Source organism: Streptomyces sp. NPDC020996 (genome assembly GCF_040641355.1).
Taxonomy (GTDB): domain Bacteria; phylum Actinomycetota; class Actinomycetes; order Streptomycetales; family Streptomycetaceae; genus Streptomyces.
Map to the genome: position 1 here is coordinate 1 of NZ_JBFADM010000050.1, position 57,671 is coordinate 57,671.

Annotated in this window: 48 protein-coding genes, 1 tRNA gene and 4 pseudogenes; 41 read left to right on the forward strand and 12 right to left on the reverse strand. The window is 71.3% G+C overall.

Annotated elements, in window-relative coordinates:
- Positions 1-256 (reverse strand): annotated as a pseudogene (locus tag AB0G63_RS28270) (hypothetical protein); the annotation flags it as partial.
- A gap of 342 nt (positions 257-598) precedes the next feature.
- Between AB0G63_RS28270 and AB0G63_RS28275 the strand changes: the two are divergent.
- The 5 genes from AB0G63_RS28275 to AB0G63_RS28295 all read left to right on the forward strand — a co-directional run bounded on the left by AB0G63_RS28275 (position 599) and on the right by AB0G63_RS28295 (position 7,208).
- Entirely contained in the window at positions 599-1,888 is a 1,290-nt protein-coding gene (locus AB0G63_RS28275) for an extracellular solute-binding protein (RefSeq protein WP_360755700.1), read from the forward strand.
- Between the two features lie 31 nt (positions 1,889-1,919).
- Complete coding sequence (locus AB0G63_RS28280) at positions 1,920-2,876, forward strand: sugar ABC transporter permease (RefSeq protein ID WP_360755703.1); 957 nt, start codon at positions 1,920-1,922, stop codon at positions 2,874-2,876.
- The gene (locus AB0G63_RS28285; protein WP_360755705.1) at positions 2,873-3,745 is read left to right on the forward strand and encodes a carbohydrate ABC transporter permease; all 873 of its coding nucleotides are present in this window, start codon (positions 2,873-2,875) and stop codon (positions 3,743-3,745) included. Before AB0G63_RS28280 ends, AB0G63_RS28285 begins: the two co-directional genes overlap by 4 nt.
- A 10-nt stretch (positions 3,746-3,755) precedes the next feature.
- Positions 3,756-4,346, forward strand: a complete 591-nt coding sequence (locus tag AB0G63_RS28290) for a hypothetical protein (RefSeq protein ID WP_360755708.1) — start codon at positions 3,756-3,758, stop codon at positions 4,344-4,346.
- A 123-nt stretch (positions 4,347-4,469) separates the two neighbouring features.
- Complete coding sequence (locus tag AB0G63_RS28295; protein ID WP_360755710.1) at positions 4,470-7,208, forward strand: Tat pathway signal sequence domain protein; 2,739 nt, start codon at positions 4,470-4,472, stop codon at positions 7,206-7,208.
- Positions 7,209-7,264: 56 nt separating this feature from the next.
- Here AB0G63_RS28295 and AB0G63_RS28300 read toward each other — a convergent pair.
- Positions 7,265-7,501, reverse strand: a pseudogene (locus AB0G63_RS28300) (zinc ribbon domain-containing protein); the annotation flags it as partial.
- Here AB0G63_RS28300 and AB0G63_RS28305 point away from each other — a divergent pair.
- Positions 7,496-7,621, forward strand: a pseudogene (locus tag AB0G63_RS28305) (type II toxin-antitoxin system YoeB family toxin); the annotation flags it as partial. The pseudogenes AB0G63_RS28300 and AB0G63_RS28305 overlap by 6 nt on opposite strands.
- A gap of 360 nt (positions 7,622-7,981) precedes the next feature.
- Positions 7,982-10,132, forward strand: coding sequence for an ATP-binding protein (locus tag AB0G63_RS28310; RefSeq protein WP_360755712.1), 2,151 nt, complete (start codon positions 7,982-7,984; stop codon positions 10,130-10,132).
- Position 10,133: 1 nt separating this feature from the next.
- Here the strand turns inward: AB0G63_RS28310 and AB0G63_RS28315 are convergent, their stop codons facing one another.
- Genes AB0G63_RS28315 through AB0G63_RS28325 form a run of 3 tightly spaced genes read right to left on the reverse strand, consistent with a single transcriptional unit; the run spans position 10,134 to position 11,388 of the window.
- Complete coding sequence (locus tag AB0G63_RS28315) at positions 10,134-10,613, reverse strand: ricin-type beta-trefoil lectin domain protein (RefSeq protein ID WP_360755715.1); 480 nt, start codon at positions 10,611-10,613, stop codon at positions 10,134-10,136.
- On the reverse strand, positions 10,610-11,008 hold the full coding sequence (locus AB0G63_RS28320; RefSeq protein ID WP_360755717.1) for a peptidase inhibitor family I36 protein: 399 nt from the start codon (positions 11,006-11,008) through the stop codon (positions 10,610-10,612). Before AB0G63_RS28320 ends, AB0G63_RS28315 begins: the two co-directional genes overlap by 4 nt.
- A gap of 17 nt (positions 11,009-11,025) precedes the next feature.
- Positions 11,026-11,388 carry a peptidase inhibitor family I36 protein gene (locus AB0G63_RS28325; protein ID WP_360755720.1) on the reverse strand — a complete coding sequence of 121 codons (363 nt, stop codon included), beginning with the start codon at positions 11,386-11,388 and terminating at the stop codon, positions 11,026-11,028.
- A gap of 478 nt (positions 11,389-11,866) precedes the next feature.
- On the opposite strand from AB0G63_RS28325, the pseudogene AB0G63_RS28330 reads away from it, so the two are divergent.
- Positions 11,867-11,992, forward strand: a pseudogene (locus AB0G63_RS28330) (hypothetical protein); the annotation flags it as partial.
- 377 nt (positions 11,993-12,369) lie between these two features.
- On the opposite strand, the gene AB0G63_RS28335 reads toward AB0G63_RS28330, so the two are convergent.
- Positions 12,370-14,718, reverse strand: a complete 2,349-nt coding sequence (locus AB0G63_RS28335; protein ID WP_360755721.1) for a hypothetical protein — start codon at positions 14,716-14,718, stop codon at positions 12,370-12,372.
- 102 nt (positions 14,719-14,820) lie between these two features.
- Here AB0G63_RS28335 and AB0G63_RS28340 point away from each other — a divergent pair, with 102 nt between their 5' ends.
- Both AB0G63_RS28340 and AB0G63_RS28345 read left to right on the forward strand, forming a co-directional pair.
- Positions 14,821-15,267, forward strand: coding sequence for an SRPBCC family protein (locus tag AB0G63_RS28340; RefSeq protein WP_360755724.1), 447 nt, complete (start codon positions 14,821-14,823; stop codon positions 15,265-15,267).
- Between the two features lie 39 nt (positions 15,268-15,306).
- A tRNA-Val gene (locus AB0G63_RS28345) sits at positions 15,307-15,378 on the forward strand.
- Between the two features lie 64 nt (positions 15,379-15,442).
- Here AB0G63_RS28345 and AB0G63_RS28350 read toward each other — a convergent pair.
- Positions 15,443-16,171 (reverse strand): 3'-5' exonuclease, encoded by a 729-nt coding sequence (locus tag AB0G63_RS28350; protein WP_360755727.1) that lies wholly within the window; start codon positions 16,169-16,171, stop codon positions 15,443-15,445.
- Positions 16,172-16,338: 167 nt separating this feature from the next.
- On the opposite strand from AB0G63_RS28350, the gene AB0G63_RS28355 reads away from it, so the two are divergent.
- The 3 genes from AB0G63_RS28355 (at position 16,339) to thrS (ending at position 20,183) form a co-directional block, all read left to right on the forward strand.
- Positions 16,339-16,905, forward strand: a complete 567-nt coding sequence (locus AB0G63_RS28355) for a DUF4365 domain-containing protein (RefSeq protein WP_360755729.1) — start codon at positions 16,339-16,341, stop codon at positions 16,903-16,905.
- Positions 16,902-18,125 carry a hypothetical protein gene (locus tag AB0G63_RS28360; protein WP_360755731.1) on the forward strand — a complete coding sequence of 408 codons (1,224 nt, stop codon included), beginning with the start codon at positions 16,902-16,904 and terminating at the stop codon, positions 18,123-18,125. The genes AB0G63_RS28355 and AB0G63_RS28360 overlap by 4 nt, the downstream gene beginning before the upstream one ends.
- Positions 18,126-18,206: 81 nt before the next feature.
- Entirely contained in the window at positions 18,207-20,183 is a 1,977-nt protein-coding gene (gene thrS / locus AB0G63_RS28365) for a threonine--tRNA ligase (RefSeq protein ID WP_360755733.1), read from the forward strand.
- 49 nt (positions 20,184-20,232) lie between these two features.
- Here the strand turns inward: thrS and AB0G63_RS28370 are convergent, their stop codons facing one another.
- The gene (locus AB0G63_RS28370; RefSeq protein ID WP_360755818.1) at positions 20,233-20,889 is read right to left on the reverse strand and encodes an ion channel; all 657 of its coding nucleotides are present in this window, start codon (positions 20,887-20,889) and stop codon (positions 20,233-20,235) included.
- A 70-nt stretch (positions 20,890-20,959) separates the two neighbouring features.
- Here AB0G63_RS28370 and AB0G63_RS28375 point away from each other — a divergent pair, with 70 nt between their 5' ends.
- A complete protein-coding gene (locus AB0G63_RS28375; protein ID WP_360755735.1) occupies positions 20,960-21,526 on the forward strand; it encodes an HIT domain-containing protein in 567 nt (188 codons plus the stop codon).
- 32 nt (positions 21,527-21,558) lie between these two features.
- On the opposite strand, the gene AB0G63_RS28380 is transcribed toward AB0G63_RS28375, so the two are convergent.
- Together AB0G63_RS28380 and AB0G63_RS28385 are read right to left on the reverse strand one after the other, a co-directional pair.
- The gene (locus AB0G63_RS28380; protein ID WP_360755738.1) at positions 21,559-23,217 is read right to left on the reverse strand and encodes a hypothetical protein; all 1,659 of its coding nucleotides are present in this window, start codon (positions 23,215-23,217) and stop codon (positions 21,559-21,561) included.
- Positions 23,218-23,449: 232 nt separating this feature from the next.
- The gene (locus tag AB0G63_RS28385) at positions 23,450-25,648 is read right to left on the reverse strand and encodes an elongation factor G-like protein EF-G2 (protein ID WP_360755741.1); all 2,199 of its coding nucleotides are present in this window, start codon (positions 25,646-25,648) and stop codon (positions 23,450-23,452) included.
- Positions 25,649-25,890: 242 nt separating this feature from the next.
- On the opposite strand from AB0G63_RS28385, the gene pgsA reads away from it, so the two are divergent.
- The 15 genes from pgsA to AB0G63_RS28460 all read left to right on the forward strand — a co-directional run bounded on the left by pgsA (position 25,891) and on the right by AB0G63_RS28460 (position 42,340).
- Entirely contained in the window at positions 25,891-26,628 is a 738-nt protein-coding gene (pgsA, locus tag AB0G63_RS28390; protein WP_360755821.1) for a phosphatidylinositol phosphate synthase, read from the forward strand.
- Positions 26,625-27,542 (forward strand): phosphatidylinositol mannoside acyltransferase, encoded by a 918-nt coding sequence (locus AB0G63_RS28395; protein ID WP_360755743.1) that lies wholly within the window; start codon positions 26,625-26,627, stop codon positions 27,540-27,542. The genes pgsA and AB0G63_RS28395 overlap by 4 nt, the downstream gene beginning before the upstream one ends.
- Positions 27,539-28,756 (forward strand): glycosyltransferase family 4 protein, encoded by a 1,218-nt coding sequence (locus AB0G63_RS28400; RefSeq protein ID WP_360755746.1) that lies wholly within the window; start codon positions 27,539-27,541, stop codon positions 28,754-28,756. The genes AB0G63_RS28395 and AB0G63_RS28400 overlap by 4 nt, the downstream gene beginning before the upstream one ends.
- A gap of 1,229 nt (positions 28,757-29,985) precedes the next feature.
- Positions 29,986-30,534, forward strand: a complete 549-nt coding sequence (locus AB0G63_RS28405) for a hypothetical protein (protein ID WP_324788644.1) — start codon at positions 29,986-29,988, stop codon at positions 30,532-30,534.
- 154 nt (positions 30,535-30,688) lie between these two features.
- Positions 30,689-31,600 (forward strand): pyridoxal 5'-phosphate synthase lyase subunit PdxS, encoded by a 912-nt coding sequence (gene pdxS / locus AB0G63_RS28410; protein ID WP_360755749.1) that lies wholly within the window; start codon positions 30,689-30,691, stop codon positions 31,598-31,600.
- 4 nt (positions 31,601-31,604) lie between these two features.
- Positions 31,605-32,222, forward strand: a complete 618-nt coding sequence (gene pdxT / locus AB0G63_RS28415; RefSeq protein ID WP_360755751.1) for a pyridoxal 5'-phosphate synthase glutaminase subunit PdxT — start codon at positions 31,605-31,607, stop codon at positions 32,220-32,222.
- A 78-nt stretch (positions 32,223-32,300) separates the two neighbouring features.
- Positions 32,301-33,053 carry a YebC/PmpR family DNA-binding transcriptional regulator gene (locus AB0G63_RS28420; RefSeq protein ID WP_360755754.1) on the forward strand — a complete coding sequence of 251 codons (753 nt, stop codon included), beginning with the start codon at positions 32,301-32,303 and terminating at the stop codon, positions 33,051-33,053.
- A gap of 120 nt (positions 33,054-33,173) precedes the next feature.
- Complete coding sequence (gene ruvC / locus AB0G63_RS28425) at positions 33,174-33,713, forward strand: crossover junction endodeoxyribonuclease RuvC (RefSeq protein WP_360755756.1); 540 nt, start codon at positions 33,174-33,176, stop codon at positions 33,711-33,713.
- The gene (ruvA, locus tag AB0G63_RS28430; protein ID WP_360755759.1) at positions 33,710-34,315 is read left to right on the forward strand and encodes a Holliday junction branch migration protein RuvA; all 606 of its coding nucleotides are present in this window, start codon (positions 33,710-33,712) and stop codon (positions 34,313-34,315) included. The genes ruvC and ruvA overlap by 4 nt, the downstream gene beginning before the upstream one ends.
- Positions 34,316-34,340: 25 nt before the next feature.
- Positions 34,341-35,411: a Holliday junction branch migration DNA helicase RuvB gene (ruvB, locus tag AB0G63_RS28435; protein ID WP_360755761.1), complete on the forward strand. Its 1,071-nt coding sequence runs from the start codon at positions 34,341-34,343 to the stop codon at positions 35,409-35,411.
- A gap of 190 nt (positions 35,412-35,601) precedes the next feature.
- A complete protein-coding gene (gene yajC, locus AB0G63_RS28440) occupies positions 35,602-36,093 on the forward strand; it encodes a preprotein translocase subunit YajC (RefSeq protein WP_360755824.1) in 492 nt (163 codons plus the stop codon).
- A 132-nt stretch (positions 36,094-36,225) separates the two neighbouring features.
- Complete coding sequence (gene secD / locus AB0G63_RS28445; RefSeq protein WP_360755764.1) at positions 36,226-37,977, forward strand: protein translocase subunit SecD; 1,752 nt, start codon at positions 36,226-36,228, stop codon at positions 37,975-37,977.
- Between the two features lies 1 nt (position 37,978).
- Positions 37,979-39,097 carry a protein translocase subunit SecF gene (gene secF, locus AB0G63_RS28450; RefSeq protein ID WP_360755767.1) on the forward strand — a complete coding sequence of 373 codons (1,119 nt, stop codon included), beginning with the start codon at positions 37,979-37,981 and terminating at the stop codon, positions 39,095-39,097.
- A complete protein-coding gene (locus AB0G63_RS28455) occupies positions 39,094-39,633 on the forward strand; it encodes an adenine phosphoribosyltransferase (RefSeq protein WP_324788635.1) in 540 nt (179 codons plus the stop codon). The genes secF and AB0G63_RS28455 overlap by 4 nt, the downstream gene beginning before the upstream one ends.
- Positions 39,634-39,805: 172 nt before the next feature.
- A complete protein-coding gene (locus AB0G63_RS28460) occupies positions 39,806-42,340 on the forward strand; it encodes a bifunctional (p)ppGpp synthetase/guanosine-3',5'-bis(diphosphate) 3'-pyrophosphohydrolase (RefSeq protein ID WP_360755770.1) in 2,535 nt (844 codons plus the stop codon).
- 96 nt (positions 42,341-42,436) lie between these two features.
- Here the strand turns inward: AB0G63_RS28460 and AB0G63_RS28465 are convergent, their stop codons facing one another.
- Complete coding sequence (locus tag AB0G63_RS28465; protein WP_360755773.1) at positions 42,437-43,666, reverse strand: DUF349 domain-containing protein; 1,230 nt, start codon at positions 43,664-43,666, stop codon at positions 42,437-42,439.
- 145 nt (positions 43,667-43,811) lie between these two features.
- Positions 43,812-44,630, reverse strand: a complete 819-nt coding sequence (locus tag AB0G63_RS28470) for a peptidylprolyl isomerase (protein ID WP_360755776.1) — start codon at positions 44,628-44,630, stop codon at positions 43,812-43,814.
- A gap of 180 nt (positions 44,631-44,810) precedes the next feature.
- Between AB0G63_RS28470 and AB0G63_RS28475 the strand changes: the two genes are divergently transcribed.
- From AB0G63_RS28475 to AB0G63_RS28530, 12 genes are all read left to right on the forward strand, one after another.
- Entirely contained in the window at positions 44,811-45,527 is a 717-nt protein-coding gene (locus tag AB0G63_RS28475) for an MBL fold metallo-hydrolase (RefSeq protein ID WP_360755779.1), read from the forward strand.
- A gap of 10 nt (positions 45,528-45,537) precedes the next feature.
- Entirely contained in the window at positions 45,538-46,800 is a 1,263-nt protein-coding gene (gene hisS, locus AB0G63_RS28480) for a histidine--tRNA ligase (RefSeq protein WP_360755782.1), read from the forward strand.
- A 245-nt stretch (positions 46,801-47,045) separates the two neighbouring features.
- Positions 47,046-47,714 (forward strand): vitamin K epoxide reductase family protein, encoded by a 669-nt coding sequence (locus AB0G63_RS28485; protein ID WP_351884455.1) that lies wholly within the window; start codon positions 47,046-47,048, stop codon positions 47,712-47,714.
- A 44-nt stretch (positions 47,715-47,758) separates the two neighbouring features.
- Positions 47,759-49,168 (forward strand): replication-associated recombination protein A, encoded by a 1,410-nt coding sequence (locus AB0G63_RS28490; protein ID WP_360755784.1) that lies wholly within the window; start codon positions 47,759-47,761, stop codon positions 49,166-49,168.
- 300 nt (positions 49,169-49,468) lie between these two features.
- Positions 49,469-50,083 carry a 30S ribosomal protein S4 gene (rpsD, locus tag AB0G63_RS28495; RefSeq protein ID WP_324788627.1) on the forward strand — a complete coding sequence of 205 codons (615 nt, stop codon included), beginning with the start codon at positions 49,469-49,471 and terminating at the stop codon, positions 50,081-50,083.
- Positions 50,084-50,367: 284 nt separating this feature from the next.
- Positions 50,368-50,871, forward strand: a complete 504-nt coding sequence (locus AB0G63_RS28500; protein ID WP_360755786.1) for a DUF948 domain-containing protein — start codon at positions 50,368-50,370, stop codon at positions 50,869-50,871.
- 7 nt (positions 50,872-50,878) lie between these two features.
- Positions 50,879-51,232 carry a hypothetical protein gene (locus tag AB0G63_RS28505; protein WP_360755789.1) on the forward strand — a complete coding sequence of 118 codons (354 nt, stop codon included), beginning with the start codon at positions 50,879-50,881 and terminating at the stop codon, positions 51,230-51,232.
- A complete protein-coding gene (alaS, locus tag AB0G63_RS28510; protein WP_360755791.1) occupies positions 51,232-53,904 on the forward strand; it encodes an alanine--tRNA ligase in 2,673 nt (890 codons plus the stop codon). The genes AB0G63_RS28505 and alaS overlap by 1 nt, the downstream gene beginning before the upstream one ends.
- 8 nt (positions 53,905-53,912) lie before the next feature.
- Entirely contained in the window at positions 53,913-54,377 is a 465-nt protein-coding gene (ruvX, locus tag AB0G63_RS28515; protein ID WP_360755794.1) for a Holliday junction resolvase RuvX, read from the forward strand.
- Between the two features lie 125 nt (positions 54,378-54,502).
- On the forward strand, positions 54,503-56,332 hold the full coding sequence (gene mltG / locus AB0G63_RS28520) for an endolytic transglycosylase MltG (protein ID WP_360755797.1): 1,830 nt from the start codon (positions 54,503-54,505) through the stop codon (positions 56,330-56,332).
- Complete coding sequence (locus AB0G63_RS28525; RefSeq protein ID WP_360755800.1) at positions 56,313-57,152, forward strand: shikimate dehydrogenase; 840 nt, start codon at positions 56,313-56,315, stop codon at positions 57,150-57,152. The genes mltG and AB0G63_RS28525 overlap by 20 nt, the downstream gene beginning before the upstream one ends.
- Positions 57,153-57,198: 46 nt before the next feature.
- Entirely contained in the window at positions 57,199-57,528 is a 330-nt protein-coding gene (locus AB0G63_RS28530) for a hypothetical protein (RefSeq protein WP_360755803.1), read from the forward strand.
- Positions 57,529-57,671 lie beyond the last annotated feature (143 nt).

The following is a 57,671-nucleotide window of genomic DNA, read 5'->3' on the forward strand; positions in this document are numbered from 1 at the left end:
TGGTGCCTGCCGGGAGGGTGCGGTCGCCGGCGGCGGGCGGGGCGAGCCCCGGCCCGCCGCCGGCCAGCCGCCCGATAGTGTGCCGCGTGCCGCGTGCCGCGTGCCGCGTGCCGCGTGCCGCGTGCCGCGCGGCGAGAGGCGCCGGCCGGGCGCGCGCCGCGGCGTCGGGGACGGTGCCGGGCGCCGCCGGTCCGGCGTTCGCCGCAGACCGCCCTTGCTCGGACGTGCCCGCCACCGCGCCCGGCGTGAAGCGCACGGCCGTCCGTCCCGCTCCGCGCCCGGCGACCTCCGCGCACCCCCGCCCCCCGGCAAGGTCCGGCCCCGCCACGCCTCGCCCCCGCGGCGGATTCCGGCCGGGGCTCACTCGTGCCGGCGCGGCCTCGTTCCGTTCGGTCCGTCGATCATGTGGCCCTCACCTGCGACGTCTCCCTGTCCGCCGTCCAGTCCGCCGCCTTCGCACCGCGCAGCGGGCGCGCAGACGGTGAAGAAAATCCTGTCCGAATCATTGACGCACCCCGAGCCCCTCCGTAACTTGTGCCAGCAAGCGCTTACTTGAAACGATTCACGCACGTCGCAAAAGAAGCCGGGAGGCCCAACTGTGGGAACCAGCGGGAATGTTGAGAGGCGTACGATCCTGAAGGCGGCCGGCGCCGGGGCGGCCGCTCTGGGCCTCGCCGCGACGACGGGCTGCGGCGGCGACAGCGGGACGTCGGCCGACGGGACGGTGACGATCCGTTACTCGTGGTGGGGCGCCGACGAGCGGGCCAAGAAGATCAACCAGAGCATCGACCTCTTCGAGAAGAAGTACCCGAAGATCAAGGTCAAGACGGACTTCCAGGACTACGTCTCTTTCTGGGAGAAGTTCCAGACGCAGGCCTCCGGCGGAAATCCCCCGGACGTTTTCCAAAACGCCGTCACTTTTCTCCGCAAGTACGACAAGAGAGGTGTTCTGCTCGACCTCAAGTCGCAGATCGACGCGGGAAATCTGAGCCTCGACAACTTCCGCGCGGGGGTCACGAAGGTCGGCGAGGTCGACGGCAAGCAACTCGGCATCCCCGTCGGCTCCAACACCATGGCCCTGGTCATCGACAAGAAGGTCTTCCAGAAGGCGGGCGTCGAGCCGGAGACGGGCTGGACCTGGGACGACTATTTCAAGGCCCTCAAGACGATCTACGACAAGACCAAGGTGCCGGGCGACACGGGCTACTTCAGCATCATGTACCTGTACGACCTGTACCTGCGCCAGAACGGGAAGGCGTTCTACACCAAGGACGGACTGGGCTTCGACAAGGCCGACCTGACGGAGTGGTGGCAGGACGGCTACAACCGCGTGAAGGCCGGCCTCGTCACCGACCCCAAGATCGTCGCGCAGGACCGTCCCAAGTCCTCGCTCTCCGCCGGACACGGGGCGTCGGAGTTCACCTGGGACAACTTCACCGTCCGCTACTCGGCGGAGGGCGACAGCGAGTACGGCCTCGCGCCCATCCCCACCATGGACGGCAAGCACACCGGACAGTACCTGGCGTCCCTCATGCTCAGCGCCTCCGCGCGGACCGCGCACCCCAAGGAGGTCGCGCAGTTCATCGACTTCATGGTCCACGACCCGGAGGTCGGCAAGATCATGGGCTACGACCGCGGCATCCTCGCCAGCACCGAGCAGTACGACGCCTTCAAGCCGGCCGACGCGGTCAGCAAGGAGATCGCGCAGTACGAGACCGACACCGCCAAGGCCGGCGTCCTCGGCACGATCACCCCGCACCCGTCCGGCGCCGACACGATCGAGGCCGCCTTCCTGCGCATCGGCGGTGACCTGGGCCTGGGCAAGGTCAAGGTCGCGGACGCGGTGAAGCAGTTCTTCGACGAGTCGCAGGCCGCCTTCCAGGCCTGACCGGACCGACCGGAACCGATTGGGAACTCCCGTGACGCTCGTCAAGGACTCACCGCCCGCCACCCGGAAGGCCCGCTCCGCCGCCCCCGCCGCCGAAACGCGGCGGGGCCGCCGGGAGAACCTCGCCGGCTACCTCTTCATGTCCCCGTGGATCGCGGGCTTCCTGCTCCTGACCGCGGGCCCCATGATCGCCTCGCTCTACTTCGCGTTCACCGACTACAACCTCTTCAACACCCCCAAGTGGGTCGGTCTCGACAACTTCACCAAGATGTTCGACGACCCCCGCTGGCAGAAGTCGGTGCAGGTGACGGCCAAGTACGTGGTCATCGGCACCCCGCTGAAACTGCTGCTCGCGCTCGGCGTCGCGCTGCTGCTCGCCCAGAGCCGGCGCGGACAGGCCTTCTACCGGGCCGCGTTCTACGCCCCCTCGCTCATCGGCGCGAGCGTGTCCGTCGCCTTCGTGTGGCGGTCGATCTTCTCCGACGACGCCGTCGTGGACCGCGTCCTGTCCGCCGTCGGCATCCACGCCGGGGGCTGGGTCGGCAACCCCGACTGGATCCTCTACTGCCTGGTGGCGCTCACCGTCTGGCAGTTCGGCGCGCCCATGGTCATCTTCCTGGCCGGCCTCAAGCAGGTGCCGAAGGAGCTGTACGAGGCCGCGGAACTGGACGGTGCCGGAGCCTTCCGCAAGTTCTGGAACATCACCCTGCCGATGATTTCCCCGGTGCTCTTCTTCAACGTGCTGCTGGAGACCATCCACTCCTTCCAGATCTTCGGCTCGGCCTACGTGGTCTCCAACACCTACTGCGGCCCGGCCGACGCCACGCTCGTCTACACCTGCTACCTGTACCAGCAGGGCTTCAAGAACGCGCAGATGGGCTTCGCCTCCGCGATGGCCTGGATGCTGCTGCTCGCCGTGGCCCTGGTGACCGCCGTCCTGTTCTGGTCGCAGAAGAAGTGGGTGCACTACGAGGAGGACGCCCGATGAGTGCGACCACCACCAGACCCCTGCCGCTGAGCCGCAAGCGGACCGGCTCGCTCGCCTGGCACATCGGATCGCTGCTGATCCTGGCGGTCGTCCTCTACCCCGTCGTGTGGGTGATCGGCGCCTCGTTCAAGCCGAGCAAGGACATCATCAACAGCCTGCAACTGTTCCCGGCCCACCCGGTCCTGGGGAACTTCAAGGGCCTCGCCGACGGCATCGCCGACATCTCCATCTGGACCTTCTTCCAGAACTCGCTGCTGTACGCGGGCGGCGCCGTCGTCGGCATCCTGATCTCCTGCTCGCTGACCGCCTACGCCTTCGCCAAGATCCGGTTCACCGGACGGAACCTGCTGTTCTCCCTGATGATCGGCACGCTGCTGCTGCCGTACCACGTGCTGCTCATCCCGCAGTACGTGATGTTCCAGAAGATGGAGCTCATCAACACCTACGTGCCGCTGCTGCTGGGCAAGTACCTCGCCACGGAGGCGTTCTTCGTCTTCCTGATGGTGCAGTTCATGCGCAACCTGCCGAAGGAACTGGACGAGGCCGCCCGCATCGACGGCTGCGGGCACCTGCGCACCTACTGGTCGATCGTGCTGCCGCTGTGCCGGCCCGCGCTCATCACCAGCGCGATCTTCACCTTCATCAACGCCTGGAACGACTTCATGGGCCCGCTGATCTACCTCAACGAGCCCGGCAAGTACACCGTCTCCCTCGGCATGATGATGTTCCGCGACTCCGACGGCGTCGCCGCCAACTACGGCGGCCTGATCGCGATGTCGCTGGTCGCGCTGTTGCCCGTGCTGCTGTTCTTCCTCGCCTTCCAGCGGTACCTGATCGACGGCATGGCGACCTCCGGGCTGAAGGGCTGAGGCGGTCACCATGACCCAGGCACGCGCGAAGACGCGCAAGGAGTCCGTCCTCGCCGACCGGTTCGCCCTCTTCGCCGAGTGTCTGCTCACCGGGGTGTGGATCGCGGTCGCCTCGCTCGGCGTCGTCACCTACCCGGCCGCCTTCGCCGCCGGCGCCCGCCACCTGCGCCGGCGGACGGCCCACCAGGGCGGCGGCGTAAGGGAGTTCGCCGCCGACTTCGGCGCCGCGGTGCGCGGCGGGTGGGTCGTGGGGGCCGCCGGGTGGGCCGCGGCCGGCGTGGCCTGGATCAACGTCCAGGCCGTGCGGGCCGGGCTGCCCGGCGGGCCGCTCGCCGGCGCCGTCGGCCTGTTCGCGGTGCTCGGCGCCGTCGTCGCCGGGCTGCGCGCGGCGGCGGTCTGGGAGCCCGGCGCCGCCTGGCGGTCCCTGCTCGCGGGCGCCGGGCGCCGTACGGTCCTCGACCCGGCCGGGTCCTTCCTGCTCGTCGGCGGGCTGGTCCTGGTGGTGCTGTCCGGCTGGTTCGTCGCGCCGCTGGCCGTCCCCGTCCTGGGCGCCGTCGCGGCGGCGGCCGTCGCCGTGGAGGAGCGCTGCCGCCGGCGCTGAACGGCGGCCCCCTCCTGCCGGGCCGGCGCCTTCGGCGTCGCGCCTTCCTCTGTCATGCCCCTGACTTCCCCGGAACGAAGCCTCTCGCACCGCACGAAGCCACCCGCACGGAAAGGAAAGGCCATGTCCCCCATCCCCCGCAGGTCCCTTCTCAAGGCGGCCGCGGTCGCCGGAGCCGCCGCCCAGTTCAGCTGGGCCCTGGGCGCCAAGGCCGCGCAGGCCGCGCCGGGCGCCGAGGCCGCCGACGCCGAGCCGGTGACCCTGGACTGGCTGGAGGACGGCGGGCTGGGCGCCGCGCCCGGCTCCACCGTCGGCGTCCCCTGGCCGAAGGGAGTCCACCAGGCCGACCAGACCTTCGCGCTGACCGACGCCGCCGGCAAGGCCGTGCCCGTGCAGACCTGGCCGCTCGCCTACTGGCCCGACGGGTCGCTCAAGTGGACCGCCCACGCCGTCAGTTCCGGCTCCGGCAAGCTCACCCTGACCACCGGTGACCCCGCCGCCCCCGCCGAGAAGGTCACCGTCGACCACGGCGGCGGCACGATCGACGTCTCGACCGGCGTCATCACGGCGAAGATCGGCAAGTCCGGCTCCACACTGGTGAAGTCCGTGGCCCGCGGCTCCACCGAGATCGCCAGGAACGGCCGGCTCGTGCTGCTGCGCCAGCCGGAGATCGAGGACGGCGACCAGGGCACGGTGAAATACGAGCGCTTCGAGAGCGCCATCGACGAGGTCACCGTCGAGCAGGACGGCCCGGTCCGCGCCGTGGTCCGCATCGACGGCAAGCACCGCAAGGGCAGCCGCAGTTGGCTGCCGTTCTCCATCCGGCTGTACTTCTACGCCGGCGCCGACTCCTTCCGCATGGTGCACACGATCACCTACGACGGCACCCAGGAGCCCGGCAAGGCGAGCGGCGACTTCATCCGCGGCCTCGGCGTCCGCTTCACCGTGCCGATGCGCGACGCGGCGTACGACCGGCACGTCCGCATCGGCGGCGAGGGCACCGGCCTGCTGCGCGAGGCCGTCAAGGGCATCACCGGCCTGCGCCGCGACCCCGGCGCGGCCGTGCAGGCGGCGCAGTACGCGGGCCGGAAGCTGCCCGACCCGTCCACCTGGGACCAGCGCGTCACCACCCGGCTGCAGTACATCCCCGAGTGGGGCGACTACACGCTCTCCCAGCTCTCCGCCGACGGCTTCACCGTCCGCAAGCGGACCAAGAAGGGCCACGGCTGGATCGGCGCCGGCGGCGGCGGGCGCGCCTCCGGCTTCGGCTACGTCGGCGGCGTGAGCGGCGGACTCTCCTTCGGGCTGCGGGACTTCTGGGAGAAGTTCCCCGCCCAGCTCGACATCCGCGACGCCCACACCGACGAGGCCGAGGTCACCCTGTGGCTCTGGTCGCCCGAGGCGCAACCCATGGACCTGCGCTTCTACCACGACGGCATGGGCCAGGACACGTACGCCGAACAGCTCGAGGGCCTGAACATCACCTACGAGGACTACGAGCCCGGCTTCGGCACCCCCTACGGCATCGCCCGCACCTCCGAACTCCTCTTCTGGGCCAACGAGTCGACCCCGAGCGCGGAGACACTGGCCGAACAGGTTCAGGCGGTACGGACGCTGCCGCAGCTCGCCGCGGAGCCCCGGCAGATGGTCAAGGCGAAGGTGTTCGGCCCGGGCCTGTTCGCCGAACCCGACCGCTCCACCCCGGCAAAGGCGAAGATCGAGGACCACCTCGACTTCCTCTTCACCTACTACAAGGACCAGGTGGAGATGCGCCGTTGGTACGGTTTCTGGGACTACGGCGACATCATGCACACCTACGACACCGTCCGGCACGTCTGGCGGTACGACATCGGCGGCTACGCCTGGGACAACTCCGAGCTGTCGCCCGACCTCTGGCTCTGGTACGCCTACCTCAGAAGCGGCCGCGCCGACATCTTCCGCTTCGCCGAGGCCATGACCCGGCACACCGGCGAGGTCGACGTCTACCACCTCGGCAAGTGGGCGGGCCTCGGCACCCGGCACGGCGTCCAGCACTACGCCGACAGCGCCAAGCAGCAGCGCATCGCCAACACCACCTACCGGCGCTTCTACTACTTCCTCACCGCCGACGAACGCGTCGGCGACCTCATGCACGCCAACGTGGACTCCGACGAGACGTTCCTCGTCCTCGACCCGCTGCGCAAGGTGCGCACCGACCCCTACACGCCCGACCGGCACGCCCTGTCGGTCGGGTTCGGCACCGACTGGAGCGGCCTGGTGTCGGCCTGGCTGACCGAGTGGGAGCGCAAGGGCCCCAAGTGGGAGAAGGCCAAGGCGCGCGTGCTGTCGACCATGAAGGGCATCGCCGCCCAGCCCAACGGCTTCGTCCAGGGCAGCGGGCTGTACGACCTGGACACGGGCGAGTTCGCCGTCGCCGACAAGCCCGTGGTGTCGGTGTCCCACCTCTCGGCCGTCTTCGGCCTCAACGAGCTGTGCGCCGAGCTGATCTACCTCGTCGACATGCCCAAGTTCAAGGACGCCTACCTGGACTACTGCCGCTACTTCAACGCCACCAAGGCCGAACAGGCCGCCCGCTACGGCTCCAACTTCGGGACCCTGCTGCTGTTCCAGGGCCACTCGCGCCTGGACGCCTACGCCGCCGTCCAGACCGGCGACGAGGCCCTCGCCAAGCGCGCCTGGACCAAGTTCTACGGCTCCGACGGCTACCCGGAGTCCGCGCCGTGGAAGACCGAGCCGCTCAGCGGCCCGGCCACCCTGGTCGCGGGCAGCGAGGCGAGCTGGGTGTCCACCAACGACACCGCGCTCTACGGCCTCGCCGCCATCGAGAACCTGGCCCTGCTGGGCGACAAGATGCCGTCTTGACTTGCACCTCGGGCCGACGGCCGAGGATTCCGGCCTTCCGTTCCGACCCCGTGCCGCTACGCGGCACGGGGTCGGGTCGGGAATCCCTGGCTTCCTGTTTCTTCGCGCTGTGCCGGGATCGCTCCCGGTCTTACCGGCGCTCCGCAGGCCGACACCGCCAGTCCGGCGGCCGTCTTCACATCGATCGCGGCGTTGGGGTCCCGGTCGTGGACGGTGCCGCAGGCGGCACAGGTCCGTTCCCTCACGTTCAGGGGTTCGGGTCCGTCCTGGACGCCGCAGATGGAGCAAAGCCGGAGCCGTTGAAGGGCGACCTGTCGGGCTACCGGCCGCGCCGCATCGACGACGAGCAGCGCCTCGTCTGCCGGGCCACCGAGAAGGACGTCGTGATCATCAAGGCCCGGTACCACTACTGACGCCCCGGGGGCCGTTCCCGGCTCTCCCGAGGACCGGCCCGGCGGCCACCGCGGCCCAGACCGCCTTGCCAGGGGTGTCCGGGCGTGGGGCCGTTTAGTGCCCACCACGGCCACGGACTCACCCCGGGCGGGAAGAAGGTCTTCGACAGGTCGCCCCGGCAGGCCCGACAGCGTCGCCCGACGCCCCGGCAGAGCGCCGCCGTGGTCCGGGCAGGCGGACAGGGGGTCGTGCACGTCAGTGCTGCCGGCGGCGGAGCAGTCGGCGCGCACGAGGCGAGGGACTTTCGGCACGTGGCACGGCCGTATTCTGGTTGATCTTGATTCGGGGCCGTGATGACGTCCCGGCCATGGGGAGGGGATATGACGAACAAGGGCGGCGCCTTAACCAGCCGGCTGCGCAGCCGGCTCGTGGTGTCACGAGACCGGGCGTTCGTGGGACGGGAGACGGAGACCGCGCTCTTCCGCGCCATGCTCGCGGGAGAGCCGGACGTGGCACCGGTCCTGTTCCTGCACGGGCCGGGCGGCATCGGGAAGTCGACGTTGCTGCGACGGTTCGCCCGTGAAGCAGCGGAGGCAGGGCGGGCGGTGGTCGAAGTGGACGCCCGGACGACCGACCCGACGCCCGAGGGCTTCGAACGAGCGGCCGCCGATGTGCTGCACCTGCCCGGCGCGGTGCTGCTCATCGACACCTTCGAGATGTGCCAGGGCCTCGAAGGCTGGCTCTGGGAGCGTTTTCTGCCCGAACTGCCGCTCGGCGCCGTAGCCGTGCTGGCCGGCCGCACGCGCCCCGATTCCCGCTGGACCTCGGACGCCGGCTGGTCCGACCACCTCACGGTGCTGCCCCTGAAGGCACTGGCCGCGGACGACTCCGTGAAGTTCCTCGCCGGGCAGGGAGTTCCGCCGCGGCTGCACGGCGACGTGCTGGCCTTCACGGGTGGCCACCCGCTCGCGCTCTCCCTCGCCGCCGCGGTCGCCCGCGAGGACGCGGAGGACGCGGAGGAGGCGCAGGACGGTGAGGACGCGGAGGACGGCGCGGCCCGCCGGCCGCGCACCGGATCCGGTGCCGGCTGGGCACCGGACCAGGACGTGATCGCCACTCTGCTGGCGCGCCTGGCGGACCATCCGCCCTCTCCGCTGCACCGGCAGGCGCTGGAGGTGTGCGCGCACGCGTACGTCACCTCGGAGGAGCTGCTGCGGGCGATGCTCGGCGAGGAAGCCCCGGAGCTGTTCGCGTGGCTGCGCGCCCAGCCGTACATCGAGACGGCCGCCACCGGAATCTTCCCGCACGATGTGGTCCGCGAGGCCCTCGAGGCGGACCTTCGCTGGCGCGATCCCGAGGGTTTCGTCGGGATGCACCTGCGCATGCACGACCACCTCCTGGACCGGCTCCGCAAGGGGCCCGCCCACCAACTCATGTCTTCGGTCGCGGCACTGATGTACATGTACCGCACCGACGGGCACATGCCCGAAGTCCACGAGTGGCACGCGCCCGGGCGGGTGCAGGAGCTCCCGTTCGCCCCCGGGGACGAGGCCGCCGTACTGGAGCTGACCGAGCGGGCCGAGGGCGCGGAGTCCGCGGAGATCGCTCGCCGATGGCTGCGGCTCCACCCCTCCGCCTTCCGCGTGCACCGGTCCACCAGGACTCGTCGGCCCGTCGCCTTCACCGCCACCCTCTGGCTGGGACCCGACGAGGAGGACGCCACCTCCGTCTTCGATCCGGTGATCGCCGCCGCCTGGCGGCGCGCCCGCCGCCTCGGACCCGTGCGGCGCGGGGAACGGATGGCCGTGACGCGGTTCATGGTCCACCCGCCGCTCTACCACCGTCCGTCGGCGTCCATGACCTTGATGCACTGGCGTGCGATGGGAGAGGTGTGGCGGGACGCGGGCGGTCTGACCCACCACTTCGCGGTGTACCGGGACGACGGCTACTGGGACAGCCACATGAGTCACTACGGCATGGCCAAGGACGAGGAGCCGGTTCACGTCGGCGACCACGCGTACCGGCTCTACGGCCGTGACTACAGGACGGGCCTGGAGGAGTACCTGACCTCGAGCACCGACGCGATGCTGGCCGCCGCCGCGGGAGCGACCGGCGTCGAGGAGACGCGGCCGAGCGCGGGAGCGGCCGGTCCCGCACCCGTGGCGGAACTGTCCCGGGAGGAGTTCGGCGCCGCGGTCCGGGACGCGTTGCGCGCCCTGCGCTCGCCGAAGGAACTGCAGTGCAGTCCCTTGACGCGCAGCCGGATCGTTGCCGCCGCGGACGGCGACCTGGCCGGTGTTCTGCTCGGCGCGGCCGAGGTGCTGCCGGCTGAGCGGGGCGGTGAGCGGCGTCATCGCGCTTTCACCGCCACCTACGACGGGCGCCCCGTGCCGCAGCAGGCGGTGGCCGCCAGGCTGGGTCTTCCGTTCAGCACCTACCGCCGCCACCTCAAGGAGGCGGTGGAGCGGATCACCGACCATCTCTGGGAGTGCGAGCTGAACGGCGTACCGGTCCGGGGCGCCGGGAAGTGAGCTACTGCCAGTTCCACTTCCACTCGTACTTCGCGGTGTTGTCGACGGTGCCGGGGGCGGCCACGCTGACCGTCCCGTCGGCCCAGCCCACGAGCGTCTTGCCCGGGAAGCCCCGGCTGACGATGCCGACCTTGGTGCCGGGGAGCCGTCCCCACAGCTGGCCCGGGTCGGTGGTGTTGCACTTCGACAGGTACAGCTGGGTTCCGTTGGTGTCCAGGCACGAGTCGCTCTGGTAGCCGTTGCGCAGCCAGCCGTCGGTGCTCAGGTGCCACGAGTTGTAGTTGGCGACCTTGCAGGTGACCTGCGTGACCGGCATGGTCCCGGCGATGGCGGTGTTGATGCCCAGACACGCTCCGGTGTACGGGTTCTCCAGGCTGACCCAGGCGCCAGATTCGGCCTGCGCCTGCGGGGCGACGCCCAGGATCAGAGCGGCGGCGGCCAGTACACCGAGACGGACACGGGAGCGGGGGCGGCCGGTCATCCGGTCCACCTGCAGAAGTTTCCGGGCCGGAAGCTGGTGGTCAGGTCGTTGGCCCAGGAAGGGATGGCCGAGATCTTGCTGCCCGGCGGGATGGAGATCAGACATCCCTGGAACTTGTCGTCCTCGTAGAGCGAGATCCAGTTGTCGGTGCGGTTCCAGTAGGACGTCAGACGGTCGTTCATGTAGTCGCCGACGTTGGGCTGGGGCTCGCTGGAGTAGGCGAAGCGCCCCTGGAACCCTGAGTGCTCCCAGAGGCAGAACTCACCGGCCGGGCACTGGGTGTCCGCGGCTGCCGCCGGGCCTCCGCTCAAGGTGGTCAGGCCGAAGGCCGCGCTCAGCGTGAGCACCGTCGCGACCAGGGTTCGCATGGGCGTCTTCGTCATCTTCTTCCTCATGGTTGTCGTGGTTTCCTTCAGCACCATTGACCGACGGCGAACGAGGTCACGCGGTCGTTGAGGTCGGGGTCGACGGCGGCGTCGGAGCCGCCCGGCGGGATGGCGAACAGGCAGCCGCGGTAGCCCGAGTCGTAGTAGACCGTGATCCACTGGTCGGTGCGGTTCCAGTAGGACGTCATCCGGTCGTTCATGTAGGTGCCGACGTTGGAGACGTTCTGTGCCGGGCTGGACAGCCACCGGCCCCGGTAGCTGGAGTCGTCCCACATACAGAACCAGCCGGGCTGGCAGTCGCTGCTGGCGGCGGCAGCCGGCGGGGCGCTCAGCGCACCGATGGCCACGGCGGCCAGAGCGGCCGCTCCCGTCGCGGACAGACGCTTCACGAGGCGATCACCGTGCATGGAATTCCTCCCGTGGGCCCGGGGGCGTTCGGCGGCTCCCCGGTCTCATGGGGACATCATCGAGACGGCGGGTGCCCATTCCACAGTCCGTTCGCCGCTCATTTCTGCTCAGCACTGCTCACTTCCGTCTCAGCGCCAACCCCGGATCCCCACCCGGACGCCTCCGCTCCGCCCAGCTCTCGGGTTTCCCGGCACCGTCAGACCCGTTGACCGCTCGGTGGTGAACTGAGGCAGCGGCCGCAGAGGGTTTCGTCGCCGGTCGGGCGGAAGGCGTCGCCTGCACGTGGTCGCCGTGCAGTCACGGAGGGCGGCGAGGCGGCTGGACGGACGAGTGCGGGTGCGCTGTTGGGGTGGGCACGCCGCTGATCAGGGTGGACGCGGTGGGATGTCGCGGAGCAGGTACGGAACCTGGCTCACCTACGACGACAGGAGCGAGACGCTCAACCGCTGAGGACCGGCGGTGACGTCCGGGGAAGGCGGCCGGGTCATTCACTCGGCCGGCGCAACCCGCCGGCCGATTGCGCTGGTTCAAGAGCAGTCACAGTGCGGCAGCGGCGGTGATTGCGTCGAGGTCGCGGACGCCGGTACGGCCGTGCTGATCCGCGACTCCAAGTGCCCGGACGCGGCGATACCTCGACGTGCCGCCCGCTCGGTGGACGGCGTTCATGCGGATGACCGCAGGCGCCTGAGGCGAACGAGGGGGCGGTGGGCAGCCGTTCGCGCTCCCCACCGTCCCGCACGCGATCTGCGATGCGGCGACAGTCCGTCGCGGCTGTTCGTGGACATCTGTCAGTCGCTCAAGCGACGGGATAGCTACCCTCATGGCCTCGTCAAGGGATTTTTCCATGGGCCACCAGCGTCTCCGCAGGACGGCATTCTGAAACGACCAGTAAATCCCGGTAGCGGCCAGATGCCTGCCCGGCGCCTGCCCGCCGCCGGACCGGTCCGGCGCCGGGCAGGCGTTCAGTTCATCCGCCCCAGCACCTCCCGCACCCGCCGGACGTCCCGGATGCGGCTCTCGTACGTCGCGCCGAGCGCGAGCAGCAGCAGGCCGGCGAGGGCGGGAGGCACCCAGCGCGGCAGCGCGTCCGTCACCTGCACCACGTAGGGCGCGAGTTCGTGCAGCGCGTCCAGCACGAGCACCGAGCCGCCGAGCAGGAGCGGCGCCTGGAGCCGGTGCCGGGCGCCGGCCAGGGTGACCAGGAGCGCACCCGTGCCCAGCAGCAGCGGACGCGTGACGTGCGGGTCGGCCCACGCGGCGACGAGCGAGGGCAGCAGCGTGACGGCGAGACCCGGGCCGTACGCCGTCCAGGACGAGGTCCGCGGGTCGCGCTGCCTGCGCAGGACGCCGACGACCAGCGCCGGGACGGTGACCGGGAGCGCGTACGCCTCGGGTGCCGTGACGTCCCAGGCCGCCAGGCGGACCCAGCCGGCCAGGACGAACAGCACGGCGGCCGCGTAGCCCGCGTGGCGGCGCCCGGGGCGGAGCGCCGTGCCCGCCGTGATCACTCCGCACAGGGCCAGCACCAGAGCGAGCATCGGGGCGTCGCAGGCCGCGAGCCCGATCGCGAGCAGCCCGGTCGCCGCTCCCGCCACCTCGATCGGCACGGTCGCCCACGAGCCGCCCAGCCCCGCGGCGAACAGCGCCGCGGCCACCGGGACCGCCAGCACCAGCAGGGCCGTGTGCTGCGGCTGCCACCCGGCGGCGGCACCCACCGCGCAGGTGAGCGCGGCTGCGAAGGCGAGCGCGGCCGGTGCCGCGACGGGGGCGAGCCGGGCCCGGCAGGCGGCCGCCGCGAACAGCGCCGCCAGCAGGGACAGGACGGTCAGGGTCGGGGTCCGGCCGGCCAGGGACAGGAAGGCCACAGCGAGCGACGTGACGAGCGCGAGAACGGTCGCGGTGTGCCGTGCGGAGGTGAGCTCGGCCGCCGCCAGGGCTCCCGCCGAGACCAGTCCCTGCAGCAACAGCCCGGCCGGGTACGGCACCTGGAGCACGGCCGGGAGGACGAGTGCCGTCGCCCACGCCAGCGCCAGGGCGCCGGCCAGGGCGCGTGGCCGCCAGGTCGCGTCACGGACCACCGACACCGTCACCGCGGCGACGACCGCCAGGACCACCGGCGCCGCCACCGCGTGCGGCGGCCAGGGCAGGTCGGCCGTGACGGCGGCGCGGGCGTCCGACGGCGTGCCGGACCACACCCGTCCCGCCCAGGAGACGGGTCCCAGCAACGTCACCGCCACCACCGGCAGGGCCCACAGCAGCGCCAGGCCCTGGACGCCGGCCGAGGCGCCGGCGAGGCCGCGCCGCACCGGCTCGGGCAGCGGCGCCCGCACGGCCGCCAGCAGGGCGACGCCCCAGACCAGATGGGCGGGCACCGTCCAGTCGTCCGGCAGTGTCACGCGCAGCGTCCCGCCGAGGGCCGCGACCAGCAACAGGCCGCCCAGCAGCGCGTTCCCCGTGGCGAGGAGCGGCTTCACGAGCCGCAGGGCGGAGGCGAGGGCGATCGCCGCCGCGAGGACCAGGAGCGCCGCCGCACGCGTGGCGGCGCCCGGACCGGTCGCGCTCCAGGACAGCCACAGGGCCCCCGCCACACCCCAGCCGCCCACGCCGTACGCGCCGCAGACGGCGGTCAGCCGCACGGCCCGGCCGGTCGCCCGCAGCGCCAGGGCGGTGTCGAACCCGGCCGTCAGCAGCAGGGCGGCCGTGACGCCGTACGGGCCCGCCGTGGCCGCGACCGCCCACAGCGGAAGCGTGACCTGCGCCGTGACCAGCGCCGCCGGACCCGGCAGACGCAGCCCGGCGGTGCCCGGCAGCAGCCCGTACGCCGCCCACAGCACGGCCAGCACCGCCGAGACGGCCGCCGCGTACCCGGTGGCGTCGGTACCGGTGAGCGCCGCCTCGTGCAGCGCGTACGCGTCCAGCACCGTCAGCGCCAGCGCCAGGCCGGCCACCGACTCCGCCGTCGACCGCAGCCCCCGCTTCACCAGCGCCGCGGGCGCCGCCAGCGCGGCCAGCGTCACCGCGCCGAGCACGGCGGCCCGTCCGGCGATGCCCAGGTGCCCCCAGCTGACCAGCGTGAACGCCATCGCGGCGATGACCAGCAGCACGCCGCCCAGCAGGAGCAGCACGTTCTGCACCCGCGGCGCGCCTGCCTCGGAGCGGGGTTGCGGAGCGGGCTCCGTCGGCGCGGCCGGCCGCAGGGCGGCGACCAGCCAGGCGCGGCGGGCCAGCAACTGCGCCCGCCGGGCGTCCAGTCGCCACAGCTCGGCGTCGATCAGCCGGAGTTCCTCCGCCGGAGGTGGAAGGTGCGTCATGCCCTGGAGTGTGGTCCGGGCCACGGCCCGGGGCATGAGCGTGGGTACTCAAGGACGTACTCAGACCAGGCGCAGGACGTGCCGCGCGGGCACACTGCCCCCATGGACTGGACGCGCTACCGCTTCCGCACCTGCTGGCGCCTGCCCGCCCCGCCCGCCACCGTGTACCGGGTGCTGGAGCGGGCCGAGGACTATCCGCGCTGGTGGCGGCAGATCCGCGAGGTCACCAGGATCGACGACACCAGCGGCGTCATCCGCGTCCGGTCGGCCCTGCCGTACGACCTGACGTTCACCGCCCGCGCGGCGCGGCGCGACCCCGTGGCCGGGGTGCTGGAGATCTCCATGACCGGCGACATGGACGGCTGGGCGCGCTGGACGCTCGGCGCGGACGGAACCGGCACCCTCGCCCGCTACGACCAGCTCGTCGTGGTGAACAAGCCGCTGCTCAGGCGGCTGGCGGTACCGGGGCGGCCGCTGTTCCGGGCCAACCACCGGCTGATGATGCGGGACGGGCGGCGGGGGCTGGCGGCTTACCTGGAAGCGGTTTGAAGGAACCCGGCGGGGGCCTGTATTGTTCAGTGCGTTCCCGGGCGATTAGCTCAGTGGGAGAGCGCTTCGTTCACACCGAAGAGGTCACTGGTTCGAACCCAGTATCGCCCACCGGGAAAAGCCGGTCCGCCAAAGCGGACCGGCTTTTTGTCCGCCTGCGCGCCCTCACCGGTGCCTAGGCGGCGGCCGCCGGCAGCTCCGGGCGCAGCGGCCAGTCGGTGTTCACCGCTTCCGGGGTGCCGCTGCGCGCGAACCACGCCTGCAGCCCGCGCGCCTGCGCCGCGTGCCACGTCACCTGGAGGGTGTGCAGCTCGGCGGGGGACAGGCGCTCCAGCCGGGCCGCGAAACGCCGCCCCACCGCCCGGACCACCTCCAGGGCCGCCAGCGCGTCCGCCGCCGCGTCGTGCGCGCCCTCCAGCGTGACCTCGTAGTGCGCGCACAGGTCGGTCAGGGTGCGGCGGCCCTTGCGGTAGCGGTCGAGGTGCTTGTCGAGTACCCGCGGGTCGAGGACGCACAGTCGCGCCGGATCCAGCCACCGGCCCAGCGACGAGGCGCGGTGCCGGCGCAGCTCGCGGTCCAGCAGCGTCAGGTCGAACGGCGCGTTCATGACGACCAACGGGCGTCCCAGGGAAGCGTGTTCGGCCAGTTCCTCCGCTATCTCGTACACCACCGGCGCCGGCCAGCGGCCGTTCGCCTGCAGGTGCCCCTCCGTCAGCCCGTGCACCGCAGTGGCCGACTCGGGCACCGGCACGCCCGGGTTCACCAGCCAGCGCCTCACCCGTGGCCTCGCGCCCGGGGCGTCCTGGACGACGACGGCGGCCGACACGATCCGGTCGGTCTCCACGTCCACGCCCGTGGTCTCCGTGTCGAAGGCGGCCAGGGGCCCCTCGTACCAGCACGTCATGACTACCAACTCCTCGCACAGCCGCCGCCGCTGACGTTCCGTCTTCTGCCGTTTCGGTGATACCCGGGCTGTTTGCGCAGTACGCCGGGAGGAGACAACAGGAGTACGGGTCTTTGCAGTTCACAGGCCCGAAGCGGGGAAACCCCCGGCACGGAAGGCTGTTGGTCATGGCGACAGCGCAGCCCGAGCGGGGCGGGCTGCTGCCCGGCCACGCGGGCCCTCATCGCGGCACCCTCGCCACCACCGCCTGCATGGAGACACTGCAGGTCGGCTATCTGCACGCGGTCGCGGCGGCCGCGGGCTGCTCGCTGTCCCAGCCGTTTCCCGACACCGGCATCGACTGGCACGTCAGCCACAGCGCGCCCGGGCACACCGTCGACGACGAGGTGACCATCAAGGTCCAGCTGAAGTGCACGTACCAGGTCCCGCCGAATCCCCCGGGCCGGTCCTTCTCCTTCTCGCTCGACAACGACCATCTGCGCAAGCTCGCGCGCACCCCGGTCTCGGTGCACAAGATCCTGGTCGTGATGCTGGTCCCCAGGTCCCGGGAGGACTGGCTGCGGGCCGGCCACGACCGCCTCGACCTGCGGCACTGCTGCTACTGGATCAACCTCGCCGGTCACCCGGTCACCGGCCGCAGCCGGACCACCGTGCGGATACCGACCGCACGCATCTTCGACGACCGCGCGCTGTGCGAGATCATGACGCGGGTCGGGACGGGAGGCAGACCGTGACGCACCGTCCGGCCGAGGGGCCGCTGCGGCCCGTGCGACCGCATCCCGCCGAGGCGGCATGGCACCGGCCCCCGGAGCCCGGCCTGGTCGACCCCGCCGTGCTCGGCGCCCTGCTGCGCCGGCACGGCTGGCAGCGCCGCGGCGGAGCCGCCGGACGGTACGGCCGCTGGACCTCGCCCGGTCCGGGCGGCGGCACGAGCCTGCTGGTGCCGGTCAGCCGCGCCTTCCCGGACAGCGACGACCTGCTCGCCGAGGCGCTCCTCGCGCTGACCCGCAGCGGCACGCCGTCCGCCCGCGAGGTGCTGCTCGCCCTGGCCGTGCCCAGCGACGAGGTCCGCTGGTGGCGGGACGTCCCGGCGGGACCCGCCGGCGCCGCCCCCTGGACGGCCGAGGAACAGCTGCGCGCCGCGGCCCGCCGGACGCTGCTCGCCGGCGCCCTCGCCGCACGCGCGCGTACGGGCTACCACGGCGCCCGGCACCGCCGCTCCGCCGCCGCGATGCTGGCGCACGTGCTGGTCGGTCCCGCGGCGGGCGGGGACCGGCTGACCGCCTTCGTGCCCGTCCACGCCGGGCGCCCGCTCGCGGTGTGCCTGAGCCGGGCCCTGCACGCGGCCCGCGAGGCCGTCGACCACGGGCGGGCCACCGGCTCGATGGACGCCTTCGACGGCGCCGTGCGGGCCGGCGTCAGCCGTGAGCTCACCGAGGCGCTGATCGCCCTGGTGCGCGGCACCCAGGGCGCCCGGATCGCCGTCGAGTGGGCGCCCGCCGCCGGGGCCCCGGCGGACTGCGCGCCCGCCGCCGCACCGGTCGAGTTCTCCCCTGGCGACCTGCCCGTGCTGCGTGAGGCGGGTGCCCGGTATCTGCGCCGGGAGCCGTCCGAAGCCGTGCGGATCACCGGCGCGGTGGTCCGGATGCGCCGGCCGGGACCGAGCGGCGAGGGCAGCGTGCGGCTGCGCGTGCTCGCGGGCGCCGAGGTCGCGCACGTCCGGCTGACCCTGGGGGAGGAGGACTACCGCACCGCCGGGCAGGCGCATCTCGACGGAGTGCCGGTGCGGGTGCGGGGACGGCTGGAGAGCAGGGGCGGCTTCCGGCGGCTGACGGGCGCCGGCGGAGTCGTCCCGGTGCAGGTGGACGAGGCCGAGCGGGACCGGCTGATGAAGGTTCTGCACGAGAGCCCGGACCCGGTCGCCGAGGCCGCCGAAGAGCGGGGATTTCGCTAAGGAGGGGGCCGGGTCGGTACGATCCGGTAGTGCGCGCGCTCCTGGTATGGCGCCGCAACCACCTTCAGGCAGGAGAGACCGGTGTCAGACGTCCGTGTGATCATCCAACGCGATTCCGAGCGGGAAGAGCGCGTGGTGACGACGGGCACCACGGCCGCCGAGATCTTCGCGGGCGAGCGGTCGGTCATCGCCGTACGCGTCGGCGGCGAGCTCAAGGACCTGTCGTACGTGCCCGCGGACGGCGAGACCGTGGAGGGCGTCGAGATCTCCTCCGAGGACGGTCTGAACATCCTGCGCCACTCCACCGCGCACGTCATGGCGCAGGCCGTGCAGGAGCTGTTCCCCGAGGCCAAGCTGGGCATCGGCCCGCCCGTCAAGGACGGCTTCTACTACGACTTCGACGTCGACCGGCCCTTCACGCCCGAGGATCTCAAGGCCGTCGAGAAGAAGATGCAGGAGATCCAGAAGCGCGGGCAGAAGTTCGCCCGCCGGGTCGTCACCGACGAGGCCGCCCGCGAGGAGCTCGCGGACGAGCCGTACAAGCTGGAGCTGATCGGCCTCAAGGGCTCGGCCTCCTCCGACGACGGCGCGGACGTCGAGGTCGGCGCGGGCGAGCTGACGATCTACGACAACCTGGACGCCAAGACCGGCGAGCTGTGCTGGAAGGACCTCTGCCGCGGTCCCCACCTGCCCTCCACCCGCCTGATCCCGGCGTTCAAGCTGATGCGCAACGCGGCCGCCTACTGGCGCGGCAGCGAGAAGAACCCGATGCTCCAGCGCATCTACGGCACCGCCTGGCCGTCCAAGGACGAGCTGAAGCAGTACCTGGACTTCCTCGCCGAGGCCGAGAAGCGCGACCACCGCAAGCTGGGCAGCGAGCTCGACCTGTTCTCCATCCCGGAGCAGATCGGCTCCGGCCTCGCCGTCTTCCACCCCAAGGGCGGCATCGTCCGCCGCGTGATGGAGGACTACTCGCGCCGCCGCCACGAGGAGGAGGGCTACGAGTTCGTCTACACCCCGCACGCGACGAAGGGGAAGCTCTTCGAGACCTCGGGCCACCTGGACTGGTACGCCGACGGCATGTACCCGCCCATGCAGCTCGACGAGGGCGTGGACTACTACCTCAAGCCCATGAACTGCCCGATGCACAACCTGATCTTCGACGCGCGCGGCCGCTCCTACCGCGAACTGCCGCTGCGCCTCTTCGAGTTCGGGACCGTGTACCGGTACGAGAAGTCGGGCGTGGTGCACGGCCTGACCCGGGCCCGCGGCTTCACCCAGGACGACGCGCACATCTACTGCACCCGCGAGCAGATGGCGGACGAGCTCGACAAGACGCTCACCTTCGTGCTCAACCTGCTGCGCGACTACGGCCTGACCGACTTCTACCTCGAACTGTCCACCAAGGACCCGGAGAAGTTCGTCGGCTCCGACGAGGTGTGGGAGGAGGCGACCGAGACCCTCCGCCAGGTCGCCGAAAAGCAGGGCCTGCCGCTGGTCCCCGACCCGGGCGGCGCCGCCTTCTACGGTCCGAAGATCTCCGTCCAGGCCAAGGACGCCATCGGCCGCACCTGGCAGATGTCGACCGTCCAGCTCGACTTCAACCTGCCGGAGCGCTTCGACCTGCAGTACACGGCGGCCGACGGCAGCAAGCAGCGCCCGGTCATGATCCACCGCGCGCTGTTCGGGTCGATCGAGCGCTTCTTCGCCGTCCTGCTCGAGCACTACGCGGGCGCCTTCCCGGCCTGGCTGGCCCCGGTGCAGGCGATCGGCATCCCGATCGGCGACGCGCACGTGGAGTACCTGCAGAAGTTCGCCGCCGCGGCGAAGAAGCAGGGCCTGCGCGTCGAGGTGGACTCCTCCTCCGACCGCATGCAGAAGAAGATCCGCAACGCCCAGAAGCAGAAGGTGCCCTTCATGGTCATCGCGGGCGACGAGGACATGTCGAACGGCTCGGTGTCCTTCCGCTACCGCGACGGCTCGCAGGAGAACGGCATCCCGTTCGACGAGGCCATCGCGAAGATCGAGAAGATCGTCCAGGAGCGGGTCCAGGTCTGACCCGGCACCCCATGGGCCCCCGGGGAGCCGGCCGACGCCGTCGCGTCGGTCAGCCGCCCGGGGGCCTCTCTTCGTCCTCGCGGGCGAAGACGTGCAGCAGCCAGGACGCGAAGGTGCCGGTCACGGCGCCGAGCAGCGCCACACCGATCAACATGATCCCGACCGCGATCACCCGCCCCAGCGGCGTGACCGGCGCGATGTCGCCGTAGCCGACCGTCGCGAGGGTCGCGCACGTCCACCAGACGGCGTCACCGAAGGTGCGCATGGTCGCGTGCGGCGCGTCACGCTCCTGCTGGTAGACGGCGAGGGAGCCCGCGAAGCCGAGCAGCGTGACGGAGATCCCCGCGTAGGCCATCACACGCGCGTGCAGGGCGAGCCGCGGCCGCCCGCCCCGCCGCTGCATGCCCTCGTACAGCCTGACGACCCGCACCGGACGCAACAGCGGCAGCACCAGCACCACGGTGTCCAGCCAGTGCGTCCGCACGAAGCGCGGCCCCTCCCCGCTCAGCCGCCAGCGCACCGCGTAGTCGACGGCGAACAGCGCCCAGGAGGCCAGCGTGAGCGCCAGGCACAGGTTCAGCCAGACGTCCGGCAGGCCGTTGTCCAGGACGCGGACCGCGTACGAGGCGAGGAACACCAGCGCCCCCACGGCGAGCGGCGGCCCGGTGAGCCTCTCCCAGCGGGCCAAGCGGCTGTCGTCGTCCATCATCGGCCCAGCTTGGCCCGCGGCCGGCCCCGGCGGCCCCCGGCGACACGCTCCGAACGGGCGACGCCATATGCTGCACTGCATGACGAGTGAGCCCGAGCAGCAGTGGGGAGTGGGCACCCAGGACGCGTTCCAGCGCCTGTGGACGCCCCATCGGATGGCCTACATCCAGGGTGAGAACAAGCCGACCGGCCCGGGCGCCGGCGACGGCTGTCCCTTCTGCTCGATCCCGGCCAAGTCCGACGAGGACGGCCTGATCGTCAAGCGCGGCGAGCAGGTCTACGCGGTGCTGAACCTGTACCCGTACAACGGCGGCCACCTGATGGTCGTCCCCTACCGGCACGTCGCCGACTACACCGACCTCACCGACCCGGAGACGGTCGAGCTCGCCGCCCTGACCAAGCAGGCGATGACGGCGCTGCGCACCGCCTCCGGCGCCCACGGCTTCAACGTCGGCATGAACCAGGGCTCGGTCGCCGGGGCCGGCATCGCGGCCCACCTCCACCAGCACATCGTGCCCCGCTGGGGCGGGGACACGAACTTCATGCCCGTGGTCGGTCACACCAGGGTGCTGCCGCAGCTGCTGGCCGACACGAGGAAGATGCTGGCGGAGGCCTGGCCCGGCCGGGGCGTCTGAGCCCGGCCGGGACCCCTGGGACACCCGGGCCGTCAGGCGTCGTAGGTGTCGGCCTTCTTCGGCGTCGCCTCCTGGACCGCGCCGCTGAGGGCCGACGACCGCGATTTGAACTTCTCGACGTTCACACGGTGCTCCTGCAGCACCTGCAACGCCGCGTGGTGGACCCGCCGCAGGACCGGCGTGGCCGCGCGCAGCACGTCGTCGCTCATGAACCGGTGGCCCCAGGGCTGGTCGGCCCAGGCGTGCCGCAGACCGAACGGCTCGGGCAGGCCTATGGAGCCGCCGAGCCAGTTCAGCAGCGGCGGGTTCCAGCGCATGGCGGCGCGGGCGGACAGCCGTACGACCTCGTCCGGGGTGACCAGCGGCAGGTTGATCTTCCGGGTCTCCCAGAACTTGACGGTCTTGGCGACCTCCTTGGTCGGGGCCGAGGGCTTGCCGTAGAACAGGCCGTTCACCGGGCCGAGGGCATGGCCGGTGACCTCGATGCGCAGCGTCTCCTTGAGCACGGTGACCGTGATCATCATGGTGATGATCAACTGGCTGTCCCACAGGGCCCACTGCACTCCCAGGTAGTGCCGGTCGCCGCTGTCGAACTGCTTGTGGTTGCAGATGCTCTCCATGGCGCTCGGCTTGACCTGGAACCCCTCCACGTCCGGTCCCTCGGGCCGGGAGACCTCCTTGGCGTCCGGGGCGATCGGGGTGACGACCCAGTCCCGCACGTCGGGCGGCGGGAATCCGCCCGTCTTCAGACGCTGGCGCGGAAGCAGCTTCAGCTCGTCGTGTATGGCGCGGACGACCGTCCAGCTGCGGAACTCGTGGATGGCCTTGTCCGGGTCGGCCGGCTCCAGTTCCTCGGCGAGGTGCCAGGCGCCCCAGCGCGTTCCCATGCCGAGTATGCCCTTGCGGCCGGCGTAGAAGACGGAGTTGGACTGCTGCTCGGCGTTCAACTTGGCCAGCGACTGCCGCAGTTGCTCGGCCGCGGTCTCGTCGGGCTTGGTCGGTACGGCCTCCGGGACGGCGGCGCCGACGTTGCTGCCGGACAGCAGGCCGTTCCACCGCTCCCGCAGGTCCTTCGCGGTCCGCTCGCAGATCTGCTTCGCCAGGAACCAGCCGGCCACGGGCGCGACGACCGCCCCGCGCGCGTACCACCCCCACAGGCCGGCGAACGGCAGCCGGACCAGGAACAGCACCGCCAGGGCCCCGACCGCGACGAGCAGGACGGTGGCCATGCCGGAGACCCGCTTGTTCTCCTGCCGGGCCATGGTGGCCCGCAGCTGGAACACCAGCAGCCAGACCAGCAGGCCGGGCAGGAACAGCACCCCGCACAGCAGCATGATCGCGGTGAGCTTGCGGTCGCGGTCGCGGCGGATGCGGTTGGCCGCCAGACAGTGGTCGACGACCACCTGCGGCTCCATGCCGAAGGACTGTATGAGGGGCTTGCGGCCCGCTCCCAGCATGCGGCTGATCACCGCCTGGGAGAACGCCTCACCGAGGTTGGGGCGGAAGATCTTCGCCCAGGAGCGTCCCGTGTTGACCGTCGTCTCGTGCCACTCGTTGTCGGCCTTCTTGATCTCCTCGACCGGCCCGTCCCGGTAGGCCGCCGAGGCCAGCGCGAAGGTCGCCGTCAGACTTCCTCCGGTCCGCGGCTCCTGCGGACCGAAAAAGTCCGAGTAACTCGCGTCAACGGTCATTCCCGCCCCCGATCGCCGCGCGGTTTCGCCTATGCGGCTCTTCCCGACTTCCTTGCTCCGCACACCTGTTGATCAGTTCGTCATGGTGTCCCGTGACAACTTGATCAGGTAGTCGTCAGCGTATCCGCAGGCACCGGACGTTCGTCGGCGGACGGCCGAAGCCGCCCGCCGACACGGAGCGGAGCGTTCCCCGCGGGTTGCGCACGGGCCGCCGAAGAGCGCCCGGCGCCCACTACCCGGAGTCGCGCGCCTCTTGACGGATCCTTTCGGCGATCTGCGGGGGCATCGGCTCGTGCCGCGCGTAACGGCGGCTGAACCGCGCGGTCCCGTGCGAGAGGGAGCGCAGGTCGACGGCGTACCGCCCGATCTCGATCTCGGGCACCTCGGCCCGGACGACCGTGCGGCCGCCGCTGGTCTGCTCGGTGCCGAGCACCCGGCCGCGCCGCCCCGACAGGTCGCTCATCACGGCGCCCACGTAGTCGTCGCCGACCAGGACGCTCACCTCGGCCACCGGCTCCAGCAGATGGATCCTCGCGTCGGCCGTGGCCTCCCGCAGCGCGAGCGCGCCCGCCGTCTGGAACGCGGCGTCGGAGGAGTCCACCGAGTGCGCCTTGCCGTCGAGCAGCGTGACCCGGACGTCGATCAGCGGATAGCCGGCCGCCACCCCCTTGGCGGCCTGGGCGCGCACGCCCTTCTCGACCGACGGGATGAACTGCCGCGGCACCGCGCCGCCGACCACCTTGTCCACGAACTCGATGCCCGAACCGCCCGGCAGCGGCTCCACCTCGATCTCGCAGATGGCGAACTGCCCGTGCCCGCCGGACTGCTTCACGTGCCGCCCGCGCCCGCCGGCCTTCCCGGCGAACGTCTCACGCAGGGAGACCTTGTGCGGGACGACGTCGACCTGGACGCCGTAGCGGCTGCGCAGCCGTTCCAGCGCGACGTCCGCGTGCGCCTCGCCCAGGCACCACAGCACCACCTGGTGGGTGTCCTGGTTCTGCTCCAGGCGCATCGTCGGGTCCTCGGCGACCAGCCGGGCCAGACCCTGGGAGAGCTTGTCCTCGTCCGCCTTGCTGTGCGCCTGGATGGCGATCGGCAGCAGCGGGTCGGGCATCTCCCACGGCTCCATCAGCAGCGGGTCGTCCTTGGCGGACAGCGTGTCCCCGGTCTCGGCGCGGCCGAGCTTGGCCACGCACACCAGGTCGCCCGCGACGGCGTGCGTCACCGGGCGCTGCTGCTTGCCGAACGGGGTCGACAGCGCGCCGATGCGCTCGTCGACGTCGTGGTCCTCGTGCCCGCGGTCGGCCAGCCCGTGGCCGGAGACGTGCACCGTCTGGTCGGGGCGCAGGGTCCCGGAGAAGACGCGGACCAGCGAGAGGCGGCCGACGTAGGGGTCGGAGGACGTCTTGACGACCTCGGCGACCAGCGGGCCGTCGGTGTCGCACGGCTTCAGCTCGCGCGGCTCGCCGTCGATGGTGGTGACGCCCGGCGTGGGGTGCTCGAACGGCGTCGGGAACCCGCCGGTGATCAGGTCCAGCAGCTCCACGGTGCCGAGCCCCTGCCGGGCGCCCTCGGCCGCGGGCGCGGCGGCCAGCACGGGGAAGAACACCCCGCGCGCGACGGCCCGTTCCAGGTCCTCGATGAGCGTCTTGACGTCGATCTGCTCACCGCCGAGGTAGCGGTCCATGAGGGTCTCGTCCTCGCTCTCCGAGATGATCCCCTCGATCAGCCGGTTGCGGGCGTCCGCGAGCTGCGGCAGCCGGTCCTCGCCCGGCTCGGACTCCTTGCGCTCGCCGGTGGAGTAGTCGAACAGCCGCTGCGTCAGCAGGCCCGTCAGTCCGGTCACGGGCGCGTGCCCGTCGGGACCCTGCGGGCCGTGCAGCGGGAGGTACAGCGGCAGCACGGCGTCGGGGTCGTCGCCGCCGAAGGCCTCCGCGCAGATCCGCGTCATCTCCTCGAAGTCCGCCCGCGCGGCCTCCAGATGCGTGATCACGATCGCCCGCGGCATGCCGACGGCCGCGCACTCGTCCCACACCATCCGCGTCGAGCCGTCCACGCCGTCGGAGGCGGAGACGACGAAAAGGGCCGCGTCCGCCGCTCGCAGACCGGCCCTGAGCTCCCCGACGAAGTCGGCGTATCCGGGGGTGTCGAGGAGGTTTATCTTGATGCCGTCCCATTCGACGGGCACCAGGGAGAGCTGCACCGAGCGCTGCTGCCGGTGCTCGATCTCGTCGTAGTCGGAGACGGTGCCGCCGTCCTCCACGCGGCCCGCCCGGTTCACCGCTCCCGCCGTGAGCGCGAGAGCCTCCACCAACGTGGTCTTGCCCGATCCGCTGTGGCCGACCAGCACCACATTCCTTACGGACGCGGGGTGGTCGGCCGCTGTAGCCCTGCCGGCGGCTCCGGGGTGTGGGTTCGCCTTGTCGCCCATGATCCTGCCTCCCGTGACGGTGAGGTCACTGTGGGCGCGGACATGCGGAGCCTGCCCAGACCTGGTCCGGGAGGTGCCCCGGCGGTGACGGCTCCGGTGACGCCCGCGGTCATTCGAGCTTTGCACTCCCGTCACGGTGCGTCCATACGACGGCAGCGATCGTGCCCGTAGGTCCCTGCGCAAGCGGCCGCCGGTCCCCCGTGCGAGTGCCCGGCCGTCGCACCATCACGCGCGTGGCTACGATGGGCCAGCCGGTGGCCAGCAGGGGCCGCGCGGCCACACCGACCCTCGGGAAGGCCATGCTGAACAAGTACGCGCGTGCATTCTTCACGCGTGTCCTCACACCGTTCGCCGCGTTTCTGATCCGACGGGGCGTCAGCCCCGACACGGTCACGCTCATCGGCACCGCCGGAGTGGTCGCGGGCGCGCTGGTCTTCTACCCCAGGGGCGAGTTCTTCTGGGGCACGGTCGTGATCACGCTGTTCGTGTTCTCCGACCTCGTCGACGGCAACATGGCCCGCCAGCTGGGCCGCTCCAGCCGCTGGGGCGCGTTCCTCGACTCCACGCTCGACCGGGTCGCCGACGGCGCGATCTTCGGCGGCTTCGCCCTGTGGTACGCGGGCGGCGGCAACGACGTCGTGCTGTGCGCGGTCTCCATCTTCTGCCTGGCCAGCGGCCAGGTGGTGTCGTACACCAAGGCCCGCGGCGAGTCGATCGGCCTGCCGGTCGCCGTCAACGGCCTGGTCGAGCGCGCCGAACGCCTGGTGATCTCCCTGGTCGCGGCCGGCTTCGCGGGCCTGCACAAGTTCGGCGTCCCCGGCATCCAGTACCTGCTGCCCGTCGCCCTGTGGATCGTGGCCGTCGGCAGCCTGGTCACGCTGATCCAGCGGGTCGTCACCGTCCGCCGGGAGTCCGCCGAGGCGGAGGCCGCCGCGGACGGCCGGGACAGCACCGCACAGGGGCGCGAGGCGGCGAAGTGAGCGCCCGTGACCGGCTGACGGACGGGCTGTACGGCCTCGGCTGGGGCGTGGTCAAGAAGCTCCCCGAGCCCGTCGCGGTGCGCCTCGGACGCAGCATCGCCGACCTCACCTGGAAGCAGCGCGGCAAGGGCGTACGGCGGCTGGAGAGCAACTACGCGCGCGTGGTGCCCGGCGCGAGCCCCGAGCGGCTGGCCGAGCTGTCCCGCGCCGGCCTGCGCTCGTACCTGCGCTACTGGATGGAGTCCTTCCGGCTGCCCGCCTGGAGCGCCGAGCGCATCAGGAACGGCTTCGCCCCGAAGGACCTGCACTACCTGACCGACGGGCTCGCCGCCGGCCGCGGCGTCGTCCTCGCGCTGCCCCACATGGCCAACTGGGACCTGGCCGGCGCCTGGGTCACCACCGCGCTCGGCACGCCGTTCACCACGGTCGCCGAACGCCTGAAGCCCGAGACGCTCTACGACCGCTTCGTCGCCTACCGCGAGGGCCTCGGCATGGAGGTCCTGCCGCACAGCGGGGGCACCGCCTTCGGCACGCTGGCCCGGCGGCTGCGCGACGGCGGCCTGGTCTGCCTGGTCGCCGAGCGCGACCTGTCCTCCTCCGGCGTCGAGGTGACGTTCTTCGGCGAGGCCACCCGGATGCCCGCGGGCCCCGCCCTGCTCGCTCAGCAGACCGGCGCGCTGCTGCTGCCGGTGACCCTCTGGTACGACGGCTCGCCGGTGATGCAGGGACGCGTGCATCCGCCGGTCGAGGTCCCCGGGACAGGTACCCGGGCGGAGAAGACGTCTGCCATGACACAGGCGCTGGCCGACACCTTCGCCACGGGGATCGCCGAACATCCGGAGGACTGGCACATGCTGCAGCGGTTGTGGCTCGCGGACCTGGAACCCCGCCCGTCGGACGGGGAGCGCCCGTGAGGATCGGCATCGTCTGCCCGTACTCCTGGGACGTGCCCGGCGGCGTCCAGTTCCACATCCGCGACCTCGCCGAGTACTTCATCCGCCTCGGCCACGAGGTCTCCGTCCTGGCCCCGGCCGACGACGACACCCCGCTGCCGCCGTACGTCGTCTCGGCCGGGCGCGCGGTCCCGGTGCCGTACAACGGGTCGGTCGCCCGCCTGAACTTCGGCTTCCTCAGCGCCGCGCGGGTGCGCCGGTGGCTGCACGACGGCCACTTCGACGTGGTGCACATCCACGAGCCGACGTCGCCGTCGCTGGGCCTGCTGACCTGCTGGGCCGCGCAGGGCCCGATCGTGGCCACCTTCCACACGTCCAACCCGCGCTCCCGCGCGATGCTCGCGGCGTACGCCATCCTGCAGGCGGCGCTGGAGAAGATCAGCGCCCGGATCGCGGTCAGCGAGTACGCCCGCCGTACGCTCGTCGAACACCTCGGCGGCGACGCGGTGGTCATCCCCAACGGCGTCGACGTCGACTTCTTCGCGCGCGCCGAGCCCAGGCCCGAGTGGCAGTCGGAAGAGGCCCGGGGCTCGGCCGAGGGCGGTTCCGGGGGAGGGGAGGGCGGCACGATCGGCTTCATCGGCCGCATCGACGAGCCCCGCAAGGGCCTGCCGGTGCTGATGAAGGCCCTGCCGAAGATCCTCGCCGCCCGCCCGCGGACCCGGCTGCTGGTCGCGGGCCGCGGCGACGAGGAGGAGGCCGTCCGGTCGCTGCCCGCCGAGCTGCGCTCCCGCGTGGAGTTCCTCGGCATGATCAGCGACGAGGACAAGGCGCGCTTCCTGCGCAGCGTCGACCTGTACGTCGCCCCGAACACCGGTGGCGAGAGCTTCGGCATCATCCTCGTCGAGGCCATGTCGGCGGGCGCCCCCGTGCTCGCCTCGGACCTCGACGCCTTCGCCCAGGTGCTCGACCAGGGCACGGCGGGGGAGCTGTTCCCCAACGAGGACTCCGACGCCCTCGCCGAGGCGGCCGTCCGCCTCCTCGCGGACCCGGCCCGCCGGGCCGAGCTGCGGGAGCGGGGGAGCGTGCACGTACGACGCTTCGACTGGTCGACGGTCGGCGCGGACATCCTGTCGGTGTACGAGACGGTCACCGACGGCACGTCGGCGGTGGCGGCGGCCGAGGACGACGGCACCCGCAGCCTGCGCGCACGCTTCGGCCTGGCCAGGGACTGAGGACCGGCGCGACCTGGGACTCGCGCGACCTGGGTCTCGCGAGACCTGGGGACTCGCGAGACCTGGGGATCCGCGCGCCCTGGGACCCCCGCCGTCGGCACCGCTCGGGCCCGGTGAGCGAGGGCCGGGCATGCTCCGGGCCGGTTCCCTGCGCCGGGCCGGTCCGGTGGGTGCGGGCTTCGCGTTGCGGGTCGGCGGTGGCCGGTGGCGGCCGGGCCCGGTAGGCGTGCGCTGAGCCGGTTCCCGGTGCCGGGCCGGGGCCGTGGGTGCGGGCCTCGCGCGGCGGGGCCTGCGGTGGTCGGTGGCTTGCGAGCCCTGGCCTCGCGCCGCGGGTCGGCAGTGGGCGGGTGGCGGGCGTTGGCGGGGCGCGGCGGGTGTGCTCCGGGCCGGTCCGGCGGGTGCGGGCTTCGCGTGGCGGGCCTGCGGTGGTCGGTGGCATGAGAGTTCTGGCTTCGCGCGGTGGGTTTGCGGCGTGCTTGCGCTGGGCCGGTTCCCGGCGCCGGTCCGGGCCCGTGGGTGCGGACTTCGTGCGACGAGGTCTGCGGTGGCTGGTGGGCGGGTGGCGGGCGTCGGTGGGGCGCGGTGGGTGTGCTCCGGGCCGGTTCCCGGCTCCGGGCGAGTGGAGGGGGCTGGCCTGGCGTGGCGGGGCCTCCGGCGGCTTTCCTGGCGGTCGACGTCTTCGGTGGTGGGCCGGCGGCTTGGGCGCGGCTGTCCGTTGCGCCCGGTGGGTGCGCACTGGTCCGGTTCCCGGCGCCGGGCCGGGCCCCTGGGTGCGGGCCTCGCGCGGCGGGGCCCGCGCTGGCCGGTGGCGGCGTCGGTGGGGCGGTGGGCGTGTGCCGGGTCGGTTCCCGGCTCCGGGCCGGGGCCTTGGGGGCGGACCTGGCATGGCGGGGTCTGCGGCGGCTGGTTCCTGGTGGTCGATGTCCGCGGGGTGCTGCATCCACGGCGGCTATGGCGCGGCTGCCCGTTGTGTCCGGCTGGCGCCGGTGCCCGGGGCCGGCCCCGGGCGTGTGAGGGGCCCGGCCCGCGCCGGGGCCTGGGGGGCCGCGGCGGCCGGTACGGGGACGGCCGTCCCCGAGACGACCGTCCCCGCGGGGCCGGTGAGGCGGTGGTCCGCGGGGACGGTAACCGGAGCCGGGGCGTTCGGCTCGTCCGGGGTTCTCGGGTGACCGTCCCGCCGAGCGCACCGCGGGACCCGGCGGGGGCGTCGGCGCGTAATCTTGCCGCCCGTGACCGCAACCCTCATCTGGACCCTCGTCGTCCTCGTCGCGATCGGCCTGTACCTCAGCTGGACGGCCGGCCGGCTCGACCGGCTGCACTCCCGGATCGACGCGGCCCGCGCCGCGCTCGACGCGCAACTGCTGCGCCGGGCCTCCGTGGCCCAGGAACTCGCGACCTCCGGCGTCCTCGACCCGGCCGCGTCGATCGTCCTGTACGAGGCCGCGCACGCCGCCCGACAGGCCGAGGAGGACCAGCGGGAGGTCGCCGAGAGCGAGCTCAGCCAGGCGTTGCGGGCCGTGTTCGCCGAGCCGGCCCAGGTGGAGGCGGTGCGTGCGGCGCCCGGCGGCGAGGAGGCCGCGCACGAACTCACCGAGGCCGTGCGACGCGTTCCGATGGCCCGGCGCTTCTACAACGACGCGGTGGGAGCCGTGCGCCGACTGCGCGAGCACCGCAAGGTCCGCTGGTTCCGGCTGGCCGGCCACGCCCCCTTCCCGATGGCCTTCGAGATGGACGACGAGCCGCCGACGGCGCTGGCCGACCGGGCGGCCCAGACCTGACCGGCGACCGCCGCACCCCTCCGCGCGGAGCGGCCGCACCCCTCCGCGCGGAGAAAAGGATCCACCGGCTTGCCATTGGCCCTTGCTGTGGACTGGTCCACTCGCGTTTCCTCGGTGCTCGCAGCAACCCTCTTTCACCGAGTGAGGTAAACCCGTGTCCAGCACGCTCTCCGAAAACCAGGCCCCCGAGACCGGCACCGCCCGCGTGAAGCGCGGCATGGCCGAGCAGCTCAAGGGCGGCGTGATCATGGACGTCGTCACGCCGGAGCAGGCGAAGATCGCCGAGGACGCGGGCGCCGTCGCCGTCATGGCACTGGAGCGGGTCCCGGCCGACATCCGCAAGGACGGCGGCGTGGCCCGCATGTCCGACCCGGACATGATCGAGGGCATCATCGAGGCCGTCTCGATCCCGGTCATGGCCAAGTCCCGCATCGGCCACTTCGTCGAGGCCCAGGTCCTGCAGTCCCTCGGCGTCGACTACATCGACGAGTCCGAGGTGCTCACCCCGGCAGACGAGGTCAACCACTCCGACAAGTGGGCCTTCACGACCCCCTTCGTCTGCGGCGCCACCAACCTCGGCGAGGCCCTGCGCCGCATCGCCGAGGGCGCGGCCATGATCCGCTCCAAGGGCGAGGCCGGCACCGGCAACGTCGTCGAGGCCGTCCGCCACCTGCGCCAGATCAAGAACGAGATCGCCCGCCTGCGCGGCTACGACAACCACGAGCTGTACGCCGCCGCGAAGGAGCTGCGCGCCCCCTACGAGCTCGTCAAGGAGGTCGCCGAGCTCGGCAAGCTGCCGGTCGTGCTGTTCTCCGCCGGCGGCGTGGCCACCCCCGCCGACGCCGCCCTGATGCGCCAGCTCGGCGCCGAGGGCGTCTTCGTCGGCTCCGGCATCTTCAAGTCCGGCGACCCGGCCAAGCGCGCCGCCGCCATCGTGAAGGCCACCACCTTCTACGACGACCCGAAGATCATCGCGGACGCGTCCCGCAACCTCGGCGAGGCCATGGTCGGCATCAACTGCGACACCCTCCCCGAGTCCGAGCGCTACGCCAACCGCGGCTGGTAGTCCCATGCCGGAATCATCCGAGGCCCCCGTCATCGGCGTCCTGGCCCTCCAGGGCGACGTACGGGAGCACCTCATCGCCCTGGCCGCGGCCGACGCCGTGGCCAGGCCGGTGCGGCGCCCCGAGGAACTCGCCGAGGTCGACGGCCTGGTCGTCCCCGGCGGCGAGTCCACCACCATCTCCAAGCTGGCCGTCCTCTTCGGCGTGATGGAGCCCCTGCGCGCCCGCGTGCGGGACGGCCTGCCCGTCTACGGCACCTGCGCGGGCATGATCATGCTCGCCGACAAGATCCTCGACCCGCGCTCCGGCCAGGAGACCATCGGCGGCATCGACATGATCGTGCGCCGCAACGCCTTCGGACGCCAGAACGAGTCCTTCGAGGCGGCGGTCGACGTCAAGGGCGTCGCGGGGGACCCCGTGGAGGGCGTCTTCATCCGCGCCCCCTGGGTCGAGTCCGTCGGGGCCGGGGCCGAGGTGCTCGCCGAGCACGACGGCCACATCGTCGCCGTCCGCCAGGGGAACGCGTTGGCCACGTCCTTCCACCCGGAACTGACCGGCGACCACCGCGTGCACGGGCTCTTCGTCGACATGGTGCGCGCGAACCGGGCAGCGGAGTCCTTGTAGGATCTCGGGGGGTCCCCCCGCGCCCTTAAGGCCTGGGGGAGTTCGTCATGTGGATGGTTACGCGAAGGAGACAGGCAGATGTCCGGCCACTCTAAATGGGCTACGACGAAGCACAAGAAGGCCGTGATCGACGCCAAGCGCGGCAAGCTCTTCGCGAAGCTGATCAAGAACATCGAGGTCGCGGCGCGGATGGGCGGCGTCGACCTCGACGGCAACCCGACGCTCTACGACGCCGTCCAGAAGGCCAAGAAGCAGTCGGTGCCGAACAAGAACATCGACTCCGCGATCAAGCGCGGCGGTGGACTCGAGGCCGGCGGCGCCGACTACGAGACGATCATGTACGAGGGCTACGGCCCGAACGGTGTCGCGGTGCTCATCGAGTGCCTCACCGACAACCGCAACCGCGCCGCCTCCGACGTCCGCGTCGCCATGACCCGCAACGGCGGCTCCATGGCGGACCCGGGCTCCGTGTCGTACATGTTCAGCCGCAAGGGCGTCGTCATCGTCCCCAAGGGCGAGCTGACCGAGGACGACGTGCTCGGCGCCGTGCTGGACGCGGGCGCCGAGGAGGTCAACGACCTTGGCGAGTCCTTCGAGGTGATCAGCGAGGCCACCGACCTGGTCGCGGTCCGCACCGCCCTCCAGGACGCCGGGATCGACTACGACTCCGCCGAGTCCAGCTTCGTGCCGTCCGTCCAGGTCGAACTGGACGAGGAGGGCGCCAAGAAGATCTTCAAGCTGATCGACGCGCTCGAGGACAGCGACGACGTGCAGAACGTCTTCGCCAACTTCGACGTCAGCGACGAGATCATGGAGAAGGTCGACGCCTGAGCCGAGGCCCGTTCCTCGCCCGTCGTCGTGGACCTCGTACGGCCCTCCCTTCATGTCGGGCCGCCGCGTTGTCGGTGGCACCCGATAGCCTGCACGAACAGGCGGGCGAAGGGAGGGCACGTGCGCGTACTGGGGGTGGACCCCGGACTGACCCGGTGCGGTGTCGGCGTGGTCGAGGGGGTCGCGGGCCGGCCGCTCACCATGGTCGCCGTCGGCGTCGTCCGCACACCGCCGGACGCCGATCTGGGGCACCGCCTGGTCGCCATCGAGCAGGGCGTCGAAGAATGGCTGGATCTGCACCGGCCCGAATACGTCGCCGTGGAGCGGGTGTTCAGCCAGCACAACGTGCGCACGGTGATGGGAACCGCCCAGGCCAGCGCCGTCGCCATGCTCTGCGCCGCCCGCCGCGGCATCCCCGTCGCCCTGCACACCCCCAGCGAGGTCAAGGCAGCCGTCACCGGTTCCGGCCGCGCCGACAAGGCCCAGGTCGGCGCCATGGTCACCCGGCTGCTCCGGCTCGACGCGCCGCCCAGACCCGCCGACGCCGCCGACGCCCTCGCCCTCGCCATCTGCCACATCTGGCGCGCCCCCGCCCAGAACCGGCTGCAGCAGGCCGTCGCCCTGCAGGCGGCCAGAGCATCGAAAGGCCGTAGCGCATGATCGCCTTCGTCAGCGGACCGGTCGCCGCCCTCGCCCCCGACTCCGCGGTCGTCGAGGTGGGCGGGATCGGCATCGCCGTCCAGTGCACGCCGAACACGCTCTCCGGGCTGCGCGCGGGCCAGCACGCCAGGCTGGCCACCTCCCTGGTCGTCCGCGAGGACTCGCTCACCCTGTACGGCTTCGCCGACGACGACGAGCGCCAGACCTTCGAGCTGTTGCAGACCGCCAGCGGCGTCGGCCCCCGCCTCGCCCAGGCGATGCTGGCCGTGCACTCCCCGGACGCCCTGCGCCGGGCCGTCTCCACCGGCGACGAGAAGGCGCTCACCGCCGTCCCCGGCATCGGCAAGAAGGGCGCCCAGAAACTCCTGCTGGAGCTCAAGGACCGCCTCGGCGAGCCGGTCGGCGCCCCGGCCGCCGGCCCGGCGGCCGACGGCGGCTGGCGCGACCAGCTGCACGCCGCGCTGGTCGGCCTCGGGTACGCCACCCGCGAGGCCGACGAGGCGGTGGCCGCCGTGACCCCGCAGGCGGAGGCCGCCGAGGGCGCCCCGCAGGTCGGCCGGTTGCTGAGGGCCGCCCTGCAGACCCTGAACCGAGCCCGCTGACCGACCCGACCCCGAGGCACACCACATGAACTGGGACGACCCGACCGACGCCGCCGCCCCCGAGCGGCTGGTGGCCTCCGTCGCCGACCGCGAGGACCAGGCCGTCGAGGCCGCCCTGCGCCCCAAGGACCTGGGCGAGTTCATCGGCCAGGAGAAGGTCCGCGAACAGCTCGACCTCGTGCTGCGCGCGGCACGCGCGCGTGGCGCCACCGCCGACCACGTGCTGCTGTCCGGCGCCCCCGGCCTCGGCAAGACCACCCTCTCCATGATCATCGCGGCCGAGATGGGCGCACCCATCCGCATCACCTCCGGCCCCGCCATCCAGCACGCCGGCGACCTCGCCGCGATCCTGTCCTCCCTCCAGGAGGGCGAGGTCCTCTTCCTCGACGAGATCCACCGCATGTCCCGGCCCGCCGAGGAGATGCTGTACATGGCGATGGAGGACTTCCGCGTCGACGTCATCGTCGGCAAGGGCCCCGGCGCCACCGCCATCCCCCTCGAACTCCCGCCGTTCACCCTGGTCGGCGCCACCACCCGGGCGGGCCTGCTGCCGCCGCCGCTGCGCGACCGCTTCGGCTTCACCGCGCACATGGAGTTCTACGAGCCCGCCGAACTCGAGCGCGTCATCCACCGCTCGGCCGGCCTGCTCGACGTCGAGATCGAGGGCGACGGCGCCGCCGAGATCGCGGGCCGCTCCCGCGGCACGCCCCGCATCGCCAACCGCCTGCTGCGCCGCGTGCGCGACTACGCGCAGGTCAAGGCCGACGGCCTGATCACCAGGGACATCGCCGCAGCGGCCCTCGCGGTCTACGAGGTCGACGCCCGCGGCCTCGACCGCCTCGACCGCGCGGTGCTGGAGGCGCTGCTCAAGCTGTTCGGCGGCGGCCCTGTCGGCCTGTCCACACTCGCCGTCGCCGTGGGGGAGGAGCGGGAGACCGTCGAGGAGGTCGCCGAGCCCTTCCTCGTACGGGAGGGACTGCTCGCCCGCACCCCGCGCGGACGGGTCGCGACGCCCGCCGCATGGGCGCATCTCGGCCTCACCCCGCCCGGCACGTCGACCGTGGGAAACGGACAACAGGACTTGTTCGGGACGTGACGCCTCCATGACGGCGCGGGCATTGGCCGGAGCAGGAACCCAGGTGCCATGCTGAGCGTTGTTCCCTGCGCGGGGACTCGCTTAGACTCCGCCGATGCCGCCGTTGTCGACGGCATACACACCCCCATCCAACAGGCCGCTGTCCGCCGCGGTCGTGCGAAGGAAATTCCGTCCCGTGAATAACATCGGCATGCTCCTCCCGTTCATCGTGCTCATCGGGGCCATGTTCCTCATGACCCGCTCGGCCAAGCGCAAGCAGCAGCAGGCCGCGCAGATGCGCAACGAGATGCAGCCCGGCAGCGGCGTCCGCACCATCGGGGGCATGTACGCGACGGTCAAGGAGGTCAACGAGGACACGGTCCTCCTCGACGCCGGTCCGGGTGTCGAGCTCCTCTTCGCGAAGAACGCCATCGGTGCCGTCCTCACCGACGACGAGTACAACCGCATCGTGCACGGCATCGAGCACGACCTGAAGTCCGACGCCGACGTCGTCCCCGACGACGCCTCCTCCCTCACCGAGACCGACGACTCCGCCGACGAAGCTGCCGCCGCCTCCGACGACAAGTCCGTCGACCTCGGCAAGAAGGACGCGCCCGAGGAGCCGGCCGACGAGACTCCGGCCGCCGAGGCGAAGTCGGACGACGATCCGAAGAAGACCGACGGCGACTCCGACGCGAAGTAGCCGTGCCCCGGGGCGCGCGGACAGGCACCGCGCGCCCCGGATCATGCGCGGCTCGCACGGGATCCCGACACCATGTCATGGCCGCCCGCCCGCAGATCCGGCGCGCGGCGGCCCGAGAGGGAGTACGAGAAGGTGGCAGCACCTAAGAGGGGCCGTATCGCGAGCGCCCAGAGCAAACCATGGCGCTCGCTGGCCCTCATCCTGATCGCCATCGTGGCGCTCACCGCAGGGATGTTCGCCTCCGGGCACACCACCCCGCGTCTCGGCATCGACCTGGCCGGCGGCACGAGCATCACGCTGCGGGCGGTCGCCGAGCCGGGCCAGGAGTCCGCGATCAACAAGACCAACATGGACACCGCGGTGGAGATCATGAACCGCCGTGTCAACGGTCTTGGCGTCTCGGAGGCCGAGGTTCAGACCCAGGGTGACAAGAACATCATCGTCAACATCCCCAAGGGCACGAACTCCAAGGAGGCACGGCAGCAGGTCGGCACCACCGCCAAGCTGTACTTCCGCCCGGTGATCGCGACCGAGAGTTCCGGTGGCGCCGCCACGGCCACCCCGTCGCCGAGCGCCTCCAGCAGCGCCTCGGGCAAGGCGACCGAAAAGGCGACGGACAAGTCCACCTCGTCGGCCACTCCCTCGGCCTCCTCCACCTCCCAGGGCCGCGCCGTCACCGACGCGCTCAAGGCGGACTCGTCCCCGAGCGCCAGCGCCAGTGCGAGTGCGAGCGCGTCCTCCAGCGCCTCTCCGTCCGCGAGCGGCAGCACCTCCACCAGCAAGCTCGAAGCGCAGTACGCCGCGCTCGACTGCACCAAGAAGTCCGTCCGCGCCACGGCCGGCAAGGGCGCCAAGCCCACCGATCCCACCGTCGCCTGCGGCGAGACCTCGCCGGGCCAGTGGCAGAAGTACATCCTCGGCCCGGCCGAGGTGGACGGCACCGACGTCAAGAAGGCGCAGGCCGTCTTCAACACGCAGACCGCCGCCGGCTGGACCGTCACCATGGACTTCACGTCCAAGGGCACCAAGAAGTTCGGCGACGTCACCGGCAAGCTGGCCAAGAACCAGCCCCCGCAGAACCAGTTCGCCATCGTCCTGGACGGCAACGTCGTCTCCGACCCCCGCGTCAACGAGGCGCTGACCGGCGGCAACGCGGAGATCTCCGGCAACTTCAGCCAGGAGGAGGCCCAGAGCCTCGCCAACATGCTGAAGTACGGCGCGCTGCCGCTGACCTTCAAGGAGGACAGCGTCACCACGGTGACCGCCGCGCTCGGCGGCGAGCAGCTGCACGCCGGTCTGATCGCGGGCGCGATCGGCCTCGCCCTGGTCGTCGTCTACCTGCTGGTCTTCTACCGCGGCCTGTCGGTCATCGCGATCCCCTCGCTGCTGGTCTCCGCGCTCCTCACGTACGTGATCATGACGCTGCTCGGCCCGGCCATCGGCTTCGCGCTGAACCTGCCGGCCGTCTGCGGCGCGATCGTCGCCATCGGCATCACCGCGGACTCGTTCATCGTGTTCTTCGAGCGCATCCGCGACGAGATCCGCGAGGGCCGCTCGCTGCGGCCGGCCGTCGAGCGGGCCTGGCCGCGCGCCCGGCGCACCATCCTGGTCTCCGACTTCGTGTCGTTCCTCGCCGCCGCGGTGCTGTTCATCGTCACCGTCGGCAAGGTCCAGGGCTTCGCGTTCACGCTCGGCCTGACCACCGTGCTCGACGTGGTCGTCGTCTTCCTGTTCACCAAGCCGCTGATGACGATCCTCGCGCGCCGGAAGTTCTTCGCGAGCGGCCACAAGCTCTCCGGCCTGGACCCCAAGGCCCTCGGCGCCAAGGCCCCGCTGCGCCGCACCCGTCGTCCCGCCCGCCCCGCCGACCCGAAGGAGGCGTGAGATGTCCAAGCTCGGCAGCCTCGGCGCCCGACTGCACCGCGGCGAGGTCGGCTACGACTTCGTCGGCAACCGCAAGCTCTGGTACGGCATCTCGATCCTGATCACCATCACGGCCGTCCTCGGCCTGGCGGTGCGCGGCCTGAACATGGGCATCGAGTTCCAGGGCGGCGCGGTCTTCACGACGCCCAAGAACATGAGCGTCTCCGTCGCCCAGACCGAGACGTTCGCGCAGGACGCCTCCGGTCACGACGCCATCGTCCAGAAGCTCGGCGACGGCAGCCTGCGCATCCAGATCGCCGGCATCGACACCGACAAGTCGGACCACATCAAGGACCAGCTGGCCAAGGACCTCAAGGTCAACACGGAGAAGATCAACGCCGACCTGGTCGGCCCGAGCTGGGGCGACCAGATCGCCAACAAGGCCTGGCAGGGCCTGGCGATCTTCATGATCCTCGTGGTGATCTACCTGGCGATCGCCTTCGAGTGGCGCATGGCGGTCGCGGCGCTCGTCGCCCTCGTCCACGACATCACCATCACCACCGGCATCTACGCCCTCGTCGGCTTCGAGGTCACGCCGGGCACGGTGATCGGTCTGCTGACGATCCTCGGTTACTCGCTCTACGACACGGTCGTCGTCTTCGACAGCCTCAAGGAGCAGACGAAGGACATCACCAAGCAGACCCGCTGGACCTACAGCGACATCGCCAACCGCTCCATCAACGGCACCCTGATGCGTTCCATCAACACCACGGTGGTCGCACTGCTGCCCGTCGCGGGCCTGCTGTTCATCGGCGGCGGCGTCCTCGGCGCGGGCATGCTGAACGACATCTCGCTGTCGCTGTTCGTCGGCCTCGCGGCGGGCGCGTACTCCTCGATCTTCATCGCCACGCCCCTGGTCGCCGACCTCAAGGAGCGCGAGCCGCAGATGAAGGCGCTGAAGAAGCGCGTCCTCGCCAAGCGCGCCCAGGCCGCCGCGCAGGGCGAGCCGCTGGAGCCCGAGGACGTCGGCGCGCTCCACGACGACGAGCCCGAGGACGCCGCCCCGGCGGTCGTCGGCCCGCGCAACCAGCCCGCGTCCCGCACCCGGGGCCGTGGCCGATCCTCGGGCAAGCGCCGGTGACCGGCATCGAGGAACTGCTGCTGAGCCGCATCCGTGACGTGGCCGACTACCCGGAGCCCGGGGTGATGTTCAAGGACATCACCCCGCTTCTGGCGGACCCGGCGGCCTTCACGGCGCTCACCGACACCCTCGCCCGGTTCGCCTCCGGAACCGGCGCCACCAAGGTCGTCGGCCTGGAGGCCCGCGGCTTCATCCTCGGCGCCCCGGTCGCCGTCCGGGCCGGCCTGGGCTTCGTCCCGGTACGCAAGGCGGGCAAGCTCCCCGGGGCCACCCTCGCCCAGTCCTACGAGCTGGAGTACGGCTCGGCGGAGATCGAGGTGCACGCCGAGGACCTCACCGCCGAGGACCGCGTCCTGATCGTCGACGACGTCCTCGCCACCGGCGGCACCGCGGAGGCGTCCATCCAGCTCATCCGCAGGGCCGGCGCCGAGGTCGCGGGCCTCGCCGTGCTGATGGAGCTCGGCTTCCTCGGCGGCCGCACCCGCCTGGAGCCCGCGCTCGGCAGCGCTCCGCTGGAGGCGCTGCTCGTGGTCTGAACACCCTTTCCGGGCAACGGGGCGGGCACCGGAGGAATCCGGCGCCCGCCCCGTGCGTTTCCCTGGTGTACGGCCCTCACAGTGGCCTGACGGCGATCCTGAGGCCCAGGATCGCTACCATGGGGTCTCCGGAGCCTGACCGGGGGACCCGGATCGCGCACGAGGAGTCCTCTTGCCAGACGAGGCCCAGCACCTGACCGCCGCCAAGCCCGAGTCCGCCTCGGCGGCCGCGGCCAAGCCCGCGCCGAACACGCCGCACGCGAAGAACGACGCCCGCGGGCCGGTCGAAGGCGCCGCCACGCCCGTCGACAAGCCGGCCGACCACGCGCGCCCCAAGCCGGCCCCTCCGGAGCGCCCCCAGACGGCCCCCGCCGTCCGCCCGAACGCCGGCCCGCCCGCTCGCACCGGCTCCTCCAACCGCGTCCGCGCCCGCCTCGCCCGCCTCGGAGTGCAGCGCTCCAACCCCTACAACCCGGTGCTGGAGCCGCTGCTGCGGATAGTGCGCAGCAACGACCCGAAGATCGAGACGGCCACGCTCCGCCAGATCGAGAACGCCTACCAGGTGGCCGAGCGCTGGCACCGCGGGCAGAAGCGCAAGAGCGGCGACCCGTACATCACGCACCCGCTCGCGGTGACCACCATCCTCGCCGAGCTGGGCATGGATCCGGCCACCCTGATGGCGGGCCTGCTGCACGACACCGTCGAGGACACCGATTACGGCCTCGACCAGCTGCGCCGCGACTTCGGCGACCAGGTCGCCCTCCTCGTCGACGGCGTCACCAAGCTGGACAAGGTCAAGTTCGGCGAGGCCGCCCAGGCCGAGACCGTGCGCAAGATGGTCGTCGCCATGGCCAAGGACCCCCGCGTCCTGGTCATCAAGCTCGCCGACCGCCTGCACAACATGCGCACCATGCGCTACCTCAAGCGGGAGAAGCAGGAGAAGAAGGCGCGCGAGACCCTCGAGATCTACGCGCCGCTCGCCCACCGCCTGGGCATGAACACCATCAAGTGGGAGCTGGAGGATCTCGCCTTCGCGATCCTCTACCCCAAGATGTACGACGAGATCGTCCGCCTGGTCGCCGAGCGCGCCCCCAAGCGCGACGAGTACCTCGCCATAGTGACCGACGAGGTGCAGCAGGACCTGCGCGCCGCCCGCATCAAGGCGACCGTCACCGGCCGCCCGAAGCACTACTACAGCGTCTACCAGAAGATGATCGTCCGCGGCCGCGACTTCGCGGAGATCTACGACCTGGTCGGCATCCGCGTCCTCGTCGACACCGTCCGCGACTGCTACGCGGCACTGGGCACCGTCCACGCCCGCTGGAACCCGGTTCCGGGGCGGTTCAAGGACTACATCGCGATGCCCAAGTTCAACATGTACCAGTCGCTGCACACCACGGTGATCGGCCCCAACGGCAAGCCGGTCGAACTCCAGATCCGCACGTTCGACATGCACCGCCGCGCCGAGTACGGCATCGCCGCGCACTGGAAGTACAAGCAGGAGGCCGTCGCCGGCGCATCGAAGGTGCGCACCGACGCGCCCCGCACGTCCGCCAAGGACAAGGACGCCATCAACGACATGGCGTGGCTGAGGCAGCTGCTGGACTGGCAGAAGGAGACCGAGGACCCCAGCGAGTTCCTGGAGTCCCTGCGCTTCGACCTGTCCCGCAACGAGGTCTTCGTCTTCACCCCCAAGGGCGACGTCATAGCGCTCCCGGCCGGGGCCACCCCGGTCGACTTCGCGTACGCCGTCCACACCGAGGTCGGCCACCGCACGATAGGAGCACGGGTCAACGGCCGCCTCGTACCGCTGGAGTCGACGCTCGACAACGGCGACCTGGTGGAGGTCTTCACCTCCAAGGCGGCAGGCGCGGGTCCCTCCCGCGACTGGCTCGGCTTCGTCAAGTCACCGCGCGCCCGCAACAAGATCCGGGGCTGGTTCTCCAAGGAGCGCCGCGACGAGGCGATCGAGCAGGGCAAGGACGCCATCGTCCGCGCCATGCGCAAGCAGAACCTGCCGATCCAGCGCATCCTGACCGGCGACTCGCTGGTCACGCTCGCGCACGAGATGCGCTACTCCGACATCTCCGCGCTGTACGCGGCGATCGGCGAGGGCCACGTCTCCGCGCAGAACATCGTGCAGAAGCTCGTCCAGGCGCTCGGCGGCGAGGAGGCGGCCACCGAGGAGATCGACGAGTCGGTCCCGCCGGCCCGCAGCCGCAGCCGCAAGCGCCGCTCCAGCGCCGACCCCGGCGTCATCGTCAAGGGCGTCGAGGACGTGTGGGTCAAGCTGGCCCGCTGCTGCACGCCCGTACCGGGCGACCCGATCATCGGTTTCGTCACGCGCGGCAGCGGAGTATCGGTTCACCGCAGCGACTGCGTCAACGTGGAGTCACTGTCCCGCGAGCCCGAGCGCATCCTCGACGTCGAGTGGGCGCCCACCCAGTCCTCGGTCTTCCTGGTCGCCATCCAGGTCGAGGCGCTGGACCGCTCCAGGCTGCTGTCGGACGTCACCCGCGTGCTGTCCGACCAGCACGTCAACATCCTCTCCGCGGCCGTGCAGACCTCCCGCGACCGCGTCGCCACCTCCCGCTTCACCTTCGAGATGGGCGACCCCAAGCACCTCGGACACGTCCTGAAGGCGGTACGGGGCGTCGAGGGCGTCTACGACGTGTACCGGGTGACGTCGGCCCGCAACAGGTCGTAGCGACAGGTCCCCCTGACAGAGCACGTCGTGAGCACACGAGGGGGCGCCCGCACCAGGTGACCTGGTGCGGGCGCCCCCTTCGTGCTTACCAGCCGCTCAGCCGCCGAACTCCTGCAGGCCCTTCAGCGCCTGGTCCAGCAGCGCCTGACGGCCCTCCAGCTCGCGCTCCAGCTTGTCGGCCCTGGCCGTGTTGCCCTGGGCGCGTGCCTGCTCGATCTGGCCCCGGAGCTTGTCCACGGCCGCCTGCAGCTGGCCGGTGAGGCCCTCGGCTCGCGCGCGTGCCTCCGGGTTCGTCCGGCGCCACTCGGCGTCCTCGGCCTCCTGGATGGCCCGCTCGACGGCGTGCATCCGGCCCTCGACCCGCGGACGCGCGTCCCGCGGCACGTGACCGATGGCCTCCCAGCGCTCGTTGATGGAGCGGAAGGCGGCGCGGGCGGCCTTCAGATCCGTCACCGGGAGCAGCTTCTCGGCCTCCTCGGCCAGCCCCTCCTTGAGCTTCAGGTTCTCGCCCTGCTCGGCGTCCCGCTCGGCGAAGACCGAGCTGCGGGCGGCGAAGAACACGTCCTGGGCGCCGCGGAAGCGGTTCCACAGGTCGTCCTCGTGCTCGCGCTGGGCGCGGCCCGCCGCCTTCCAATCCGCCATCAGCTCGCGGTAGCGGGCGGCCGTCGGCCCCCAGTCCGTCGACCCGGACAGCGCCTCGGCCTCGGAGACCAGCCGCTCCTTGATCCTGCGGGCCTCCTCGCGCTGCGCGTCCAGCGACGCGAAGTGGGCCTTGCGGCGCTTGGAGAACGCCGACCGGGCGTGCGAGAAGCGGTGCCACAGCTCGTCGTCCGACTTGCGGTCCAGCCGCGGCAGGCCCTTCCAGGTGTCCACCAGGGCCCGCAGCCGCTCACCGGCCGCCCGCCACTGGTCGGACTGCGCCAGCTGCTCCGCCTCCTCGACCAGCGCCTCCTTGGCGTGCCGAGCCTCGTCGGACTGCTTCGCGCGCTGCTGTTTGCGCTCCTCACGACGCGCCTCGACGGTCCGGACGAGGGCGTCCAGACGGGTCCGCAGGGCGTCCAGATCACCGACCGCGTGGTGGGCGTCGACCTGTTCACGGATGTGCTCGATCGCCGCCAGCGCGTCCTTCGCGGACAGGTCGGTGGTCTTCACTCGCTTCTCGAGGAGGCCGATCTCGACAACCAGGCCCTCGTACTTGCGCTCGAAATAGGCCAGCGCCTCCTCGGGGGAGCCCGCCTGCCAGGAACCGACGACCTGCTCGCCGTCGGCCGTACGCACGTACACGGTCCCCGTCTCGTCGACGCGGCCCCACGGGTCGCTGCTCACAGCGCCTCCTCCACATGATGCCGACGGGAGGTCTCAGCTCCCCCGGGCATCGTCCACAGTTTCGTCACGGCCAACATAGGCGACCGGCGGGTTGCCTGTCCGCATCCCGCGCGACCGAAATTCCGCACTTCGGGGTCGGGATGGCTCAGGATTTCGTGACCGTCGCCTTGTCGATCACGACCGTCGCATTCGGGGCCCCGTCGCCCGCGCCCGTGCTCTCGCCGGCCGCGGCGATTTTCTTCAGTACCTTCATCCCGGAGGACGAAACCGTACCGAACGGGGTGTAGCTCGGCGGCAGCTGGCTGTCCTGGTAGACGAGGAAGAACTGGCTGCCGCCGGTGTGCTTCTGCCCGGTGTTCGCCATCGCGACCGTACCCGCCGGGTAGACGTTGTTCTTCAGGCTCTTGTCCTTCAGATTCTCGTCCGGGATGGTGTAGCCGGGACCCCCGCTGCCGCTGCCCGTCGGGTCGCCGCACTGCAGCACGTAGATGCCGTTGGTGGTGAGCCGGTGGCACTTCGTGTGGTCGAAGTAGCCCTTGCCGGCCAGGAAGTCGAAGGAATTCACGGTGTGCGGGGCCGCCGACGCCTTCAGCGCGATGTCGATCTCGCCGCACGTCGTGGCCAGCTTCATCGTGTACTTCGCCGACTCGTCGATGGTCATGGCCGGCTCCTTCTTCCAGCTCAGCTTCTCCACCGACCCCTTGGCCGCCTTCTCGCACGGGTCCGGCGCCTTGCTGGGCGCCGAGGCGCTCGGGCTGGCCTCGGAGCTCGCGTCGGACTTGTCGTCGTTCTTCAGGACCCCGGTCGTGTACAGCGCCAGGCTGCCGATGACGACGACGCCGAGCACCGACGCGATCACGGAGTTGCGGACGCGCGCCTTGCGTCGCGCTTCCGTGCGCCGCTGCTGCTGCCGCAAGAACTTCTCCCGCGCGAGCTGCCGCTTTCGCTGTTCCTGGGTGACCACGGGGTTATCTCCTCATGCGTCTCGTACGCCGACTGGGACGCGTGCGTCTGGTGAGCCGACCGCCTGCGTGTGCCCCGTACCGTATATGGGTTCGCTGAGGATTCGGCAGCGCCGGTAGGCTTCGACGACAGGCGCGACCACCGAAAAGCGCCCCCGTACCGACACAAACGAAGGACGATCGTGCTCATTGCCGGGTTCCCCGCCGGTGCCTGGGGGACGAACTGTTACCTCGTCGCCCCCGCCGCCGGTGAGGAGTGCGTGATCATCGACCCGGGCCACCAGGCCGCCCAAGGAGTCGAGGAAGCGCTGAAGAAGCATCGGCTCAAGCCCGTCGCCGTCGTCCTCACCCACGGCCACATCGACCACGTGGCCTCGGTCGTCCCGGTGTGCGGCGCGCACGACGTGCCCGCCTGGATCCACCCCGCGGACCGCTACATGATGAGCGACCCCGAGAAGGCGCTCGGCCGTTCCATCGGGATGCCGCTGATGGGCGAGCTGACGGTGGGGGAGCCGGACGACGTCAGGGAGCTGGCCGACGGCGCGGAACTGGCGCTCGCGGGGATGGAGTTCTCCGTCGCGCACGCGCCGGGCCATACCAAGGGGTCGGTGACCTTCCGGATGCCCGAGACCGCGGACGTCCCGCAGGTCTTCTTCTCGGGCGACCTGCTCTTCGCCGGCTCCATCGGACGCACCGACCTGCCCGGCGGCGACATGGCCGAGATGCTCGACTCGCTGGCCCGCGTGTGCCTGCCGCTCGACGACTCGACCGTGGTGCTGTCCGGCCACGGCCCCCAGACGACCATCGGCCAGGAGCGCGCCACCAACCCGTACCTGCGGCAGGTGGCCGCAGACCGCCAGGGACACAGTGCGCGGCCCGCTCCCCGACGAGGAATGTGACGAGAACTCCGTGAGCACCTTCAAGGCCCCCAAGGGCACGTACGACCTGATCCCGCCGGACAGCGCCAAGTACCTGGCCGTCCGCGAGGCGATCGCCGCGCCCCTGCGCGGCGCCGGTTACGGATACATCGAGACGCCCGGCTTCGAGAGCGTGGAGCTGTTCGCCCGCGGTGTCGGAGAGTCGACCGACATCGTGACCAAGGAGATGTACGCCTTCGAGACCAAGGGCGGCGACAAGCTCGCCCTGCGTCCCGAGGGCACGGCCTCCGTGCTGCGTGCCGCGCTGGAGGCGAACCTGCACAAGGCGGGCAACCTCCCGGTCAAGCTCTGGTACTCCGGCTCGTACTACCGCTACGAGCGCCCGCAGAAGGGCCGCTACCGGCACTTCTCCCAGGTCGGCGCCGAGGCGATCGGCGCCGAGGACCCGGCACTGGACGCCGAGCTGATCATCCTCGCCGACCAGGCGTACCGCTCGCTGGGCCTGAGCGACTTCCGCATCCTGCTCAACAGCCTGGGCGACAAGGAGTGCCGGCCGGTGTACCGGGCCGCGCTGCAGGACTTCCTGCGCGGACTGGACCTCGACGAGGACACCCTGCGCCGCGCGGAGATCAACCCGCTGCGCGTCCTGGACGACAAGCGCCCGGACGTCCAGAAGCAGCTGACGGACGCCCCGCTGCTGCGCGACTACCTCTGCGACGCCTGCAAGGCGTACCAAGAGGAGGTCCGCGAGCTGATCACCGCCGCGGGCGTGGCCTTCGAGGACGACCCCAAGCTGGTGCGCGGCCTGGACTACTACACGCGCACCACCTTCGAGTTCGTCCACGACGGTCTCGGCTCGCAGTCCGCGGTGGGCGGCGGCGGCCGCTACGACGGCCTGTCGGAGATGATCGGCGGCCCCGCCCTGCCGTCCGTCGGCTGGGCCCTCGGCGTCGACCGCACCGTGCTCGCCCTGGAGGCCGAGGGCGTGGAACTCGCGCTGCCCTCCACCACCAGCGTGTTCGCCGTCCCGCTCGGCGAGGACGCCCGCCGCGTGCTGTTCGGCAAGGTCACCGAGCTGCGCAAGGTCGGCATCGCCGCCGACTTCTCCTACGGCCACAAGGGCCTCAAGGGCGCGATGAAGAACGCCAACCGCAGCGGCGCCCGCTACACGATCGTCGCCGGGGAACGCGACCTCGCCGAGGGCGTCGTCCAGCTCAAGGACATGGAGTCCGGCGAGCAGGCGGCGGTCGGGGTCAACGAGATCGTGGCCGAGCTGGAGTCGAGGCTCGGCTAGTACCGGCACGACCGGCACCGGCACGACGGCGGCACCCGCGGACGTCAACTCCGCGGGTGCCGGTTCGTTCGTGCGGATGATTCCGGCGGTGACCGCCGCACGCCGTGCGACATCGGCCGGAACCGATCGTTCAGGCCCCGCGAGCGGACTTCCTTATGTGCACCGAACGGTGGACGGGGCGCGTGGTACGGCACAATGGCCCTGCCCGAAGAAGGTCCAGTCCCCGAGCAGACGGAATCGGCGTGATGAGCAAGACGACAGTCAAGGACGTCTCCACGGAGCCCGAGCCCGAGCCGCCGGCGGAGCGCACCGCGGCGGGACCGCGGACGGTGGGCGGCAGCCGTGCGTTCGCCATTCTGCTGCTGATCACCGGCGCGGCCGGCCTGCTCGCCTCGTGGGTCATCACGATCGACAAGTTCAAGCTGCTCGAGGCCAAGGTCGAGGGCAAGACCTTCACCCCCGGCTGCAGCCTCAACCCGGTCGTCTCCTGCGGCAGCGTCATGGAGAGCAAGCAGGCCGCCGCCTTCGGGTTCCCCAACCCGATGCTCGGCCTGGTCTGCTACGGCATCGTCATCTGCGTCGCCATGAGCCTGCTCGCCCGCGCCCGCTTCCCGCGCTGGTACTGGCTCACCTTCAACGCCGGCACCCTCTTCGGCGTCGGCTTCTGCGCCTGGCTGATGTTCCAGTCGCTGTACCGCATCAACGCGCTGTGCCTGTGGTGCAACCTGGCCTGGGTCGCGACGATCATCATGTTCTGGTACGTGACCTCGTTCAACGTGCGCAACGGCTTCCTGCCCGCACCGAAGTGGCTCAAGAGCTTCTTCGGCGAGTTCACCTGGGTCCTGCCCGTGCTGCACATCGGCATCATCGGCATGCTGATCCTGACCCGCTGGTGGGACTTCTGGACCAGCTGACGGGCCCGGAGGGATTGTCGGTGCGGTGATTTAGGGTTTGGGACGTGGAGCCCGACCTGTTCACCGCCGCAGCAGAAGAACGCCAGGAGAAGGATCCGGCAGCTAGCCCCCTGGCCGTGCGGATGCGTCCGCGCACCCTCGACGAGGTGGTCGGCCAGCAGCACCTGCTGAAGCCGGGCTCGCCGCTGCGCAGACTGGTCGGCGAGGGCGCAGGCCAGAGGGGCGGGGCCGCAGGCCCCTCCGGCAAGGGCGGCGGCGGGCGACGGGTGGGCCCCGCCGGCCCCTCCTCGGTGATCCTCTGGGGTCCGCCCGGCACCGGCAAGACGACCCTGGCCTACGTCGTCTCCAAGGCCACCGACAAGCGCTTCGTGGAGCTGTCGGCCATCACCGCGGGCGTCAAGGAGGTCCGCGCGGTCATCGACGGCGCCCGCCGCGCCACCGGCGGCTACGGCAAGGAGACCGTCCTCTTCCTCGACGAGATCCACCGCTTCTCCAAGGCCCAGCAGGACTCCCTGCTGCCCGCGGTCGAGAACCGCTGGGTGACGCTGATCGCGGCGACCACCGAGAACCCGTACTTCTCCGTGATCTCCCCGTTGCTGTCCCGCTCCCTGCTGCTGACCCTCGAACCGCTCACCGACGACGACCTGCGCGGCCTGCTGCGGCGCGCCGTCGGCGACGAGCGCGGCCTGAAGGGCGCCGTCGCCCTGCCCGAGGACACCGAGGAGCACCTGCTGCGCGTCGCCGGCGGCGACGCCCGCCGCGCCCTGACCGCGTTGGAGGCCGCCGCCGGGGCCGCGCTCGACAAGGGCGAGACGGAGATCGGCCTGCGGACCCTGGAGGAGACGGTCGACCGGGCGGCGGTGAAGTACGACCGTGACGGCGACCAGCACTACGACGTCGCCAGCGCCCTGATCAAGTCCATCCGCGGCTCCGACGTCGACGCGGCGCTGCACTACCTCGCCCGCATGATCGAGGCCGGCGAGGACCCCCGTTTCATCGCCCGCCGACTGATGATCTCCGCGAGCGAGGACATCGGCCTGGCCGACCCCAACGCCCTGCCGATCGCGGTCGCCGCCGCCCAGGCCGTCGCCATGATCGGCTTCCCCGAGGCCGCCCTCACCCTCAGCCACGCCACCATCGCCCTCGCCCTGGCCCCCAAGTCCAACTCCGCGACGACCGCGATCGGCGCCGCCCTGGGCGACGTACGCAAGGGGCTGGCGGGCCCGGTGCCCCGCCATCTGCGCGACGGTCACTACAAGGGCGCCACCGAGCTGGGGCACGCGCAGGGCTACGTGTACCCGCACGACCTGCCCGAGGGCATCGCCCAGCAGCAGTACGCCCCGGACGCGCTCAAGGACCGCGAGTACTACACCCCGACCCGCCACGGCGCCGAGGCGCGCTACGCCGACGCGGTGGAGTGGACCCGCAAGCACCTGGGTCGGAAGCGGCCCTGAGCACCCTGTAGACTTCGCCGTAGTGCTGAGTCCCGCGCAGTCAGAGCGGGACAGTCAGCCGGAGCCCCGGTCCTTCGGGGGCGGACTCCAGGAGCGTCGCGCACCGTCGAACGGTGTCGCGGGCAGCCCACCACCACCCGGGATCCCGGGAGGGTCGGTGGGCCACTCGCGTGCTGCACATAGTGCCCAGACCAGGGGAGCGGCTGCCCGCAAGGTCCCGCGCGGACCCGACGGGATTCCCCGGCTGCGGATGCGACCTCCCCCGACTCTGACAAGCCGAACACCAGGAAAAGAGAGACAGTGGCGAACCAGTCCCGCCCCAAGGTCAAGAAGTCGCGTGCCCTCGGTATCGCGCTGACCCCGAAGGCCGTCAAGTACTTCGAGGCCCGCCCCTACCCGCCGGGTGAGCACGGCCGTGGCCGCAAGCAGAACTCGGACTACAAGGTCCGTCTGCTCGAGAAGCAGCGTCTGCGCGCGCAGTACGACGTGTCCGAGCGTCAGCTCGTCCGCGCCTACGAGCGTGCCTCCAAGGTTCAGGGCAAGACCGGTGAGGCCCTGATCATCGAGCTCGAGCGCCGTCTCGACGCCCTGGTCCTGCGTTCGGGCATCGCCCGCACCATCTACCAGGCCCGCCAGATGGTCGTCCACGGCCACATCGAGGTCAACGGCCAGAAGGTCGACAAGCCCTCGTTCCGCGTCCGTCCCGACGACGTCGTGATGGTCCGCGAGCGCAGCCGCGAGAAGACCCTCTTCGCGATCGCCCGCGAGGGCGGCTTCGCCCCCGACGGCGAGACCCCGCGCTACCTCCAGGTGAACCTCAAGGCCCTGGCGTTCCGCCTGGACCGCGAGCCGAACCGCAAGGAGATCCCGGTGATCTGCGACGAGCAGCTCGTCGTCGAGTACTACGCCCGCTGATCACCGGCAGGCCGTAGCACACCTCAGCCCGCCGTCTCGCCACCTCTCCGGGTGGGCGGGGCGGCGGGTTCCTGCGTCTCACGGGCCCGCCCGCCCGCGGTTTCCCGCGTCTCACGGGCCCGCTCGCCCGCGGTTTCCCGCGTCCCACGGGCCCGCCCGCCCGCGGGCCGCAGGACGCCGCACAACTTGCCCGCCCGCGAGCGGGAAACCGGTACGGAGCGGCGCCCCCGGCGCGATAGGCTCGGTACGACTTTCCCGTTGTTCAGGCACGTTTCAGGGAGCAGGTGCACACGGTGTCCGGTGGCGAGGTGGCCGGGATCCTGGTGGCCGTCTTCTGGGCGATCCTGGTCTCCTTCCTCGCCGTCGCGCTGGTGAGGCTGGCCCAGACGCTGAAGGCGACCACCAAGCTCGTGGCGGACGTGACCGATCAGGCGGTCCCGCTGCTGGCCGACGCCTCCGCGGCGGTGCGTTCCGCGCAGACCCAGATCGACCGGGTCGACGCGATCGCCTCCGACGTCCAGGAGGTCACGGCGAACGCCTCGGCACTGTCGACCACCGTCGCCTCCACCTTCGGCGGCCCCCTGGTCAAGGTCGCGGCCTTCGGCTACGGCGTGCGCCGGGCCCTGGGCGGCGGCAAGGAGGACGTGCCCGCCAGGACGTCGAGGCGTACCGTGATCGTGGGCCGCACCGTCCCTGCCGCGCGGCGGGGCGGACGAAACCTCCGCGAGGACCTCCGTGAGAAGCTCCGTGAGAACCTCCGTGAGAACCTCCGCGGAAAAGAGGACTAGGTCAGGGATGTTCCGCCGTACGTTCTGGTTCACCACAGGCGTGGCCGCCGGGGTGTGGGCCACCACCAAGGTCAACCGCAAGCTGAAGCAGCTGACCCCGGAGAGCCTCGCCGTGGCCGCGGCCAACAAGGCGCTCGACGCGGGCCAGCGCATCAAGGACCGCGCGGTCGGCTTCGCGCTCGACGTCCGCGACAACATGGCGCAGCGGGAGGCCGAACTGGGCGACGCGCTCGGGATCGACGCGAATCCCGAACTGCCCGCGCCCCGGCGGTACCCCGCCATCGAGAACCGCAGCAACCCGAAGTACGTCGACGACACGACGTACCAGACGTACTCGTACAACCGGAATGAGGACCACTGATGGAGTCGGCCGAGATTCGCCGCCGCTGGCTGAGCTTCTTCGAGGAGCGCGGGCACACCGTCGTCCCTTCGGCGTCGCTCATCGCGGACGACCCGACTCTGCTCCTCGTCCCGGCCGGCATGGTTCCCTTCAAGCCCTACTTCCTGGGTGAGGTCAAGCCGCCCTTCCCGCGCGCCACCAGCGTGCAGAAGTGCGTGCGCACGCCCGACATCGAAGAGGTCGGCAAGACCACGCGGCACGGCACCTTCTTCCAGATGTGCGGCAACTTCTCCTTCGGCGACTACTTCAAGGAAGGCGCCATCAAGCTCGCCTGGGAGCTGCTCACCACGCCCCAGGACAAGGGCGGTTACGGCCTGGAGCCGGAGAAGCTCTGGATCACCGTCTACCAGGACGACGACGAGGCCGAGCGGATCTGGCACGAGGCCGTCGGCGTGCCCAAGGAGCGCATCCAGCGCCTGGGCATGAAGGACAACTTCTGGTCCATGGGCGTCCCCGGCCCGTGCGGTCCCTGCTCCGAGATCAACTACGACCGCGGCCCCGAGTTCGGCGCCGAGGGCGGTCCCGCCGTCAACGACGAGCGGTACGTGGAGATCTGGAACCTCGTCTTCATGCAGTACGAGCGCGGCGAGGGCACCGGCAAGGACAACTTCGAGATCCTCGGCGACCTGCCGAGCAAGAATATCGACACGGGCCTCGGCCTGGAGCGGCTCGCCATGATTCTGCAGGGCGTGCAGAACATGTACGAGATCGACACCTCCATGGCCGTGATCGCCAAGGCCACCGAGCTGACCGGCGTGGCCTACGGCGACGCCCACGACTCGGACGTCTCCCTGCGCGTGGTCACCGACCACATGCGCACCGCCACCATGCTCATCGGCGACGGCGTCACCCCCGGCAACGAGGGCCGCGGCTACGTCCTGCGCCGCATCATGCGCCGCGCCATCCGCAACATGCGCCTGCTCGGCGCCACCGGCCCGGTCGTCAGGGACCTCATCGACGTCGTCATCGGCATGATGGGGCAGCAGTACCCGGAGCTGGTCACCGACCGCGAGCGCATCGAGAAGGTCGCCCTCGCCGAGGAGAACGCCTTCCTCAAGACGCTGAAGGCCGGCACCAACATCCTCGACACGGCCGTCACCGAGACCAAGGCGGCCGGCCAGACCGTGCTGCCCGGCGACAAGGCATTCCTGCTCCACGACACCTGGGGCTTCCCGATCGACCTCACCCTGGAGATGGCCGCCGAGCAGGGCCTCACCGTGGACGAGGACGGCTTCCGCCGCCTGATGAAGGAGCAGCGGGAGCGCGCCAAGGCCGACGCCCAGGCCAAGAAGACCGGCCACGCCGACCTCGGCGCCTACCGCGAGATCGCCGACACCGCCGGTGCGACCGAGTTCATCGGCTACACCGACACCGAGGGCGAGTCCACGGTCGTCGGCATCCTCGTCGACGGCCTGTCCTCCCCGGCCGCCACCGAGGGCGACGAGGTCGAGATCGTCCTCGACCGCACCCCGTTCTACGCCGAGGGCGGTGGCCAGATCGGCGACACCGGCCGCATCAAGGTCGACTCCGGCGCCGTCATCGAGGTCCGCGACTGCCAGAAGCCGGTGCCGGGCGTCTACGTCCACAAGGGCGTCGTCCAGGTCGGCGAGGTGACGGTGGGCGCCAAGGCGCACGCCGCCATCGACGACCGCCGCCGCAAGGCCATCGCCCGCGCCCACTCGGCCACCCATCTCACCCACCAGGCCCTGCGCGACGCCCTCGGTCCGACGGCCGCCCAGGCCGGTTCCGAGAACCAGCCCGGCCGCTTCCGCTTCGACTTCGGCTCGCCGTCCGCCGTCCCGACGGCCGTGATGACCGACGTCGAACAGAAGATCAACGAGGTGCTCGCCCGCGACCTCGACGTCCGCGCCGACGTCATGGGCATCGACGAGGCCAAGAAGCAGGGTGCCATCGCCGAGTTCGGCGAGAAGTACGGCGAGCGGGTCCGCGTGGTGACCATCGGCGACTTCTCCAAGGAGCTGTGCGGCGGCACGCACGTGCACAACACCGCCCAGCTGGGCCTGGTGAAGCTGCTCGGCGAGTCCTCCATCGGCTCCGGTGTGCGCCGCATCGAGGCTCTGGTAGGCGTCGACGCCTACAGCTTCCTCGCCCGTGAGCACACGGTCGTCAACCAGCTGACCGAGCTGCTCAAGGGCCGGCCGGAGGAGCTGCCGGAGAAGGTCTCCGCCATGCTCGGCAAGCTGAAGGACGCCGAGAAGGAGATCGAGAAGTTCCGCGCCGAGAAGGTGCTCCAGGCCGCCGCCGGTCTCGCCGAGTCCGCCAAGGACGTCCGCGGGGTCGCCGTCGTCACCGGGCAGGTCCCGGACGGCACCACCCCCGACGACCTGCGCAAGCTGGTCCTCGACGTGCGCGGCCGCATCCAGGGCGGACGGGCCGCCGTGGTCGCCCTGTTCACGGTGAACAACGGCAAGCCGCTCACGGTCATCGCCACCAACGAGGCCGCCCGCGAGCGGGGCCTCAAGGCCGGCGACCTGGTCCGCGCCGCCGCCAAGACGCTCGGCGGCGGCGGTGGCGGCAAGCCGGACGTCGCCCAGGGCGGCGGCCAGAACCCGGCCGCGATCGGCGAGGCCGTCGACGCGGTCGAGCGACTCGTGGCGGAAACCGCCAAGTGAGTCCGGCGATGCGCAGGGGCCGCCGACTCGCGATCGACGTCGGGGACGCCCGCATCGGGGTCGCCTCGTGCGACCCCGAGGGGATCCTCGCCACCCCCGTGGAGACCGTCCCCGGCCGGGACGTTCCCGCGGCGCACCGTCGGCTGCGGCAACTGGTGGAGGAGTACGAGCCGATCGAGGTCGTCGTCGGCCTCCCGCGATCCCTCAAGGGGGGCGAGGGGCCGGCGGCCGTCAAGGTCCGCGGCTTCGCCCAGGAACTGGCGCGCATGATCGCGCCCGTTCCGGTCAGACTCGTCGATGAACGCATGACGACGGTGACGGCCGGTCAGGGACTGCGCGCCTCCGGGGTGAAGTCCAAGAAGGGCCGGGCCGTCATCGACCAGGCGGCCGCGGTGATCATCCTTCAGCAGGCGCTGGAATCCGAACGGGTGTCAGGTAAAGCACCCGGCGAGGGCGTCGAAGTGGTCATCTGATCGCGATACGGTAACGTTCCGCGCGATGCGCCGGTGTTCGAACAGCCGGCGCACAGAGAGAGGCGGGACGGGAACCCGATCTTCCCGGGCCGCGTTGACCGCCGCCTCGCGGCTCTAGGGGATCGATGACTGAGTATGGCCGGGGCCCAGGCTCCGAACCGTGGCATCCCGAGGACCCGCTGTACGGGGACGGCGGATGGGAAGGGCAGCAGGCCCAGGTGGGCCACCAGGCTGCTCACGGCGGCCAGCCGCAGCACTATCCGCAGCAGCCGCAGCAGCCGCACTACGGTAACTGGGAGGACGGCGGGCAGGCCGGATACGGCCAACCGCAGCAGCAGTACTACCCGCAGTACGAGCAGCAGCAGTACGCAGGCCAGGAGCCGCAGCAGTACGCCGGCCAGGAACCGCAGCACTACCCGGGCCAAGAGCCGCAGCAGTACGCCGGCCAGGAACCGCAGCACTACCCGGGCCACGACCAGCAGCAGCCGTACCACCACCAGGGACAGCAGCCGTACCACCCCCACCAGGGACAGCAGGCGTACGGCGACGGCCAGGGACAGCAGCCGTACGCCGAGGGCGGCTGGGGTGCGGCGCAGCCGCAGGTCCCCTACCCGGCGGACCCCGCGGACGCCTACGGTCATCAGCCCGCCGCGTACGGCGGTGACCAGCCCGACCAGTACGGCACTCCGGACGCCTATGCGCCGCCGGAGCCGCCCGCGCGCAGGCAGACCGAAGAGCAGCCGCAGACCGACTGGGACCCCGGCCCCGACCAGGGCGAGCACGCGTTCTTCGCCGGCGGCGACGATGACGACGACGGCGACGACGACCCGCGGAAGGGCCGCGGCGACCGGCGCGGCCGCGGCGGCAAGCCCAAGAAGCGCCGCAGCGGATGCGCCTGCCTGGTGGTGCTGCTGGTGTTCGGCGGCGGCGTCGGCGGAGTCGGATACTTCGGGTACCAGTTCTACCAGGATCGTTTCGGCGCGGCGCCGGACTACGCCGGAGACGGCACCGGCCAGAAGGTGACCGTCCAGATCCCCAAGGGCGCGGGCGGTTACGAGATCGGGCGGCGGCTGAAGGACGCCGGCGTCGTCAAGAGCGTCGACGCCTTCGTGTCCGCGCAGCAGAAGAACCCCGAGGGCAACAAGATCCAGGCCGGCGCCTATCTGCTGAAGAAGCAGATGTCCGCCGCGAGCGCCGTGGAATTGATGCTCGACCCCAAGAGCCAGAACAACGTCCTGGTCCGGCCGGGCGATCGCAACGTGGCCGTCTACAAGGCGATCGACGAGAAACTCGAGCTGAAATCCGGTACCACCAAGAAGACCGCGCAGAAGAAGTACAAGAGCCTCGGTCTGCCGGACTGGGCGAACGACAACAGTGAGATAAAGGACCCGCTCGAAGGTTTCCTCGCCCCGGGCACCTATCCGGCCGCAAAGGGAATGAAGCCCGAGACGGTCCTCAAGGGCATGGTCGCCCAGGCCGCGCGGAAGTACCGCGCGTACGACCTGGCTGCCAAGGCCAAGGCACTCAAGCTCGACAGTCCGCTGCAGCTCATCACCGTGGCCAGCCTTGTCGAGGCGGAGGGCAAGACCGAGGACGACTACCGCAAGATGGCGGAGGTGGTCTACAACCGCCTCGATCGCGCCAACCCCGAGACGTACGGGCTTTTGCAGTTCGACTCGACCTTCAATTACGCGAAGGGTCAGAGCAACATCAACATCTCCGAGTCGGAGATCAACAGCAACAAGGACCCGTACAACACGTACACGAACAAGGGTCTGCCGCCGGGGCCGATCGACAATCCGGGCGACCTCGCACTGAAAGCCGCGCTGAATCCGACCCATGAGGGCTGGTACTACTTCGTCGCGACCGACGGCGTGAACAAGACGGAATTCGCCAGGACCCACGCGGAATTCCTGAAACTCAAGGAAAAGTTCAATGACAGCACGGGTAACTGACGCCCGCCGGGCCGCCGTGCTCGGTTCGCCCATCGCCCACTCCCTCTCCCCGGTGCTGCACCGCGCCGCGTACCGGGAACTGGGCCTGGCCGGCTGGTCGTACGACCGCTTCGAGATCGACGAGGCCGCCCTCGCCGGATTCCTCGGCACCCTCGGACCGGAGTGGGCCGGGCTGTCGCTGACCATGCCGCTGAAGCGGGCCGTCATCCCGCTGCTCGACGAGATCAGCGAGACGGCGGCGTCCGTGGAGGCCGTCAACACGGTCGTCTTCACCGAGGACGGCCGCCGCCTCGGCGACAACACCGACATCCCCGGCATGGTCGCCGCCCTCCGCGAGCGCGGTATCGAACAGGTCGACTCGGCGGCGATCCTCGGAGCCGGCGCCACCGCCTCCTCCGCCCTGGCCGCGCTGGCCCGGATCTGCACCGGCGAGATCGTCGTCCACGTCCGCAGCGAGGCCCGGGCCGCCGAGATGCGGCAGTGGGGCAAGCGGCTCGACGTCCAGGTGCGCATCGCGGACTGGGCGGACGCCGCGTCCGCGCTGCGCGCCCCGCTGGTCGTCGCCACCACCCCGGCCGGCACGACCGACGCCCTCGCCGCCGCCGTCCCCGAGCGGCCCGCCACCCTCTTCGACGTGCTCTACGACCCCTGGCCGACCGAACTCGCGGCCCGCTGGTCGGCGTGCGGCGGAGCGGTCGTCAGCGGCCTCGACCTGCTGGTGCACCAGGCGGTGCTGCAGGTCGAGCAGATGACGGGCCACAGCCCGGCACCCGTCGCCGCCATGCGAAAAGCAGGCGAACAGGCCCTCGCCGCCCGCTAGGCTCCCTCCGGTTCCGCAGGGGGCGGAGCCGGGAGGGGAGCGTTTCGTGTCCGCAGGCATGTCCGTCGCGTCGGCCAAGGGCCAGATCTTCGAGGCCCTGCTCGGGTTCCTGCCCGACTGGGTGCAGGTCGCCGTGATCGCCCTGGTCCTGCTCGCGGTCGTCGCGTCGTGGGTCGTCAAGCTCAGGCGGAAGCTCGCCTACCGGCGCGCGGTGCGCGAGGGACGGCCGATCCACGCCGCGGCGCAGTACGGGCAGGGGCGGGGCGCCGACTACCTGGGCTCCTACGCACCGCCCCGGGGGCAGCAGCAGGGCGGCGGCGCCGGCCACCTTGGCGCCTACGCTCCCCAGCCCGGCCCGCGGGACGGCTCCGCCTGAGCGTGACTTGACCGACTCGCGTCCGCTTTGTGGACCGTCGGCCGGGTCCGGGCCCGGACGTGGGAGGATCGGAGAAGGCGGGCCGGGACCGCGCACCTGGTCGCGCCGTCGCCGTACGCGAGGACGCGCGTACGCAAGGCAGT

Coding starts and splice junctions, on each gene's coding strand:
- AB0G63_RS28285 (WP_360755705.1), top strand. CDS start 2,873: ATGAGTGCGACCACCACCAGACCCCTGCCGCTGAGCCGCAAGCGGACC.
- AB0G63_RS28290 (WP_360755708.1), top strand. CDS start 3,756: ATGACCCAGGCACGCGCGAAGACGCGCAAGGAGTCCGTCCTCGCCGAC.
- AB0G63_RS28295 (WP_360755710.1), top strand. CDS start 4,470: ATGTCCCCCATCCCCCGCAGGTCCCTTCTCAAGGCGGCCGCGGTCGCC.
- AB0G63_RS28310 (WP_360755712.1), top strand. CDS start 7,982: ATGACGAACAAGGGCGGCGCCTTAACCAGCCGGCTGCGCAGCCGGCTC.
- AB0G63_RS28315 (WP_360755715.1), bottom strand. CDS start 10,613: ATGACCGGCCGCCCCCGCTCCCGTGTCCGTCTCGGTGTACTGGCCGCC.
- AB0G63_RS28320 (WP_360755717.1), bottom strand. CDS start 11,008: ATGAGGAAGAAGATGACGAAGACGCCCATGCGAACCCTGGTCGCGACG.
- AB0G63_RS28335 (WP_360755721.1), bottom strand. CDS start 14,718: ATGACGCACCTTCCACCTCCGGCGGAGGAACTCCGGCTGATCGACGCC.
- AB0G63_RS28340 (WP_360755724.1), top strand. CDS start 14,821: ATGGACTGGACGCGCTACCGCTTCCGCACCTGCTGGCGCCTGCCCGCC.
- AB0G63_RS28350 (WP_360755727.1), bottom strand. CDS start 16,171: ATGACGTGCTGGTACGAGGGGCCCCTGGCCGCCTTCGACACGGAGACC.
- AB0G63_RS28355 (WP_360755729.1), top strand. CDS start 16,339: ATGGCGACAGCGCAGCCCGAGCGGGGCGGGCTGCTGCCCGGCCACGCG.
- AB0G63_RS28370 (WP_360755818.1), bottom strand. CDS start 20,889: ATGGACGACGACAGCCGCTTGGCCCGCTGGGAGAGGCTCACCGGGCCG.
- AB0G63_RS28375 (WP_360755735.1), top strand. CDS start 20,960: ATGCTGCACTGCATGACGAGTGAGCCCGAGCAGCAGTGGGGAGTGGGC.
- AB0G63_RS28380 (WP_360755738.1), bottom strand. CDS start 23,217: ATGACCGTTGACGCGAGTTACTCGGACTTTTTCGGTCCGCAGGAGCCG.
- AB0G63_RS28385 (WP_360755741.1), bottom strand. CDS start 25,648: ATGGGCGACAAGGCGAACCCACACCCCGGAGCCGCCGGCAGGGCTACA.
- pgsA (WP_360755821.1), top strand. CDS start 25,891: ATGGGCCAGCCGGTGGCCAGCAGGGGCCGCGCGGCCACACCGACCCTC.
- pdxT (WP_360755751.1), top strand. CDS start 31,605: ATGCCGGAATCATCCGAGGCCCCCGTCATCGGCGTCCTGGCCCTCCAG.
- AB0G63_RS28420 (WP_360755754.1), top strand. CDS start 32,301: ATGTCCGGCCACTCTAAATGGGCTACGACGAAGCACAAGAAGGCCGTG.
- ruvA (WP_360755759.1), top strand. CDS start 33,710: ATGATCGCCTTCGTCAGCGGACCGGTCGCCGCCCTCGCCCCCGACTCC.
- ruvB (WP_360755761.1), top strand. CDS start 34,341: ATGAACTGGGACGACCCGACCGACGCCGCCGCCCCCGAGCGGCTGGTG.
- yajC (WP_360755824.1), top strand. CDS start 35,602: ATGCTCCTCCCGTTCATCGTGCTCATCGGGGCCATGTTCCTCATGACC.
- secF (WP_360755767.1), top strand. CDS start 37,979: ATGTCCAAGCTCGGCAGCCTCGGCGCCCGACTGCACCGCGGCGAGGTC.
- AB0G63_RS28485 (WP_351884455.1), top strand. CDS start 47,046: ATGAGCAAGACGACAGTCAAGGACGTCTCCACGGAGCCCGAGCCCGAG.
- AB0G63_RS28505 (WP_360755789.1), top strand. CDS start 50,879: ATGTTCCGCCGTACGTTCTGGTTCACCACAGGCGTGGCCGCCGGGGTG.
- alaS (WP_360755791.1), top strand. CDS start 51,232: ATGGAGTCGGCCGAGATTCGCCGCCGCTGGCTGAGCTTCTTCGAGGAG.
- ruvX (WP_360755794.1), top strand. CDS start 53,913: ATGCGCAGGGGCCGCCGACTCGCGATCGACGTCGGGGACGCCCGCATC.
- mltG (WP_360755797.1), top strand. CDS start 54,503: ATGACTGAGTATGGCCGGGGCCCAGGCTCCGAACCGTGGCATCCCGAG.
- AB0G63_RS28525 (WP_360755800.1), top strand. CDS start 56,313: ATGACAGCACGGGTAACTGACGCCCGCCGGGCCGCCGTGCTCGGTTCG.